Raw genomic sequence first — 42,479 nt, forward strand, 5'->3', positions numbered from 1 at the left:
TTCTGCACCCGGCATCCGCCGGTGGCTTCCTGGGGTCCGGCAGGCCGCCCGCCGTGGTCTCCCACCTGGCGCCCGTTTCCCTGCCGGAACAGAACATTACTCCGTCCCCTCGGGCCCGCAAAATCGACCCCCCTCCTTGGCGGAGAAGGCCTCCGAACTGCCCGGATGCCCGCCTCAGACGTTGTCGCGCCACCAGGGGGTCTCGACGAAGCCCCGCCGGATGGTGAGCAGCACCATGCTGGCCGTCCAGCCCTGCACCCCGTCGAGGCGACCGAGCGTGCGGGTGGTGAACGCGTGCACGTCATCGGTGGTGGGCAGGATGACCTCGCAGAACAGCGCGTTGCGGTTGAGAGTGGCCGCGACGTACCGGACGCCCCGGTGGGTGCCCAGCTCGTGCGCGAGGGTGTCGAGGCGGGCCGGGTCGACGGTGATGTTGAAGATGATCTCGGACTCGAAGCCGAGCGCCGGCGCGGAGACCAGCGTGACCACGCTGATGCAGCCCCGGCGCTGGAGCACCTCGAACCGGCGGCGCACGGTGCTCTCGTCGACGCCGAGGGCCTTGGCGACCGCGCGGAAGCTGGCCCGGCCGTCCTCCTGCATGAAGTCGATGATCTTCTCGTCGGCGGCGTCGAAGTGACCCGGCGCGCACTGGTGCACCTCGACCACGGTGTCGGGCGTGCCCGGCACGACCAGCTGCTGGCCCCAGTCGTGCGAGACCTTGTAGACGTGCAGAGTCAGGTCGGTGTCGCAGCGCTGCACGCCCTCGATCGCCTGGATCTCCTCGACGATCCGGGCGTGCAGCGAGTCGCCCCGGCGCAGGCTCAGCTCGGCGATGATGTCCGCCGGGCCGGTGACCAGGGCCAGGAAGCGCAGGTCGGCCCGGTCGGCGAGCTGGGCCAGCACCCGCTTCTGGGTGCCCGGCTCACAGGTGATGCGCAGCACGAACAGGTCCGCCGCGCCCGGGTACTCGACGTCAGGCATCACCGCGACCCGGACGATGCCGTCGCGCAGCAGCTGCTGGCCGCGGCGCGCCACGGTGGTCACCGACGTCTGGCACCGCTCGGCGATCTCGGTCCAGGTGGCCCGCCCGTCGGCCTGCAGGGCCAGGATGATCCGCCGGTCCAGGTCGTCCAGGTGCTCAGGACCGCTGCTCATCCGCCCCCACCTCGCGCAGGAAGTCGCGTACCGTCTCGCGCCACAGCTCGGCCTCCTCCACCTGCGGGGAGTGGCCGGACTTCTCGAACACCACCAGCCGCGCGTCGGGGATCAGGTCGGCGATGGTCTCGCTGCTGGCCACCGGGGTGATCCAGTCGTCGCGGCCGACGGTCACCAGCGTCGGGCAGGTGATGCGGTGCAGGTCGGCCTTGATGTCGTACGCGGGCTGGTTCACCGCGAACGCGTGGTTGTGCGTCTCGTAGCGGTAGAACGTGGCCTCGACCTTGGCCTCGACGGCCGCCGGATCGTAGACATGGTCGTAGAGCGGCAGGATCTCCCGCCAGCAGTCCCGCAGGTCGTCATCGTCGCGCACCCGTCCGGTGTTGATGCGGTCCAGCTTATCGGGGTCGATCTTCACCCGCGTGGATGCCTCGGCGTTGCGCCGGGCGGCCTTCTCGTTCTCGTGGTCGGCGGAGGTGTCGCGCAGCACGAGGGCGGTGAGCCGCTCCGGGTGGCGGATCGCGTACTCCATGGCGATGAAGCCGCCGTAGGAGCCGCCGGCCAGGACGAACCGCTCCGCGCCGGCCCACTCCCGCAGCGCGTCGACGTCGGCGACCCACTGCTCGTGGGTGAACGGCGGCCGGCCCTCGCTGACGCCGCTGCCGCGGGCGTCGAAGACCAGGACGCGGAACGTGTCGGCGAACGGCCGGAACGTGGCGCGGGGCTCGGCGCGGGAGCCCAGGCCGGGCGCGCCGTGGTGGGCGATGAGCAGCGGAGCGTCCTCGGCGCCGAAGACCTCCACCTCCAGTTCGTTTCCGTTGATCGGCAGTCGCACGGCGGGCACTCCTCAGGGGACGGGACGGCGGCTCAGGGGACGGGGATGACGACGTCGTCGAGGGAACGGGGGTAGCTGGTGAAGGGGCGGGCCCCTGATCCGGTGATCAGCATCGAGTCGGAGATGCGGTAGCCGGCGTGGCCGGGCACGTAGATGCCGGGCTCGTTGGAGACGACCATGCCCTCCTCCAGCACGGTCGGGTCGCCGTCCTCCAGCCACGGTGGCTCGTGCATGCCGAGGCCGATGCCGTGGCCCTGCCGGTGGCGCAGGAACCCGGCCAGGCCGGCGTCGCGGATCACGTCGAGGCAGTGCCGGTTGGCGTCGGCGCAGACCACGCCCGGGGCGAGGAACTCGGTGCCGGCCTGCTGGGCGGCGCGCACGGCCTCGTAGTAGCGGCGCTGCTCGGCGCTGGGCTCGCCGAGGAGGAACGTGCGCTCCCCCTCGACGTACCGGCCGCCGACGGCGCAGCCGAGGGAGAGCATGAACGTGTCGCCGGGGCGCAGCCGGTAGCCCGAGGGCAGGCCGTGCGGGTGGGCGCTGTTGGGGCCGGCGTAGACGAGGCCGCCGGCGAGCAGGGACACCACCACGACGTCGGCGTGGTCGGCGTACATCGTGGCGGTGCCGACCCGGGTGACGTGCGCGGCCAGCTCGGCCTCGCTCGGCAGCTCGCCGCCGGCGGCGAGCGCCTGTTCGACGAGGTCGCGGCCGGCGACCAGCATGAGGTCGGTGATCCGGGCGGCCTCGGCGTGCAGGGCAATCTCCTCGGGCCGCTTGCGCAGCCGGGCCGTGCCCACCACGTCGGCGATCTCCAGCTCGGCGCGGGGCAGGTCCCGGGCGATCTCGGCGACGCGGGCGGCGGCGGTGCTGCCGGGGTGGCCGACGCGGCCGGCGACGTCGCGCAGGTGGGTGAACGGCGGGACGCGGCCGGGGAACTCCGGGTAGGACACCAGGTCGGCGGCGGCCTGCTGGGCCTGCGCGTGCTCGCGTTCCAGCTCGGGCAGCAGCAGCCGGGTGGGGCCGTCGACGGGCAGCAGCACGGCCACCGGTCGTTCGCAGGGGTGGTGGAAGAAGCCGGTGAGGTAGGCGACGTCGTCGGGGTGGTCGGTGAGGACGGCGGCCAGGCCGGCGCGGTCGGCGGCGGCGCGCACGTCGTCCTGCACCGAGCGGTAGAAGTCCACGGGGAGCCGTTGGGTCGACAGCACGTCAGTTCTCCCGGGTGCGTGGGTTGCGGGCGTCGTTGTAGGCGATGGAGATGAGGGTGGCGGAGACGACGAGGGCGAGCATCGCCAGCGAGGGGAACAGGGTGGTCCACCAGGCGCTGGACATCGCGCCGGACTGCTGGGCCTCGTAGAGGATCCGACCCCACGACCAGCTGTTGGGGTCGCCGAGGCCGAGGAAGGCCAGGCCGGCGGCCGACAGCACGGCCCGGGAGGCGGTGAGCACGACCGACACCACGATGACGGGGGCGACGGCGGGCACCAGGTGCCGGCGGATGATCCACAGCCAGGAGCCGCCGGTGAGCCGGGCGGCGTCGATGTAGGGCAGCCGGACCACGGCCAGGGCCTGGGAGCGGACCACGCGGGCCACCTCCGGCCAGGAGAACAGGGCGATGACCACGACCACGGTGGCGAGGCTGGGCCCGGCCAGGGCGGCGACGAGGATCATCAGGGGCAGCACCGGCAGCGACAGGGCCAGGTCGACGACCGTGCCGACCATGGTGTCGACCTTCGGGAAGTACGCGCCGAGCACCGCGACGAGCACGCCGATGACGATGGCCAGGGCGGAGGAGAGCGCGGCGACGAGCATGCTGATCCGGGTGCCCCAGACGACCTCGGCGAAGATGTCGCGGCCGAGGTTGTCGGTGCCGAACCAGTGCTGCCCGGACGGCGGGGTGAGCACCGCCGGGCCGTAGCCGCCGGGGTAGTCGGCGATGAGCGGGGCGGCGACCGCGACGACGACGAGGGCGGCGAGCACGGCGAGGGAGACCAGGCCCAGCGGGTTGCGGCGGAACGCCGTCCAGGTGGCGCTCGCGGCGGTCGGCTGGTCGGCGACGACCTGGTCGAGGGCGATGCCGGCGGCGGTCACTGGGTCCTCACTCTCGGGTCGAGCAGGCCGTACGCCAGGTCGGTGACCACGTTGGCGAGCACGACGGTCGCGGCGAGCAGGACGAACGCGCCCTGCAGGACGGGGTAGTCGAGCTGGGTTACCGCCTCGTAGATGCCCCGGCCGATGCCCGGGTAGGCGAAGACGGTCTCGGTGAGCACCGCGCCGCCGACGAGGAAGCCCAGTTGCAGGCCGACCAGGGTGGTGGTGGGCAGCAGCGCGTTGCGCAGGGCGTGCTTCCACACCACCTTGCGGTGGGGCAGGCCCTTGGCGGTGGCCAGGACGCAGTAGTCCTCGCCGAGGGAGTCGATGAGGGTGGCCCGCAGGGTCAGCACGTAGGAGCCGAGCTGCACCAGGACCAGGCTGACGCAGGGCAGCACCAGGTGGGCCGCGACGTCGAGGTACCACTGCCCGCCGTAGACGCCGGGGCTGTACGCGCCGCCGATGGGCAGCCACCGCAGTTGCAGGCCGAACAGGAACAGCAGCGCGATCGCGACGCTGGGCACGAAGACCGACTGGCCTACGACGCCGCCGACCTGGACGAGCCGGTCGAGCAGCCCGCTGGGGCGGGTCGCCGCCAGCACCCCGAGGGGGATGCCGACGGCGACCGTCACCAGCAGGGAGGACCCGGTGAGCAGCAGGGTCCACGGGAGGCGTTCCAGCAGCACGTCGGTCACCGGAACGGACTGGGTGATGGAGACCCCGAGGTTGCCCTGGACGAGCTGCCACAGGTACTTGCCGTACTGGACGAGCAGGGGCTCGTCGAGGCCGTACTGGCGCAGCAGGATCGCCTGGGTCTGCGGGGTCATGTTGGGGGTGGCGACGGCGAGCGCCGGGTTGCCGGGCAGCAGCCGCAGCAGCAGGAAGGTGATCGTGGTGGCGAACCAGAGCGTCAGGACCGCCCGTCCGAGCCGCCGCGCGACGAAGCCGACAACCGGTGGCATGTGCTCAGCCGACCTTCCGCGCGTTCGCCAGGGACTGCGGGTCGACCACCGACAGCAGCTCGCTGGGCTTGACCACGAAGCCGTCCCACTTGTCGCTGTGGGCGACGTACAGGTTCTGCATGTACATGACGTTGTCGTAGACGTTGTCGTGCACGAGGGTGGCGGCCTGCCAGATCAGGTCCTTCTGGGCGGCCTTGTCGGTGGTCGCGGTGGCCTTGGTGATCAGCGCGCTCAGCGCCGGGTCGTCGACCTTGGTGTAGTTGATGGCGCCGTCGGGCAGGAACGTCAGGGCCATGTTGGTGGCCGGGTCGTCCATGATGGCGAAGTTGCCGGCGTAGATGTCGTACTCGCCGGCGGCGGTCTTGGCCAGGTAGGTGTTGCGGTCCATGCCCTGCAGCTCGATGGTGATGCCGGCCTGGGCGGCGTTGTCCTTGACCAGCTGCGCCCACTGCGAGGTGACGGCGTCCTGCAGCGAGTAGATCATCGTCAGCGGGCGCAGGGTGCCGACGCCGGACTCGGTGACCAGCTTGCGGGCCAGCGCCGGGTCGAAGGCGTACTCCTTGAGGTCGGGCTTGACGAAGTCCTTGAGCACCGGCGGGATGGGGCTGGAGCCGGTGGTGACCGCCTGGCCCTGGAGCACGACGGAGCGGATGGCCTCGTAGTCGACGGCGTGGGCGAGGGCCTGCCGCACCTTGAGGTTGTCCAGGGGCTTGCGGGTCATGTTGTACGTCATGTGGGCGTACCCGAGGCCGGGGACCTCCTGGACCTTGACTCCGGGGGTCGACTGGAGGGTCTTGACCTGGGCCGGGGGCAGGGCGTTGGCGATGAGGTCCACGTCGCCGTTGCGCAGCGCGAGGATCTCGGTGTTGACGTCGGGGTAGACCCGGTAGACGACCTTCGCCACGTTGGGGGTGCCGGCGGGGGCCATCGGGTACGGGGTGACCCGCTCCAGGGTGTAGCTCTGGCCCTTGGCGACGGTGGTGAGCTTGAACGGCCCGGCGCTGACCCAGTCGCTGTTGTTGGCGAAGGTGCCCGCGTCGGGGGCCTTCTCGAAGACGTGCTTGGGCACGACGTTCATCCAGAAGCCGACCTCGTCGACGACGGTGGCGTCGGGCCGCTTGAGCTTCAGCTCGACGCGGGTGGCCGTCGGGGCGGAGGCGGACTCGACGTTGGCGAGCTGGCCGTAGACGACGTTGCCGGCGGGCTTCTTCGTCATGATCGTGTTGATGGTGTACGCGACGTCGGCGGCGCTGACGGCGGTGCCGTCGCTCCACTTCATGTCGCCGCGCAGCTCGTAGAAGCCGGTGGTGGGGTCGCTGTAGCCGCGGTCGGCGGCCAGGTAGGGCTGCTTGGCGCCGTTGGCGTCGATGGTGAGCAGCCGCGGGTACATCAGGTTGGTGATCCAGCCGTCGGTGCGGCTGTTGCCCAGCAGCGGGTTGAAGTTGACCACGTCGGTGGTGGTGGCGATGGTGAGGGTGGCGTTCTTGTCGCCGCCCTGGGCGGCCGAGTCGCTCGGCGCGCTGGGGCTGCAGGCTGCCGTCGCGACCACCGCGGCGAGCGCGGTGACGGCGACGAGGGGTAGGCGGAGACGCATCAGACCCAGACCTCCTCGAGGACGCGGATGGTGTTGCCACCGATGACCTTGCGGATCTCGTCGTCGGAGTAGTCGTGGGCCACGAGCCATCCGATGATGTTGTAGAAGCACTCGGCGGGGTTCTCCAGGCCGTCGACGTACTCGACCTTGGGGTACTCGACGCGGCCGTGGGCCTCCTTGGTGGACAGGTTCGCCGCGAAGGCGTCGTGCAGCCCGACGTGGTCGCCGAAGAGGGTGTCGGGGCCGAAGGCGACGTGGTCGATGCCGATGAGGTCGACCGCGTGGACGAAGTGGTCCATGACCGACTCCAGGCTGTGCCGGGGGTGGGCCGGGGACAGGGTGGTGTGCGGGGCGGCCTCCAGGCCGAGCACTCCGCCGCGCTCGGCGCAGGCGGCGATGACCGCGTCGGGCTTCATCCGGTTGGTCGGCCACACCTCGCGGGAGCCGCAGTGGGTGATGAACACCGGCTTGTTGGACTTCTGGATCACGTCCATGGCGGTGCGGTCGCCGGAGTGGGAGATGTCGATGGCCAGGCCGAGCTTGTTCATGCGTTCGACGGCCCGCTCGCCGAAGTACGTCAGGCCGCCGTCGCCGCGTTCCTTGAGGCCGCCGCCGAGCATGTTGGCCTCGGAGTAGGCGATGCCGATCTGCCGGACGCCGAAGCCGTAGAGCACGTCGAGGCGGTCGACCTCGTTCTCGATCATGGTGGCGGCTTCGAGGGCGAACACGTGCGCGAGCCGGCCGGTCTCGTGGGCGTGGTAGATGTCCTTGAGCGACTCGGCCTTGATCACGTAGTCCTGGTGGGCGATGTCGGCCATCCGCACGCCGAGGTCGAACAGGACGTCGGTGTACTTCCAGCCGGCGTCGCTGGAGATGCAGCAGGTGCCGTCCATGCCGTTGTCGAACACGGCGGTCATGCCCGAGCGGGACAGGCCGAGGTAGCCGGTGGGTTCGCGGCCGGCCCGGATGTGCTCGCGGAGCTGGCCCATGTCCTCGGGGAAGACCTGGACGTGGTCGTGCAGCGAGATGACGATCTCGTCGCGCAGCAGCCGCTGCGTGCGTTCCCGCTGGCTGTCGGAGAGGTCGAGGCCGGCGTAGGCCGGCACCCGGCCGATCTGCTCGGCGTACCGGAACTTCTTGAAGTCCTTGCCGGCCTCCAGGTAGTCGTACGCCGTGTAGCCGGTGTAGCGCTTCGCCTGTTCAAGCATCCGCGTGGGGTCCCTTCAGATTCGCGGCCCGCGAAGAAGAGGCGCGGCCGCCGGGGTCGGCGCCCAGAACCGGCGCGACCGATTAGAGGGTTGCAATGATTCGGCACGGAAGTCAAGATGCAGTTCAGGAACAGGCACGGACGGCCGTTGCAGCGGGGATTACCGGCACGGGCGTCCGTTATGCGTAGCTGGAGGCTCGCGGTGAATCAGCCAGACGCCCCAACCACCGCCCCACCGGACGGAGGAGGACAGGCCCTGTCGGTACGCGGGCTGTCCGTGACCTTCGCCACCCGGCGCGGCGACGTGCCCGCCGCCGTGGACGTCGACCTCGACGTCGCCGCCAGCGAACTCGTCGCGCTGCTCGGCGAGTCGGGCTCCGGCAAGTCGGTCACCGCGAAGGCGATCATGGGGCTGCACCCGCCGACCGTGCGCGTCGAGGCCGACCGCGTCGCGCTCGGCGGCACCGACCTCACCACGCTCACCGAGGCCGGGCGCCGGGCCGTGCGCGGCAACCGGATGAGCATGGTCTTCCAGGACGCGCTGTCCGCCCTGAACCCCGTGCTCAGCATCGGCGACCAGCTCGGCGAGCTGTTCCGTACCCATCGCGGCGCGTCCCGCCGGCAGGCCCGCGCCGCCGCCGTCGACCTGCTCGCCCAGGTCGGCATCCCCGCCCCGGACCGGCGGGTCGACGAGTACCCGCACCAGTTCTCCGGCGGGATGCGCCAGCGCATCCTCATCGCGATGGCCATCGCCCTGCGCCCCGAGCTGATCATCGCCGACGAGCCGACCACCGCCCTCGACGTCACCGTCCAGGCCCAGATCCTGGAGCTGCTCAACGGGCTGCGCCGGGATCTCGGCATCGGCATCCTGCTGATCACCCACGACCTCGGCGTCGTCTCCGAGGTCGCCGACCGGGTCGTGGTCATGTACGCCGGGCGGGTCGTGGAGACCGGCACCACCGCCGAAGTCCTCGGCACGCCCGCCCACCCGTACACCGACGCCCTGCTGCGCTCCGTGCCCCAGGCCCACCAGCGCGGCGACGACCTGTACGCCATCCCCGGCACCCCGCCCAACCCGACCCGCAAGCCGCCCGGGTGCGCGTTCCACCCCCGCTGCGACCGGGTCGTCGAGCGGTGCCGCACCGAGCGCCCCGCCCTGAGGGTCATCGACGGCCGCGCCGCCGCCTGCCACCGCACCGAGGAGCTGTCGCATGTCGTCACCGGCTGAACCCGTCCTGGTCGCCACGGACCTGCGCAAGACGTTCACCACCGGCCGGGCCGGGCTCGGCCGCACCCGGGTCAGCGCCGTCGACGGGGTGAGCCTCCGGCTGCACGCCGGGGAATCCCTCGGCGTCGTCGGGGAGTCCGGGTGCGGCAAGTCCACCCTGGCCCGGATGCTGGTCGGCCTGGAACGCCCCGACTCGGGCAGCATCGTGGTGCGGGGACGCGACATCACCGGCGTGCGGGGGCGCGACCGGCGGCTGCTGCGCCGCCAGGTGCAGATGGTCTTCCAGGACCCGTACACCTCGCTGGACCCGCGCATGTGCGTGCGCGACCTGATCGCCGAGCCCCTCGTGGTGCACGGCCGCGGCGACCGGCGGGCCCGCTCCGACCGGGTCGCCGAGCTGCTCGGCCTCGTCGGGCTCGCACCGGAGCTGATGCACCGCTATCCGCACCAGTTCTCCGGCGGGCAGCGCCAGCGCATCGGCATCGCCCGTGCCCTCGCCCTGGAACCGGAGATCCTCGTCTGCGACGAACCCGTCTCCGCCCTCGACGTCAGCGTGCAGGCGCAGGTGGTCAACCTGCTGCGGGACCTGCAACGCCGGATGAACATCGCCCTGGTGTTCATCGCCCACGACCTGTCCGTGGTGCGGCACGTCGCCGACCGCACGGCGGTCATGTACCTCGGGCGGCTCGCCGAGATCGGCGACACCGAGACCGTCTACTCCCGGCCGGCCCACCCGTACACCCAGGCGCTGCTGTCCGCCTCCCCCGTGGTCGATCCCACGGGCCAGCGCGGCGGCAGCCGGCGCATCGTGCTCGCCGGTGACCCGCCCAGCCCGTCCGACCCGCCGCCGGGCTGCCGGTTCCACACCCGCTGCCGGCTGGCCCGGCAGCAGTGCGGGCAGGTGCAGCCCGTGCTCGGCCCGACGCCGGGCGACGCCGACCGCGAGGTCGCCTGCCACTTCTCCGACCTGGCGCTGCGGGAGGGCGCGGGCGGCGTGCCGGCCCGGGCCTGACGACCCCGCGCCATGCTGCGTCCCGCGAACCCGCCGACGGCCGGACGAGTTCCACGAGGGACCACCGCCGCGGGCGGCCGGCGAGAACGGGGAGTCGGCGGGTGGATCGGGTCAGCGGTCGCCCGCGGCACGGGCTAGCGTGACGCCGTGGTCGACACCGGGGTGTATCGGGAGTGGGGCGAGGCGGCCTGGGCATGGGTGCTCGGGCAGATCCGGGACGACGACGGGCCGTGGCTTCCCGTGTCGGTGCCCGATGACGGGCCGCCGGCCGGGCCCGCCGACGACCGGGACTCGCTGTACGCGGGGATCGCCGGACTCGCCCCGGTACTGGCGGAGATCGGGCAGCACCGCCCGCTGACGGACGTGGAGCGATCCCTCGCGGCCGGCATCACGGACCGGCTGTCGACCATGGCGGCCGTCCGCGTCGAGCCGTCGTTCTGCGACGGACTGGCCGGGGACGTGGTGGCGCTGCGGCTGCTCGCCCCGGGACGGGAACGGATCGCGCTGGAGCGGCTCGCCGAACTGCGTACCCCCGCGGGGTGGGACACGACCCTGGCGGTCGGGGCGGGACACGACGGTCCGCTCACCGACCTGATCATGGGCACGGCCGGGGTGGTCCTGACTGCCGCCTGGGCGGGCGGCGACCTCGCCGACGGGATCATGTCCACCGGCGGGGAGGCGCTGCTGCGGGCGGCCGAACCGGCCGGCGGCGGACTGGCCTGGCGCATCCGCCCGGGCCACCCGTCGAGCATGCCGAACTACTCGCACGGCACGGCCGGTGTGGCCACGGCACTGGCGGTCGCCGGGCGGGCACTCGGCCGGGGCGATTTCCTCGACGCCGCCCGCCAGGGCGCCGGGCACCTGCTCACCGTGGGCTCCCTCGACGACGGCGGGTTCGTCGTGCCGCACACCCTGCCGTTCTCGCAACGGGACGTCGAACCGGTCACGTACGGCTGGTGCCATGGTCCGACCGGGACCTCGTACCTGTTCGCCGCCCTGGCCCACACCGGGGTGGAGCAGGCCGGCGGCGTCGGGACGGGTGAGCTGCGACGGCGCTGCCTGCACGCCGTGCTCGCCGCCGGCGTGCCGCGCCGGCTGCGCCCCGGCTTCTGGGACAACGACGGCCGCTGCTGCGGCACCGCCGGGGTCGGCGACGCGCTGCTGGACGCCGCACAGGACCAGCCGGCCGTGTGGGGGCCGTTGCGGGACGCCGCCTGCATGATGGGCGATGCGCTCGTCGAGCGGGCGATCCGCGACGACGACGGGGCCCGCTGGCGGTTCGTGGAGCACCGTCAGGACCCACCGCTGCTGCCACCCGGGACGGGATGGATGCAGGGCGCCGCAGGCATCGCCGCCTTCCTGCTACGGCTGGCCCGGGTGACCGGGGACGGGTTCACCGCTCCGGTCGTCGACCGGCCCGATCAGTGGTGGGCCGTTCCGGGTCGGCTGCGCGCCGCGCCCGGGCCACTCGGCGTCGCCGGGCCGGTCCGGACCGACGTGGACGGGGCCTGACGCCGCGTGCCGGCCCGGCCGGTGGTCACTCGGGGGTGGGCGGGCCCAGCAGGCGGATCTCCTCGATGTCGAGCGCGGCCTGCAGCTCGCGCAGCACCGTGTCGTCGATCTCGTTGGCGTTGCGCAGCCGGGTGATCTCGCGCCGCTTGCGGTCCAGGACCGCCAGCCGAAGCCGGCGCTCCAGGTCGCGGGCCTGCTCGGCGGCTTCGCCCTGCTCGGCGGCGCGGATGTCGTCGAGGTGGTCCTGGTAGTCGACGCGGATCCGGTCGGCGACGTCCCGGTGCACGCCCAGCCCGTCGGCGACCTCCGGTAGCGCCGCCAGCCCGGCCTCGGTGGCCCGCAGGCGGGCCATCCGCACCTCGTCGGCGCGCTGCTGGTCGCCGACGAGGCCCGCCCAGCGGACCACGAGCGGCAGGGTGGTGCCCTGCACCAGCATGATCATGACGATCACCAGCGCCGTGCAGAAGATGATCAGGTCCCGCTCGTGGACGGGTTCCCCGGCCGGGGTGGTCAGCGGCACCGCGAGGGCCGCGGCCAGCGACACCGCGCCGCGGAAGCCGGCCCACCCGGCGGCCGTGCGGATCCGCCAGCCGACCCGCAGGGCCCGTTGCGACTTACGGCGGTCGACGAGCCGCAGCAGGTACGCCGACAGGTGCAGCCAGGCCATCCGGGTCGCCAGGACGGTGCCGGCGACCAGCACCGCGATGAGCAGCGCCTGCCCCACCGACGTGCTGGTGACCCCGCGCACCGCCCGGGGGATCTGCATCCCGAGCAGCACGAACAGGCCCCCGTTGATCAGGAAGGTGGTGAGGTCCCAGAAGGCGTAGGCCAGCACCCGGGAGGGTGCCCGGATCACCCGGGGGCCGGCGAAGGAGAGCACCAGGCCGGCGACCACCACCGCGAGCACCCCGCTGGCGTGCAGTTCCTCGGCGGCCAGGAACGCGACGAACGGCGTGAGCACGCTGAGCGCGCCCTCGCGCAGCGGGTCGTCGAGGCGGCGGCGGATCAGCACGACCACCACCCCGATCGCCAGCCCGGCCGCGACGCCGCCGAGGAACGACCCCCCGACGCGCTCGACGAGCGGCAGCGCCCCCGGCGGTGCGCCGCCGGTGATCAGGCCGAGCGCGACGGCGAAGAGGACGAGCGCGGTGCCGTCGTTGATGAGGCTCTCCGCGCGCAGGACGGTGAGGAACCGGCGGGGCATCCGCTTGGCCAGGCCGGCGACCGCGGCGGCGTCGGTCGGGGCCAGCACCGCCCCGAGCACCCACGCCGCCGGCCCCTCGACCCCGACCGCCTGGGCGACCAGCGCCACCGTCACCATCGTGACCGCGACCAGCCCCACGGCGAGCAGGGCGATGACGGTCAGGTTGGCGCGGATCTCCCGCAGGCTGATGGTGAGGCTCTCCCGGTAGAGGATCGCGGGCAGGAACAGCAGCAGCACCACGTCCGGTTCGAGCACCACGTCCGACAGCGGCGGGGCGAGCGCCAGCAGCGCGCCCATCCCGATGAGCAGGACCGGCGGGGCGACCCGGTAGCGCCCGCCGATGGTGGTGCCGACGAGCACGGTGGCCGCCAGCACCACGATCAGGACGAGCCCCTCCACGTCGACCCCTCCGCGTCGTACGGCCGGTGCGGCCGTACGGCGTCGGAGGCGCCTGCCCGCCCCCACATGGTTCTACGGCGGGCGGGGGAAGGAGGGGCGAACGGGCCTATCGGCGGGGACGGGACGGTGCGAGCAGCGCCGACGCGGCGAAGCGCAGCAGCGGCAGGTAGATCCGGGCGGAGTCGCGCAGCGCCCCGAAGTGCGAGGACGCGTTGTCCGCCAGGTAGGTGGTGGCGACGACGGTCTGCCGGACGGGGTGGCCGTCGCGCGCCGCGTGGAGCAGGACGTTCATCTCGTACTCGAAGCGTTCGCCGGGCACCGCGAGCAGCCAGTCGAGCAGGCCGCGCGGGTACGCCCGCAGGCCGGTCTGGGTGTCGTGGACCCCGACGCCGGTAGCGGCCCGGAACAGCAGCCCGGTGACGCCGTTGCCGATCCTGCTGCGCAGCGGCACCGTGCCGTCGAACCGGCGTACCCCCAGCACGATCGCGCCGTCGCCGTCGCCGTCGGGCAGGGCGCGGGCGACGCGCAGGATGTCGGCGACCCGGTGCTGCCCGTCGGCGTCGGCGCAGACCACGTCGTGCCCGGGATAGGCCCGGGCGACGTGCCGGAACCCGGTCTTCAGGGCCGTGCCCTTGCCCCGGTTGGACCCGTGGCGCAGGACGTCGCCGCCGAGCCGGCGCGCCGCGTCGAGGACCGGGTCCGAGGCCGGGGAGCTGCCGTCGTCGACCACGACGACGGGCACGTCGGGGGCGGCGTCGCGCAGCTCGCCGAGGAGGTCGGGCAGCCGCTGTCCCGGCTCGTACACCGGCACGAGGACGATCATGGGGTCCGCCTGTTCTTCGTGACGGCGGTCGATCCGCCGGCGACCGTCCTGTACCCCGTCGGGGCGTCCGCGTCACCTCCCGTCGGCCGCCGGGCGGAGGGCCGCCCGCCCGCCGGACCCCGACGGGTTCCGCGGCGGGCCCGGTGCAGCAGCGCGACCATCGCCCGCTCGCGGCGCAGCAGGCCCGCCGGGTCGCGGACGCCGAGGAACCACAGCCGGCACGCCATGCGTACGGCGCCCTCCGGCCACCATCCGGGCGCGGGCTCCCCACCGGTGGCGGGCACGTCGAGCAGCGCCCCGCCGCGCAGCCCGAGCGCCCGGCGGGCGAGGTAGCGGACCCGGGGCAGGTGCCAGGTGTGCGAGACGATGCCCAGCGGGTGGCGCCGGTCGAAGGCGTGGCCGGCGAGCAGCCCGTCGGCGGCGGTGCGCAGGAGGTTCTCCAGGGTGCTGCGTGAGCGGGCCTCGGCGCGCAGGTCGGCGTGCCGGTCGAGGCCGGCCGCGAGCGCCTCGCGGAGCATAAGGTCGGCCTCGCGCCACCCGGCCGGTGGCGGGGCGGCCCCCTCGGCGGCCTCGGCCCAGCCGCCGGTGAACACGATCCTCGGCCGCCGGCCCCGCTGGGCGGCGGCCGCGAAGGCCGCCTCGTTGGCGGCGACGTAGTCGCGGGCGGCCCGGACCCGCGCGAGGCTGGCCGGGGTGAGCGCCCAGGTCCCCCCGGCGGCGGGCAGCACGCCGCGCCCGAGGACCACGAGCACGGTGGCGGTCGGCGGCAGGTGCCCTCCCCTCTGCGACGTACCGGGCAAGCCTAGCCAGGCGTCGGGCCACCTGCGGCATAGCCGCTCACCGATTGACAAAGTTTAGGGTCCAAACTTAATCTGCCCGTCCGACGGGCGTCACGTGCGCGTTCCCGACGCCCTGCCCACCCTCATCATGCGGCGGCATCTTCCCGGCAAGGAGTGTCATGATCGGCACACGAGGCACCACCCGACGGACCCGATGGCGGATCGGCGCGTTCACCAGCGCGGTCACGATGCTGCTGGCCGCCGTCGGCGTCCTGGTCGCGGGCACCGCGCAGGCGGCGGCGGGCTGCGCGGTGACGTACCAGGTCAGCAGCCAGTGGCAGGGCGGGTTCGGCGCGAACGTGAACGTGACCAACCTCGGCGACGCGGTCAACGGCTGGCGCCTGACCTGGACGTTCCCCGCCGGGCAGCGGGTGACCCAGGCGTGGAACGCCACCGTCACCGCCGCCGGCGACGACGTCACCGCCGCCAACGTCGGCTACAACGCCGCCATCGCCACCAACGCGTCGGTCTCCTTCGGCTTCAACGGCTCGTGGTCCGGCACGAACCCGAGCCCCACCTCCTTCGCGCTCAACGGGGTCGCCTGCACCGGCGGCGTCGGCCCGACCACGGCCCCGCCGACCAGCACGCCGCCCACCACGCCGCCGCCGACCACTCCCCCGCCCACGACGCCCCCGCCGGCCGGCGACGCGATGGCGGCCGTGGCCGCGATGCAGCCCGGCTGGAACCTCGGCAACTCCCTCGACGCCGTCGGCGCCGACGAGACCGCCTGGGGCAACCCGCGCATCACCGAGGCGCTGCTGGACAACGTGAAGGCGCAGGGCTTCAAGAGCGTCCGCATCCCGGTCACCTGGAGCGCGCACCTGGGCGGCGCGCCCAACTACCCGATCGAGGCGGCGTACCTGAACCGGGTCAAGGAGGTGGTCGACTGGGCGCTCGCCGACGACCTCTACGTGATGATCAACATTCACCACGACTCGTGGCAGTGGATCAACACCATGCCCACCGACCGGACCACCGTGCTGGCCAAGTACAACGCGATCTGGACCCAGCTGGCGAGCACGTTCCGCGGCTCGTCGCCGAAGCTGGTGTTCGAGAGCGTCAACGAGCCGCAGTTCACCGGCAGCTCCGGCGACGCCCAGAACGCCACCCTGCTGGCCGAGCTCAACACGTCGTTCCACCGCATCGTGCGCGCCTCCGGCGGCAACAACGCCACCCGCCTGCTGGTGCTGCCCACCCTGCACACCTCGTCGGAGCAGGCCCGCATCGACGAACTGGTCGCCACGTTCAACGCGCTCAACGACCGCAACCTCATCGCGACCGTCCACTACTACGGCTACTGGCCCTTCAGCGTGAACGTCGCCGGGGGCACCCACTTCGACGCCACCGCCCAGAAGGACCTCACCGACTCCTTCGACCGGGTGTACGACGCCTTCGTCGCCAAGGGCATCCCCGTCATCGTCGGCGAGTACGGCCTGCTCGGCTTCGACCGGCACACCGGCACCATCGAGCAGGGCGAGAAGCTGAAGTTCTTCGAGTACTTCGGCCACTACGCGCGGGCCAGGAAGCTCACCACCATGCTGTGGGACAACGGGCAGCACCTCGGCCGGACCTCGTTCCAGTGGAGCGACCCGGAGCTGATCGCCCAGATCAAGTCGAGCTGGACCACCCGCTCCGGCACCGCCTCGTCGGACCTGGTGTTCACCGCCAAGGCCAGCGCCATCAGCGCCAAGACCCTCACCCTGAACCTCAACGGCACCACGTTCCAGGGCCTGCGGCAGGGCAGCACCGACCTGGTCCAGGGCACCGACTACACCGTCAGCGGCAGCCAGCTCACCCTGACGGCGGCCGCGCTGACCCGGCTGACCGGCAGCCGGGCGTACGGGGTCAACGCGACCCTGCACGCGCGGTTCTCGGCGGGCGTGCCGTGGCGCATCAACATCATCACCTACGACCGGCCGGTCCTGGGCAACGCGACCGGCACGACCAGCGCGTTCGCCATCCCGACCCAGTTCCGGGGCGACCAGCTCGCCACCATGGAGGCGAAGTACGCCGACGGCAGCAACGCCGGCCCGCACGACTGGACGCCGTTCAAGGAGTTCGACGTCACGTTCCAGCCCGACTACACCGGCAGCTCCATCGCCCTGACCCCGGACTTCTTCGCCGCGGTCACCGACAACGCCCCGGTCACGCTCACCTTCCACTTCTGGAGCGGCGAGAAGGTCACGTACAAGGTGACCCGCTCGGGCAGCGCGGTCACCGGCACCACCGCCTGAGACGATCCGTCGCACGGACACCGCGGGCCCGGTCCCGCCCACGCACGCCGTGGGCGGGACCGGGCCCGCGACCGTCGGCCGCCCCGGGCCGCGAAAGCCGCGGCTCAGCCGCCGGTGGTGACGGAGGTGGCGGTCATGGCGTTGTCCGTCAGCGCGCCGCCCTGCACGGTCACCCGCTGGCCCCGCTCGATCGCCGTCAGCTTGCTGGCCCGGGTGGTCCGCACGGCGGTGTCGTCGGTGGTGCGGACCGTGACCACGGTGCCGTCGGCGGTCTCGACGTAGAGGGTGTCGCCGTCGACCAGCGTCACCGTGCCGGTGGTGGTGCCCGCCGCCGCGCCCGACGCGGCGGCGCTCGGCTGGTCGCCGGGGCCCTGACCACGGCCCGAACCGGCCGCCCCGTTGGCCAGACCCGCCGGGAACGACCAGGACGGGACCGCGGCGCCCGCCGCCGGCTCGCCCCACCGCTGTTGCACCTGCACCCCGCCGACGAAGCCGGCGACGACGAGCACGAGCGCGCCCAGGACCAGGGTGCCCCGGTTCCACCACCGGCGCGGGGCGGCGGCGGCCAGCGCGGCGGTGAGGCCCTCGTCGGGTTCCGCCGCCACGGCCGGCGACGCGGCGTCGCGGTCGTCGTCCGGCTCCGCAGGCCCGCCCGGCGCCGTGGCGCTGCCGACCCGGGCGAAGACGACGGTGTCGCTGTTGTCCATGTCTGATCCTTGCCTGTCGGGCACGCTGGCCTACTCGTAGCGCAGGGCGTCGATGGGGCGCAGCCGGGCCGCCCGCGCCGCCGGCAGGCCGCCGAAGAAGAGGCCGATCGCGATGGAGACGCCGAGGGCCAGCGCGACGGAGCTGGGCACGATCACGGGCCGGACACCGACGATGGTGAACCGGGACCCGAGCAGCGCGGCGGCCACCCCGAGCGCCCCGCCGAGGAGGCTCAGCAGGGTCGCCTCGATCAGGAACTGGGTCAGCACCGTCCGGCGCCGGGCACCGAGCGCCTTGCGGATGCCGATCTCCCGCGTCCGTTCGGTGACGGTCACGAGCATGATGTTGGTGATCCCGATGCCGCCGACCAGGAGGCTGATCGCGGCGACCGCGCCGAGCAGGGTGGTGAAGGTGTCGGCCGTCTCGGTCTGGGTCTGCAACAGCTGCGCGGCGTTCTGGATCCGGTACGGCGCGCTGGCCGAACCGGTGGTGGGCAGCCGCTGGGCGAGCACCGTGGAGATCTGGGCCTGCACGGCGTCCACCTCACTTGGGTCGGCCGCCTCGACGAGGATCGAGCTGATCGGCCCGTACCCGGTGAGCACCTCCCGCACGGCGCTCAGCGGCGCGATGGCGGTGTCGTTGGCGTCCTGGAAGCCGGTCGAGGACTTCAGCGCGAGCACCCCGACCACCGTGAACAGGGCCCCACCGGCGGTGACCTGCCGGCCGACCGGGTCGAGGCCGGCGAACAGCTCGTCGGCGACGGTCTGCCCGATGACGACCACCCGGCGGGCCTGCGCCTCGTCGTCGGCGGTGAACGCGGCCCCCGCGGCCACCGGCGAGTTGGACGCGGCGAACCAGCCCGGCCGGGTGCCCACGAACTGGGCGACCTCGTGGTCGGCGCCCTCGTAGGTCACCGTGGTGGAGGTGGTCGCCAGCGGGGACACCGAACGGACGCCGGGGGCGAGCACCGGGTCGGCGAGCGCGTCGGCGACCTCGACGGTCAGGCCGCCCGGCGCCGAGCCGCGGTTGGTGCCGGTCACGGTGAGGGTGTTGGTGCCCAGCGCCTCGATCCGGCTGGTGACGGCCTGCGCCGACCCGTTGCCGACGGCGACCAGCAGGATCACCGCGGCGACGCCGATGAGGATGCCCAGCATGGTCAGCGCCGAGCGCAGCTTGTTGGCGGCCACGCCGCGCAGGGCGAACCGGATCGTCTCGGTGACGGTCATCGGCCGGCCACCGCCGCGTGCCGGCCCGTGCGGTCCTGGCGCTCGTCGGAGCGGACCCGGCCGTCGAGGAGCCGGATCAGCCGCCGGGCGCGGTCGCCGACCTCCGGCTCGTGGGTGATCAGCACGATCGTCCTGCCGGCGGCGTTGAGCTGGTCGAACACCGCCAGGATGTCCTCGGTGGAGCGGCTGTCCAGGTTGCCGGTGGGCTCGTCGGCGAGCACCAGCGCGGGCTCGGTGACCAGCGCGCGGGCCACCGCGACGCGTTGCTGCTGCCCGCCGGAGAGCTGATTGGGGTGGTGGTCGGCGCGGTCGGCCAGCCCCACCGCGTCCAGCGCGGCGAGCGCCCGACGCCGCCGCTGCCCCGCCCGCACGCCCGCGTACGCCAGCGGCAGCTCGACGTTGGCCACCGCGCTGGTGCGGGGGGTGAGGTTGAACGCCTGGAAGACGAACCCGATGAGCCGGTTGCGCACGAGGGCGAGTTGGCGGTCCGCCAGGCGACCGACGTCGACGCCGTCGAGCAGGTAGCTGCCGCCGGAGGGCGCGTCGAGGCAGCCGATGATGTTCATCAGGGTGGACTTGCCGGACCCGGAGGATCCCATGATCGCCACGTAGTCGCCGGCGTCCACCGTCAACGACACCCCGCGCAGCGCGTGGACGGCGGCGGGGCCCTCGCCGTACACCTTGGTCAGCGCGCGGACGTCCAGGACCGGATGGCGCGGCGTGGTCCGGGGCTCCATCAGCGGGTCCCGGTGCCGGCCCGGGGGCCGCCCTGTCCCCCGGCGGGGAAACCGCCGCCGGGGAATCCTCCGCCGCCGGGGAAGCGGCCCCCGCCGCCGGTCAGGCCGCCGCTGGTGCCGGAGGTGCTGGTCTCGGGCAGCACGACCCGCTCCCCCTCGGTGAGCCCGGAGGTGATCTCGTACGCCCGGTCGCCGGCCAGGCCGACCTGCACCCGCCGGGTCTCCTGGCCGGTGTCGGTGAGCACGGTGACGATCCGCCGGTCGCCGCTGCCGCTCACCGCGGCCGAGTTGACCAGCAGCACGTTCTCGGCCGTGCCGGTCACGACGGCCACCCGCACGGTCTGCCCCGGCCTGGCCCCGGCGGGCAGGTCGGCGACGCCGAGGGTGACCCCGTAGGTGACCACGCCGTTGGCGGTGGTGGCCTGCGGGTCGATCGCCCGCAGCTCGCCGGTGGCGGTGGCCCCGTCCAGGGCGTTCCAGGTGACGGTGGCCGGCTGGCCGGCCTTGAGCCGGGTGGCGTCGGCCTCGGCGACCGCGGCGGTGACCTGGAGCTTCGACAGGTCGGCGAGGTCGACGAAGCCGGACGAGGTGCCGCCGGACGACCCGCCGGAGGCCGCCCCGGACGAACCGGAGCCCGACGAACCCGACGAGCCCGAGCCCGAGGAGCCGGAACCCGACGAGCCGCCGGACGGGCCGCCGACGGTGCCGTTGACGGCGACCACGGTGCCGGCCATCGGCGCGGTGAGCCGGGTGCCCTCCACCGCGGCCTCGGCCTCGTCGACGGCCAGCTCGGCCTGGGTCACCTCGTTCTCCGCCGTGGAGGTGTCGGAGCCGGCGTCCCGCGCCCGGTCCAGCGCGTCCTCGGCGGCGTCCAGGTTCGCCTGGGCCACCTTGAGGTCGCGTCGGGCGGCGGCCGGGTCGACCTCGGCGAGCAGCTGCCCCTTGCGTACCTTCTGACCGACGGTCACCGCGACCGAGGTGACCGTCCCGGCCGTGGTGAAGGTGGCGGTGGCGGTGGCGGCGCTCTCCAGCGAACCGTCCGCCGTGACCGTCGCGGTCACCGTGCCCCGGGAGACCTGGACCGTCCGGGTGCCGCCGGTCGTCCCGGCCCGCGCCGACGCGTCGCCGCGCACGGACAGCCAGGCCCAGGTGCCGCCGCCGACCAGCAACAGGGTCAGGACGGCGTTGACCGCCACGGTGGGCCGGCGCAGGGCCGCCGGCAGGCGTGCACGCATGGAGGGGATCCTGGCGGCCCTGCCTCGGAGGATCTTCGACGTCACCTCATAGCTGGCTCGGAGTCGGCGGCGGCGCGTCGGGGACCGGCGGCGCCGGCCGGTCGCCCTCCGCCGGGGAGCCGGCGACGGGCAGCAGTACGCGGAAGGCGGTGCCCGCCCCGGGGCCGCTGTGCAGCTCGATCCAGCCGCCGTGGGCGTGCACGATCGACGCCGCGATGGACAGGCCGAGTCCGGAGCCGCCGCCGTCGCCCCGGCCCCGGCTCGCATCGGCCCGGTAGAGCCGCTCGAAGACCCGGGTGGCGTGCTCGGCGGGGATGCCCGGGCCGTCGTCGTGCACCTCCAGCACGGCCAGCCCGCCGGCGGGCGGTGCGGGCGCCGGACCGGACCGGACCACCACGCCGCCCCGGTCCGGCGCGGGCGGCGGGCCGGCCACGGCGGCGGGCAGCCGGCCGATGCGGACGGTCACCCGCGCCCCCGGCCCGGTGTGCTGCATGGCGTTGCCGACCAGGTTCGCCGCGACCTGGCGCAGCCGGTGCTCGTCGCCGAGCACGGTCGGCGGCTCGAACGTCTCGTCGTCCTCGGTGAGCGTGGTCAGCCGGACCCGCCGCCCCGGGGCGCGGGCGTGCGCGTCGCGGATGGTGTCGGCGGCGACCTCCAGCACGTCGACCGGGCGCAGCACCGGGGCGCGGTGCCGGTCCAGCCGGGCGAGCAGCAGCAGGTCCTCGACGAGCACCCCCATCCGGGCGGCCTCGGCCTCGATCCGGCCCATCGCCTCGTCCAGGGCCGGTCCGGGCGGGGCGCCGCCCCGGCGGTACAGCTCGGCGAAGCCCCGGATCGAGGTCAGCGGGGTGCGCAGCTCGTGCGAGGCGTCGGCGACGAACTGGCGCAGCCGGCGGTCGGCCGCGGCGCGGGCGGTCATCTCCGTGCCGATCCGGTCCAGCATGAGGTTCACCGCCGCGCCGAGGCGACCGGGCTCGGTGTGCGGGTCGGTGTCGTGCAGCCGGCGGGCCAGGTCGCCGCCGGTGATGCCCGCGACGACGCGTTCCATCCTGGTCAACGGGCTCAGCCCGAGGCGGACCACGAAGGCGGCGAGCAGGCCCAGCACGATCAGGACGCTGCCGGTCACCGCGACGTCGATCACCACGAGCCGGTCGACGGTCCGCTCCGCCTCGGCCAGGGACGCGCCGAGCACCACGACCTCCCCGCCGTCGCCGATTGGGACCGCCAGCAGCCGCCACGCGCCCCCGTCGCCGGCCACGGTGTACGGGCGGCCGGTCCGGGCCCGCGCCGCCACCTCGGCCAGCGGGCCGGGATCGGGCGCGGCGGCCGACGGCGTGCTGCTGCGGTCGGGGTCCCGGGTGCCGTCGGCCCGGTAGTGGACGACCAACTGGTCCGGCCCGAGGCGCGCGAACCGGCCGGGGTTGCGCGGCCCGCCGGTGGTCGCGCCCCCCGCCGGGAACCCGGAGGCGGCGCGCGGGGCGGCGGTGAAGGGGCGGGCCAGCCCGGTGAGCTGCTGGTCGACCCGCTGCACCAGGTATCCGCGCAGCAGCACCAGCCCGGCGGCGTTCGCCCCCAGCAGGGCCAGCGTGGCGAGGATCCCGACGAGGAGGACCAGCCGGGACCGCAGCGTCCAGCGCGCCCAGGGGCGGATCGGCCGCCGGCTCACTCGTCGCCGCGCGGCAGCCGCAGCGTGTACCCCACGCCGCGCACGGTGTGGATCAGCGGCGGCCCGAGCTTGTCGATCTTGCGACGCAGGTAGTAGACGTAGGACTCGACGATGCGCCCGTCCCCGCCGAAGTCGTAGTTCCAGACCCGGTCGAGGATCTGCGCCTTGCTGACCACCCGGCCGGCGTTGGTGAGCAGGTAGCGCAGCAGCCGGAACTCCGTCGGCGACAGGTCGACCGGACGACCGGCCCGGCGCACCTCGTGCGCGTCGTCGTCGAGTTCCAGGTCGGCGTAGCGCAGGACGGCCGGGGGCGGGGGCACGGGCGGCGCGGCCGCGGGCTGCTCCGGGTGGCTGCGCCGCAGGATGGCCCGGATGCGCAGCACCACCTCCTCGAGGCTGAACGGCTTGGCCACGTAGTCGTCCGCGCCGACGACCAGCCCGGTCACCCGGTCCTCGACGGTGTCCCGCGCGGTGAGGAAGAGCACCGGCACCGGCCGGCCGGCCGCGCGCAGCCGGCGGGCGACCTCGAAGCCGTCCACGTCGGGCAGCATCACGTCGAGGACCACGAGGTGCGGGTCGAACTCCTCGACCAGGGCCAGCGCCGCCCGGCCGCTGGCGGCCACCCGGGTCTCGTACGAGACGAGCCCCAGGGTGACCGCGAGCAGCGTGGAGATGTTCGGTTCGTCGTCGACCACGAGGACTCGCGCGGCGCAGGCGCCGTCGACGGCCGTGGCGGCCCGTCCGGTAGGTGGCCGGAGAATGTCGGTTCGCACCACCACTGCCTACCGGAGGCTGCTCCACGCGCCCTGTGCGGAAGCTGTGTCCCCGCTGTCACCAGGAGCGGAGCACCAGCTCACCGGCGGTGAGGCCGGAGGTCACCTCGGTGAACCGGCCACCCCGCAGCCCGACGGTGACGGTGCGCGGCGCGCCCTCGACGCCGACGCGGACGGTGCCGGTCCCACCGGCGACGTCGCGTACGGCCGTGGAGGGCACCCGCACCGCGTCCGCCACCGCCGCGGTCTCGACGGTCACCGCGGCGCTCTGCCCGACGAGCAGGTCCTGCGGCGCCTCGGTGAAGGAGAGCACGACGCCGTAGCGGACCAGGCTGCCGTCGCTGACGCCGACCGGGTCGACCTGGACGACGGTCGCCGGGAAGGTGCGGTCGGGTCGGTCGGGGAGGGTGAGCGTCGCCTGCTGCCCGACGGCCAGGGCCACGGCGTCGGCCTCGGGGAACCTGGCCTCGACCTGCATCGCGAACGTGTCGGCGAGGGTGATGAAGGTGCTGCCCCGGCCGACCTGGCTGCCCACCTTCCCGGCGACGGACAGGACGGTGCCGGCGATCGGCGCGGTGATCGTGGTGCCGGCCAGCGTCTCCCGCGCCTCGGCGAGGCTCGCCTCGGCCTGGTTGACCCGGCGCTGCGCCTGCAGGATCGGGTCGGCGGAGCCGGCCGCGCCGCCGCCGGCGCAGGTGCCGCCCGGCGCGGACGCGGGCGGGCCGGACGCGGACGGGCGCGTCGACCGGCCGCCGGTGGCCGTCGGTGCGGGCGTCGGCCCGGTGGCGGTCGGCGTCGGGGAGGCGGTCGCGGAGCTGGCGGAGGCACCGGGAGTCGGCGCGGTCGCGGTGGCGGTGGCCGAGCGCAGGGCGACCGGTCGTACGCCGGCACCGGTCGGGCAGGCCGCCGCCCCGTCGGCCGTGTCCTCGCGGGCCCGGTCGAGCGCGTCCCGCGCCTCGGTCAGGTCGTCCTCGGCTTCGTCCACCGCCTCGGCGGCCGTCGCGGCGTCGTCGTCGGCGACGGCGGCCAACCGCTGTCCCGCCCGCACCACGTCGCCCGGCCGCACCGAGATGGTCTGCACCGTGCCGACGACGGAGAAGCCCAGGGCGCGGGTGGTCGCCGGTGTCACGGTGCCCGAGGTGGCCACCTCGACGGCGACGGGGCCCCGGTCGACGGCCACGGTCGCCGGGCGGGCGGGCGTCGGATCGACGCTCGTGGTCAGCAGCCACGCGCCGCCGGCCGCGAGCAGGAGCAGGGCGGCGCCGCCCGCCACGCCCCGACGAGCACGCCGGGTGCGCCACCGTCGGTTCAGGCCGTCTCCCATGGGCGGCCAGTCTGCCCACCACGGCTCGGCATCGGCTCGGCCTCAGCTCGGAGTTGCCTGGGAACGCCCGGCCCGGCGGGTTGCCGCGCCGACGAGCCGCCGGGGTGCGGCGCCGACGAGCCGTCGCCGTGGTGCGGCGCGGACTCCGAGGCAACTCCGAGCCGGGACCGAGCGGCCGGTGAGGTGGGCCCGGTTACCTGGACGGGCCCCGGAGAAGGTTGAGGAGTTTCCCATGTCGTTGTCTGGAAGAGGCCGCCTGCTCGCGACCGCGCTGACCGTCGTCGCGTTGGCGCTGTCGACCGCGTGCGCCGGCACGGACGACGCGGCGGCCCCGACCGGCGACAACGGGCAGGGCGGCCAGAACGCCTTCGCCGCCTACCGGGACTGCCTGCAGGACAACGGCGTCACCCTGCCCTCGGGCGGCGCGCGGCCGTCCGGCTTCCCGACGGCCCGGCCGTCCAACTTCCCCAGCGCGCGTCCCTCGGCCCGACCGGACGCCTCGGCGGGCGCGGGACGCGGCGGACCGGGCATGGGGCGCCCCGACGGCGTCGACGAGGCCACGTGGGAGAAGGCGCAGCAGGCGTGCGCCTCGGTGCGGCCCAGTGGCGGCCCGGGCGCCCGGCCGGGCGGCTCCGGCGCGCCGGGGGGCGGGCGGGACGATGGTCGCCGCGCCGCCTACCGCACCTGCCTGAGCAACCGGGGCGTCGACCCCGCCGACATCGACTCCGGCGACCCGAAGACGGCCGAGGCGCTGGCCGCGTGCGCGGCGGTCAGCCCGTCACCGGCGTCCTGAGCCGCCGCCTCCCGGCCTCCTGGCCGCCCGGCGCGCGCCCCCGCCGGGCGGTCAGGAGAAGCGTTCGACGGTGACGGGCAGCAGCCCTCGCATCCGCAGCGTCGTGGTCAGCTCCCGCAGCATCGGCCGGACGGTGTCGTCCCGACCGCCGGCCAGGTCGACGGTCAGGTCCAGGCACCACGGCCCGCCCGCGCCGATGCGGCGCAGGTGCCAGGTGAACGCGTCGTCGCCGACGCGCCGCCGGGCGACGCCGAGCACCCGGGCCCCGGGGTCGGCCGCGTCGCCCGTGACGGTCATCCGCCACGTGGCGCGCAGGTGCGCCAGGCCGTCCGGCCCCAGCGCGTCGGCGAACAGGACCCGGTGGACCCGCGTCTCGGCGAACCCGGCCGCGCTACGGCCGGATGCCAGCGGCAGCGGTGCCGTCGCCAGCGGGGTCGAGTCGTGGAAGTGGCCACGCAGCGTCGCCTCGTCGGGCAGCTCGCCGCCGCCGAGCTCGCGGTAGGTGGCCGCCGCCGCGCGGCGGGGCACGGCGACGACCCGGCTGCGCAGGGCGGCGTCGAGGCGCATGGTCCGGCTGAAGTCCGCCGAGCTCCACCAGCCGCCGTCCTGCGGGGTCCACGCGGCGCTGTGCAGGCGCACCGCCGAGTGGTCCGCCGCGAACACGAACTCCTCGACGACCACGCCCTCCGGCCGGCCGCGCGGCTCGCCGCCGGCCGGGCCCGGATGGACCAGGTAGTAGTCCAGGGCGGCCGGCCCACCCTCCCCCATGCTCATCGCGCCATTGTGGACCTCGCGGCCGCTCCGTCCGGGCCGACCCGCCGCCCGGCACCCGACGGGTCGGCGCGGGCCGACGGATCGGGCCGGACGGCGTCCGCGTTGCCGTACCCGGTGCAGGGTCAGCCCTCCAGGCACCGGCGCACGGCGGCGACCAGCCGGTCGCCCCGCTCGTCGTCCACCCCGCCCATCTGGTTGACCACGTACGCGAAGCCCACCTCGTGGGCGTCGTCGCCGAAGGCCACGTGGCCGCCCGCGCCGTCGTGGCCGAAGCTGCGCGCGCCCAGCAGCGGCCGGGCCGGCGGGGAGTCCAGCAGGAAGCCGGTCCCCCAGCGCTGCCCCCCGTCCGGCGGCCCGTAGCGCTGCTGGCCCCAGACCCGGGGCGTGGTCGCGTCGTCGACCGACGCGACGGTGAGCAGGCGTGGGCCGCCGCCGACGTCGGACACGGCGGCGGCGTAGAGCCGGGCCAGGCCCTCGGCGGTGCTGACCGCGCCGGCCCCCGGGATCCCGGCGGCCTGGATGACCGGGTCGTTGAAGCTGACCAGGCCCTCGTCGTCGGCCGGGAAGGGATAGGCGCCGTTCATGGTCAGCCCCCGCTCGGCGACCGGGTCCGGGGCCGGCACCGCGCCGGCCGGCGGCGCCAGCATCCAGGCCACCGCGGCACGCTCGGCGTCGGGAAGGCCGATCCAGGTACGCAGGCCGAGCGGGTCGGCGAGCGCGGCGCGGAAGAACGCGCCGGGCAGTTGCCCGGTGACCCGGCGGATCACCTCGCCGACCAGCCAGCCGTAGGTCATCGCGTGGTAGCTGTGCGCGGTGCCCGGCGGCCAGAGCGGCGGCTGCGCCTCGATCGCCTCGATCACCGGCGTCCAGGCGACCACGTCCGCGCGGGTCAGCGGCCGGTCCAGGGCCGGCAGGCCGGCCTGGTGGGTGAACAGCCAGCGCACCGGGATCCCGTCCTTGCCGTGCTGGCCGAACTCGGGCCAGTACCGGGTGACGGGGGCGTCCAGGTCGAGTCGGCCCTGCTGGACCAGCAGGTACGCGCAGACCGCCAGGATCCCCTTGGTGCAGGAGAAGACGACCGCCGGGGTGTCGGCGGCCCACCGGCGGCCGGAGCGCGGGTCGGCGAGCCCGCCGTACAGGTCGACGACCTTGCGGCCCCGCACGTAGAGGGCGACCGCGGCGCCCACGTCGCCGCGCGCGGTGAAGTTGTCCCGGAAGACGTCGACGACCGGGCCGAAGCCCTCGTCGGCGTCGCCGTGGACCGGTGCAGGCGTCGTCACGCGCTATCCCTTCAGCGATCCCTGGATGAGGGCCTTGATGAACTGGCGTTGGAAAATCAGGAACACGATGAGGGTGGGGGTGAGGATGAGCAGGGAGCCGGCGCACAGCAGCACCAGATCCGTCCCCCACTGCCCCTGGAACGCCCCGAGCGCGCCGGCCATGGTGCGTTTCGTGGCGTCGTCGACGAGCACGATGGCGAGCAGGAACTGGTTCCAGGTCCACAGGAACAGCAGGATGGTCAGCGACGCGATGGCGGGCCGGGCCAGCGGCACGTGGACGCGCCAGAACAACTGCCAGGTGTTGCTGCCGTCGACCCGCGCCGCCTCGGAGAGCTCCTTGGGCACGGTGGCGAAGTGCGCCCGCATCCAGAACACCGAGAACGGCATGTACAGGCCGATCAGCGGCAGGATGATCGCCCACCGGGTGTTGAGCAGGCCGAGGTCGCGCATCTGGTAGTACAGCGGGGTGACCACGGCCTCGAAGGGCAGGGTCAGGCCGAGCAGCAGCAGGCCGAAGGCGATCCGGCCGCCGGGCACCCGCAGGTGGCCCAGCCCGAATCCGGCCATCGTGGCGATGACCACGCCGATCGGCACGACCCCGACGACGATCAGCAGGCTGGAGCGCAGCAGCGCGCCCATGTTGGCGGCGGTGAACGCGTCGGCGAAGTTGCCCCACTGCGGGTCCGCCGGCCAGGCCAGTCCGGTGGGGACGGTGCCGCGCGGCTGCAACGCCGCCGACAGCATGCTCAGGAACGGCAGCAGCGTGACGACGACCAGCGCGATCAGGAAGATCCGGCCGGTCAGTCGCTCGCTGCGGCTGGTGAGGTTCATGCCTTGTCCTCCCGGGTCAGCCGCTGGATCGGCAGCACGCAGGCCAGCACCAGCACCATGAGCACCACCGACAGCGCGGAGGCCAGCCCGACCTGCCGCTGGGAGAAGGCGAGCCGGTAGATCTCCAGGCCGGGCACGGTGGTCTGGATGCCGGGGCCGCCGCTGGTGGAGATGTAGACGATGTCGAAGCTGGCCAGGGCGGCGATGATGGTCACGGTCAGGCAGACGCCGACCTCCTGGCGCAGGCTCGGCAGGGTGACGGCGAAGAACTCCCGCACCGGTCCGGCGCCGTCGATGCGGGCCGCCTCGTACAGCGCCGGGTCGATCTTGCTCATGCCGGTGACGAGCAGGATCGTGCACAGGCCGAGCATCACCCAGGTGCCGATCACGCCCACCGCGGGCAGCGCCGTGTCGAACTCGCCGAGCCAGGCCCGGGTGACCCCGCCCAGGCCGACCGCCCGCAGCACCTGGTTGACCAGGCCGTCGGTGGACAGCAGCCAGCTCCACGCGATGCCGGCCGCGACGAGGGGGATCACCTGCGGCAGGAACAGCACGGTACGCACCACGGTGCCGAACGGGCCGCCGCTCATCCGGCGCACGAGGCTGGCGACCAGCAGCCCGAGGGCGACCGGGACGAAGCTGAAGAAGACGATCAGGACGAACGCGTTCCCGATGATCTTCAGCAGGTCGCTGTCGGTGAACACGGTCAGGTAGTTGGTCAGCCCGACCCACTCGGCCTGGCCGATGCCGTTCCAGCGGTACAGCGAGTACTGCATCGTGAGCAGCAGCGGACGCAGCACGAAGAACCCGTACATGAGCAGGGCCGGCAGGACCCACAGCCAGCCGAGCCACCCGGCCGTGCGGCCCCGCCGCCTCCGGCGGGGCCGCACGGGTGACTGCCGGTCCGCGCCGCCGGTCGGGACACCGGCGGCGGTGCCGCCGACGGCAGCGGTCATCGGGACAGTTCCTTCTCGTACTCGGCCTGGACCGCCTTCACGTACCCCTCGGGGGTCTGCTGCCCGGCGATCAGCTTCTGCAGCTCCGGGGTGATCGCCGCGGCGAAGATGCCGCCGGTGGCGTTCGCGGTGAAGTCGACCGCGCCGTTCTCCGCGCCGAGCTGCTGCGACGCCTTGAGCGTCTCGGCCAGCACGGTGCCCTCGGTGACGGGCGGCAGGGACAGCTCGGCGGGACCGCCGGGGCTGGACCCGCCGACCTTCACGGAGATCTCCCGGGCCTTGGCGTCGGTGTGCGCCCAGTTCAGGAAGTACGCGGCGGCGTCCGGGTTCTTGGCCCGGGCACCGATGCCGAAGGTGTTCGGCGCGGACATCGCGACGTGCTTGCCGCCGGCGGCCTCGGTCGGGAACAGGAAGAAGCCCGCGTTGCCGGCCATGTTCTTGTCGAGGTTGCCCGACTCCCAGTCGCCGTTGAACATGAACAGGCCGCCGCCCTTGGTGAAGTCGCCGACCATGGTGGCGTAGTCCAGGGCGTTGGCGTCCTTGGTGAAGTAGCCCGCCTTGGCCCACCGCTGGATGGTCTCGGTGGCCTTCAGCGCGGCGGGGGTGTCGAAGGTGGCGCCGGGCTTCTGGAAGATCCAGTCCGCGATCTGGGCCGGGTCGCCGAACTGGTTCTGCAGCGCCTGGTGCGGGAAGTTGATGCCCGCGGTGTTCTTGTTGAACTGCACGATCGGCTGCACGCCGGCGGCCTTGGCCTTGGCCAGCAGCTCCTCGAACTCGGCGACGGTGGCCGGGGGCTCGGTCATGCCGACCTGCTGGGCCAGCTTCTTGTTGTAGAACACCCCGGTCACGCTGTAGCCGAGGCCCAGCCCGTACAGCGAGCCCGAGCCGCGCACCTTGCCGCCGTCGGCCAGCCGGAGCTGGACGAGCTGCGAGGCGGGGAACTTGTCCCAGCCGTAGGCCGCGACGTAGGGGTCGAGGTTTTTCAGCAGGTCGTCCTTGACCAGGTCGACCATGGTGGGCAGGCGGATGATGTCGGGCGCGTTGTCCGAGGCGAGCACCCGGGGCGCGTTCTCCGTGATCACCGTGAACTGGTCCTCGCGGATGTTGAACTTCACGTTCGGGTGCTGCTTGGTGAACTCGTCGGCCAGCGCCTTGACCAGCGGGAAGCCGGTCTCCGCGTACAGCTCCAGGGTGATCGGCCCGGTGCCGAGTTCGGTGCTGACGGGTGCGTCGGACCCGGTCGACGAGGGCTGGTCCGACCCTGGTGCACTACACGCGCTCATCACCAGGCCGGCGGCCAGGGCCGGCACCAGCAGTGCCAGGCCGCGCCGCGAGAACCTGGTCGAGAAATCCGGCACGTCAACCACTCCTTGATTTCAACGCCGCGTCACGCCGCCCGGCGGGCCGGCGCGCACCGGCCCCGACCGTGTCGTGCCGGCCCGGGCGGCCCGCCCTGCGGGTCGCGACCGAGCCGGTCGACATGATCACGGGGAGGGTCGAGGTGCCCTTCCGCACGACCGAACGGCGTAGCTAAAATGATTTAGCAGAGCATGCGCGCGGCGCTCCGAACCTGTCAAGGACGAGTTCGCAACGACTCGGAAACGGCCGGTTCACATGTCCCGCGGCCCGTCACCCACCCGCCGGGGTGGCCCTCGTGACCCGCGCATGATGATGTGACGGGGCGGCGCCGGACGCGCCGCGGTGATTCGGAGGAGTCATGGGCCGCAACAGAGCAACCCTGGCCGATGTCGCGCGGCTGGCCGGACTGTCGAAGACGGCCGCCTCGATGGTGCTCAACGGGCGGGAGGGGACCCGGCTGTCCGCGGAGGCCCACCAACGCGTCTTCGCCGCCGCCGAGGAGCTCGGGTACCGGCCCAACATGGCCGCGCGCAGCCTGCGCACCCGCAAGACGGCCACCATCGCGTTCGTCTCCGACATCGTCGCCACCACCCGGTTCGCCGGTGACCTGATCCGGGGCGCGCTGGACGCCGCCCGGGAACGGGACCACGTGCTGCTGATCACCGAGACCCAGGGCGACGCGGCGTTCGAGCGGTACGCCATCGAGGCGATGCTCGACCGCCAGGTCGACGGCGTCGTCTACGCGGCGATGGCCACCCGCCGGCTCACGGTGCCCCCCGCCATCCTCGGCGGCCCGGTGGTGCTGCTCAACGCCGTCAGCCCCGACGAGCTGCCCTGCGTGCTACCCGACGACGAGCAGGCGGCCGTCGCCCTCGTCGAGGCCCTGCTCGCGCACGGCCACCGCGACCGCATCGCGTTGATCGGCCGCAACCGCCTCAAGGAGGGCGATCCGGAGGTCTCCATCGCCGCGCCGGCCCGCCTGCGCGGGATCCGCGCCGCCCTCGCCGCGGCCGACGTCGGACTGCTCGCCGAGTGCTTCTGCGCGGAGTGGCTGCCGGAGCACGGGTATGCCGCCATGCGCACCCTGCTGTCCCGCTCGCCCCGGCCGACGGCGGTCGTCTGCATGAACGACCGGCTGGCCTTCGGGGCGTACCAGGCCCTCGGCGAGGCCGGCCTGGCCATCCCCGAGGACATCTCCGTCGTCTCGTTCGACGACGATCCCATCGCCGCCTGGCTGCGCCCCGGCCTCACCACCGCCGCCCTGCCGCACGAGCGGATGGGCCGTCGCGCCGTGGAGCTCGTGCTCGACGGGGGCGACGCCGGGCCGTCGTACGTCCCCATGCCGCTGCGCCGCCGCCGGTCCGTCGCCGCGCCGGCCGCCGGCGTCCCCGCGCCGAGGCGGGCCCCGGCGTAGACCGGTGAGCGCCGCCACCGCCGGCCGAGGTGGTTGCTAAACCGATTCACTGATAGGTTGCCGGCCATGCTGCGATTGCCGGACCACTGGGTGTGGGACAGCTGGTACGTCCAGGACGACGACGGCCGGTGGCACGTGTTCTTCCTGCGCGCCTCCCGGGCCCTGCACGACCCCGAGCGCCGCCACCACCGGGCGTCGATCGGGCACGCCGTCTCCACCGACCTGCGCTCCTGGACCCTGCTCCCCGACGCGCTCGTGCCCGCCGACGCGCCCGCCTGGGACGACCTGGCCACCTGGACCGGCTGCACCGTCCGCGGCCCCGACGGGCGGTGGCACCTGTTCTACACCGGCGTCGGACGCGCCGAGGGCGGCCTCGTCCAGCGCGTCGGCCTGGCCGTCTCCGACGACCTGACCACCTGGCACCGGCACGGCGACGGCCCCCTCGTGGAGGCCGACCCGACCTGGTACGAGCTGCTCGACCGGGACGCGTGGTACGAGCAGGCCTGGCGCGACCCCTGGGTCTTCGCCGACCCCGACGGCGACGGCTGGCACATGCTCGTCACCGCCCGCGCCAACCGGGGCCCGGCGGGCGGCCGGGGCGTCATCGGGCACGCCACCTCGCCCGACCTGGTCACCTGGACCGTCCGGCCGCCGCTGTCCGCGCCCGCCGGCTTCGGCCACCTGGAGGTGCCGCAGGTCGCCGTCGTCGACGGCCGGCCCCTCCTGCTGTTCTGCACCAACGCCGTCGCGGACCCGCGCCTGCGCGACCACCGGATCTGGGTGGCGGACGCGCCGGGCGTGCGCGGCCCCTGGGACGTGGCCGCCGCGCGCCCCGTCCCACACCCGCACCTGTACGCGCCCCGCCTGGTCCCCGACGGCGACCGGGGGTGGGCGCTCATCGGCTTCCTCGACCGGGTCGACGGCGCGTTCGTCGGTGAACTCACCGACCCCGTGCCGTTCCGCCTCCCGCAGGCCGACCCGTCGCCCGCCGAGCCGGCCGCCACCGGGCGGTAGCCGTCCCGGCGGGCGGTGACCCGCCGGGACGGCCGGCCCTCAGGAGGCCGCCTGCGCCGGCACGGCGTCGTCCGCGCCGGCCTCGGCGTCGTCGGCCGGGCGGTCGCGGACCATGGTCAGCACCGCCACCGCGAGCAGGACCGTGATCACGGTGCTGATCGCCCCGACGAGGTTGAGGCCGCCGGTGAAGGCGTCCCGGGCGGCGGCCAGCAGCGCCGCGCCCGCGTCGCCGGGCAGCTGCTGCGCCGCGGCGACGGCCGCGGCGAGGGTGTCGCCCGCGGCCGAGCCCTCGGGGGCGGTGAACTGACTGCGGTAGACGATCGCGCCGACGCTGCCCAGGATGGCGACGCCGAGCGCCATGCCCAGCTCGGTGCTGGTCTCCGACACGGCGGAGGCGGAGCCCGCCTGCTCGGGGGGCGCCGACCCGACGACGATGTCGGTGCCCAACGCGATGAGCGGGCCGCCACCGGCGTAGACGAGCAGGAAGCCGACCACCAGCTGGGTGAGGCCGCCCTGACTGTCGAGCAGGGCGAGCATCAGGTGCCCGACCGCCGAGACCGCCAGGCCGGCGGCCACCACCCGGGCCGGCGCGATCTTCCCCGCCAGCACCGGCGACAGCATGGACGTGACGATCAACGCGAGCGCCGCCGGCAGCAGCCAGAGCCCGGCCCGCAGCGGCGAGAGCCCGACGACGAGTTGCAGGTACTGCGTCACGAACAGGTACGTCCCGCCGGCGATGAGCATGCTGAACAGCATCGCCACGAGGGCCGTGGCCAGCGGGCGGTTGCGGAACAGCCGCAGGTCGATCAGCGGGCTGGCCAGGGCACGCTGCCGACGGACGAAGAACACCCCGACGACCAGGCCGGCGACGACGGCGAGCAGCGGCAGCGGGCCCGCGTCGTCCTTGGCCAGCTCCTTCAGGCCGTAGATGATCGGCAGGATCGCGGCCAGGGACAGCGCCACGCTGGCCAGGTCGAGCCGGCCGGCCTCGGCGTCCCGGTACTCGGGCAGCAGCCGCGGCCCGGCCACCAGCAGCACGGCCATGATCGGCACGTTGAGCAGGAACACCGAGCCCCACCAGAAGTACTCCAGCAGCGCGCCCCCGACGACGGGGCCGAGCGCGACACCGACGGAGAACATGGTGACCCAGACCGCGATGGCGACGCCCCGCTGGCGCGCGTCCTGGAACATGTTGCTGATCAGCGCGAGGGTGGAGGGCATCAGGGTGGCCCCGGCGACGCCCAGGGCGGCGCGCGAGGCGATCAGCATGACCGGCGTGTCGGCGTACGCGGCGACCACGGAGGCCACGCCGAACGCGGCGGCGCCGATCAGCAGCAGCCGCCGCCGGCCGATCCGGTCACCGAGGGTCCCCATGGTGACCAGGAACCCGGCGATCATGAAGCCGTAGATGTCGATGATCCACAGCATCTGCGGGGCGCTGGGCAACAGGCTCTCGCTGATGTGCGGCACCGCGAGGTGCAGGACGCTCATGTCGATGGAGAGCAGGAGCGTCGGCAGCGCCAGCACTGCCAGGCCGAGCCATTCCCGGGGGCCCGCCCGGTGCTGCGGTTCGATCGTGGTGCTCAATGTGGATCCTTTCTTTATGTGTCGCCGGACGGGGGAAACAGTGGGTCGTCAGGTGCGTGACCACCGCCTCGGCGACGTATGGCTCGTACAGGTAGAAGTGGCCGCCGGTGAACATCCGGCGCGCGAAGGGCCCCGTCGTCTCCAGCGACCACAGGTGCAGCCGGTCGGCGACGACGATCGGGTCGTCCGCCGCGCCCAACGACAGGATCGGCACGCCGGTGCCGGTGGTCGGCCGCTCGTAGGTCTCCATGGCCTCCAGGTCGGCGCGGATCGCGGCCAGCGCGGGTCGCACGAGGTCCGCCCGGTGCAGCAGGTCGGGGGCGATGCCGCCGATGTCCACGAGGTGTTCCAGCATTTCGGCGTCGGTGCGCCGGTGCCCGTACGGCGGCTCGCTGGGGAAGCAGGGCGGCTGCCGGGCCGACACGACGAGGTGCCGCGGCGGCAGTCCCGCCCGCTCCATCGCCCGGGTCAGCTCGTAGCCGAGCACGCTGCCGAAGCTGTGCCCGACGATCGCGTACGGCAGGGGGTCCCGCTCGGCGAGCGCCCGGGCGAGGCCGTCGACGAGCGGCTCGACCCGCCGCAGCAGCGGCTCGGCGGCGCGCAGGCCCCGGCCGGGCAGCTGGGCGACCAGGAACTCGACCCCGGCGGGAACGACCCGCGTCCAGGACCGGAACGCCGAGGGCCAGCCGCCGGCGTGCGGCAGCGCCACCAGCCGCGCCCACGGGGCGTCCGGCCCGGCTGCGGCGGCGGCCGGTCGTGCGCCACCGCCCACCTTCAGCAACCAGGGGTTCATCGTCGTCCTCACGCCAGCAGCGGATGGTGGGCTTCGAGGTGGGCGAGCACGCGGTTCTGGTGCGGTCGCAGGCGCTGCCCCGGCAGGTGCTCCAGCGAGTGCAGGAAGGGATCGGGCGGCTCCGGCAGGCCCGCGAGCGCCGACGCGACGGCCAGCACCAGGGTCGGCTGGTACCACGCCGAGTAGCCGCCCTCGTGGGCCAGGACGATCCGCCCGCCGGTCAGCTCGTCGGCGAGGGCGCACATCCGGGCCGTCATGGCGTGGAAGGTCCGGCTGGTGCACATCATCCGGCCCATCGGGTCGTGGCCGCCCGCGTCGAGGCCGGCCGCCACGAGGATCAGCTCCGGGCCGAAGGCGCGGGCCGCCGGCTCGACCAGCCGGGTCAGCGCCGCCAGGTAGGCCTCGTGCCCTGAGCCGGCCGGCAGCGGCACGTTGAGGGTGCGCCCCGCCCCGGCGCCCTCCCCCGTCTCGGTGACCAGGCCCGAGGCGGGCGGGAACAGCCCCTCCTGGTGGATCGAGACGTAGAGGACGTCCGGGTCGGTGTAGAAGGTGCGCTGGATGCCGTTGCCGTGGTGCACGTCCCAGTCGAGCACCAGCACCCGGCGTACGCCGTGCCGCTGGGCCGCCCGCGCGGCGATCGCCACGTTGTTGTAGAGGCAGAGGGCCATCGCCCGGTCGGGCTCGGCGTGGTGCCCGGGCGGCCGGACGAGGCAGTACGCCCGGTCGTGCCGCCCGTCGAGCACGGCTTCGGTGGCCTGCACGCAGGCGCCCACGGCCACCCGGGCGGCGTGGGCGCTGTGGTGGTTGACGTGCGCGTACACCCCGGCGTCGCCCGCACCGAGCGCGGAGGCCGCCTCGACGCGGTCGACGTGCTCGCGGGTGTGCACGAGCAGCAGGTCGTTGTCGCCGGCCGGCGCGGGGGTGACCTGGGTGTAGTGGTCCAGCACCCCGGCCATCCGCACCAGTCCCTCGGCGCGGCGCAGGTCGGGGTCGACGGCGAACTGGCGCAGGGGTTCGATGCCCGGGCCGACCGGCAGGTAGCCCGACCCCTGGCCGGGGTCGTGCCAGAAGCAGACCTCGTGGCTGTACCAGGCGAGATTCGGCATGTGCGACGTCCTTGGCGCTCGGGTCAAAGGGGTGGTCGGGGCCGCGACGCCGACGGGGGGGTGTCGACGCCGCGGCCCGCTCGGGGAGGGCGACCGGTTACGCGGCGACGGCCGCCTGGGCCCGGGTCTGTCCGGTCACCTCGGCGACGCGCCGCAGGTAGTGCTCCCGCTCCTCGGCCGGGGTGTGCTTGGTCCGGAACGTGGAGTCGAGCCAGGCGAGGACCTGGTCCACCTCGGCGGGGCCGAGCGGCCGGTCGCCCAGCTCCTTCTCGAACTCGCGGATGCGGGCCGTGGGCGCGAGCACGCCCTCGGCGTAGCCGGACTCGTCCGGGTTGTGGTTGCGGGTGCAGGCGATGGCCTTCAGGACGGCACCGAAGAACGCCCTGCTGTCGATGTCGCTCACTGTGGTCTCCTCTCGACGGGGTTTCTTCCGCCGGCCGCCCGCTGCGGGCGGCCGGCTACACGGGTGGTGTCGCGACCGGAACGCTCCCGGCTGCCCTCAGGCGATGAGCCCGACCCGCCGGCCGGCGTCGGCGAAGACGGCGACGGCGTGGTCGAGGTCGTCGACGGAGTGGCTGAGGTTGACGATGGTCCGCAGGCGCGGCAGCGCCTTGGGCACGGTGGGATAGACGATGGGTTGGACGAAGATGCCCTCGTGCTGGCAGAGCCGGGCCATCTCCTGGGCCTGGCCGGCGCTGGCGCAGATGATCGGCACCACCGGCGTCACGCTGCCGAGGGTGTCGAAGCCGAGGGCGCGCAGCTGCGCGCGGTACCGGTCGGTGCGGGCCCGCAGCTCGCCGGTGAGGTGCGGGGCCGCCTCCATGACCTCGACGGCCGCCCGCGCGGCGGCCACCTGCATCGGGGTGCCGGCGGCGGAGAACATCCAGCCCCGGGCGTTGTTCTTCAGGGCGAAGATCAGGTCGCTGGAGCCCGCCACGTAGCCGCCGGTGCTCGGCACCGTCTTGGACAGGGTGCCCATCTTCACCGCGATCCGGGCCGGGTCGATGCCGAAGTGCTCGGTGATGCCCCGGCCGGTGGCGCCCAGCACGCCGAGGCTGTGTGCCTCGTCGACCATCAGCGGGGCGTCGTGGCGCTCGCAGAGCTCCAGGATGCCGGGCAGGTCGGCGACGTCGCCGTCCATGCTGAACACCGCGTCGGTGACGACCAGCTTGCCGGCGTCGCCCGCCCGGCGCAGGGCCCGCTCCAGGTCGGCCAGGTCGTTGTGGGCGTACGTGATGACGGTCGCGCCGGACAGCCGGTAGCCGTCGAGGATGCTCGCGTGGTTGTAGACGTCGCCGATGACCACGTCGCCCGGCCCGACCAGCGCGCCGACCGTCGCCACGTTGGCCATGTAGCCGCTGGTGTAGACGATGGCGTCCTCGGCGCCGACGAACCGCGCGATCGCCAGCTCCAGCTCGCGGTGCAGGTGCAGGGTGCCGGCGAGCAGCCGGACGCCGTGCGCGCCGGTGCCGTGCCGCTCCAGGGCGCGCTGCGCCTGGTGGTTGATGTAGTCGTGGCCGATGAGCCCCAGGTAGCTGTAGGAGGCGAAATTGAGGAACCACCGGCCGTCGAACTTGATCCAGGCGCCCTTGGACTCCTCGATGACCGGCTCGTAGAAGTAGTCGTCCCGCGCGATGACGAGCCGGTCGTCCACCGACAGCGCGTCGATGCGCCGGTCGAGGAAGGTGCCGTCCGGGCGGTCGGCGAGCCGGCCGGGCAGGGTGCGGCGGGGAACCGCACCGCCGAGAGGGGCGGCGACGCCGGGCGACCCGGCGGGCCGGGGCGCGGCCGGCGGGGGGCCGGCCGGGGCCGGGCGGTGGCCGGCGGCGGGGGCCGGCGCGGGCCGCCCGTTCGCCGCCGCCGGGGGCTGCGCGGCGGCGGGCCGCCCGTTCGCCGCCGGGGGCCGTCCGTCGACCGCCGCCGGCTCGGCGGTGCGCCCGGCCGGGCGGCGCACGACCGCGTCGCCGTCGTCGTCACGGAACCGGTCCCAGTCCGGGACGAACCGGTGCGCCGCCGGCCCGCCCGACCCGACGGCCGCGGGCGACGCGGCCGCCACCGGGGGTACGGCGACCGGCGCGGGCGGCCCGGCGGGGCCGGCCGCCGGGGGCGCGACGGGCGGTGCGGGCGCTGTCGTGGTGGCGGCGCGTGGGAGCCCCTCCAGGTGCCGCAGCAGCGCGCCGACGCCGGGGTGGTCGAAGAAGGTGGCCGGGTCGATCTCGACGCCCGCGCCGGCCAGCGCGGCGGAGACCTCGACCGCCATCATCGAGTCCAGCCCCAGGTCCAGCAGGTTGTCCTCGGGCGACACCTCGGCGACGTGCAGGGTCCGCTTCAGGATCGCCGACAGCTCCGGCCACAGCCGGGTGTCGGGAGAGGTCACAGGGGTCGTCATCTCGTCGTCCTTCGGGGTGTCGACTGCGGACAGGACGTAGTTGCCGGGCGGCAGCCCGAGGGTGTGCCGCAGGAGCGCGACGCCGTCGTCGGCGGGCAGCGCCGGGATGCCGCGCGCCGCCGCCGCGTCGGCGACCCGCTCACCCATGCCGACGGCCCACAGGCCCCAGCCGAGGCTGTACCAGGCCTCCCCCTCGGCCCGGCGGCGGGCGGCGTAGCCGTCGAGGTAGGCGTTGGCGCAGGCGTACGAGCTCTGGCCGAGGTTGCCGTGCGTCGCCGAGATCGAGGAGAACAGCACCACGTACCCGGGGCGTGCCCGCGCACCGAACGCCGCGTCGAGCGCGTGCACCCCGCCGATCTTCGGGGCGAACACCTCGTCGACGCGCTCGGGCGACAGGCTGCGCGCCAGCCCGTCGCGCAGGACGCCGGCGGCGTGAAAGACGCCGTCGAACGGCTCCGCGTCGGCCAGCGCCGCCGGCAGGTCGCGCACGTCGGCGGCGAGGACCCGCAGGTCGCAGGCGGCGGCGAGCTTGTCCAACCGGTCCCGCGCCGGCCCCTGCGTCGGCACCGTCCGGCCCACCAGCGTGAGGTGGGCGCAGCCCGCGCCGGCCAGGGACTCCGCCACGTGCAGGCCGATGCCGCCCAGCCCGCCGGTGATCAGGAACCGGCCGCCGACCGCCCGCCCCGCCCGCTCGCCCGGGGTGGCGTCGACCGCCGGGTGCGCCGGGGCATACCAGGTGCCGTCGCGCCAGGCCAGCTCCGCCTCACCGTGGCGCACCTCGTCGAGCGTCGGCGGGGGCGTGGCACCGCCGAGGCCGAGGTCGACCAGGCGTACGCGGACCTGCGGGTGCTCGATGCGCAGGGTGCGCGCCAGCCCCCACAGCGCGGTCTGCACCGGCTCGACCGGCTCGCCGCCGGTGACCTGGTGGGCGGCGTTGGTGACGATCGTGAGCGCCGGCATCGGCGGCTGCGCGGCGAGCCGCCGGACCAGGGTGAACACGCCCTGGAGGACGGCGGCGGCCTCGTCGGCGTCGCGCACCCCGCGCGGCGCGACGTAGACCACCTCGGCCGGCGGGGTCTGCGTGCGCGCCCGGTCGACGTGCTCGTCGTGCAGGTCCGTCGGGTCGAGCAGCACGGGCCCGTCGTCGGGCGACCCGCCGGACAGCTCGCGCGACACCAGCCAGGTGTGGCCGCCGGTCGGCTCCGGCTCCGGGGTCGGGGTGACCGGCTGCCAGGTGACGGCGGTGACCGACCCGGCGGGGACCGGCCGGTGCCGGGCCGGTGCCCCCGCCGGGCGGTCGGATCCGCCGGCCCGCCCCGGCGCCTTCAGGATGATCCGGTCCAGTTCGAGCAGCACCTCGCCCTGCTGGTTGCAGACGGTGGCCCGCCCGCGCACCGCGCCGCCGGACGCGCCCTGCGGGTCGGTGCGCTCGACCAGCGCCAGGACGGTGCCGGTGACCCGCCGCCGGGCGGTGACCCGCCCCACGTACCAGGGCAGGCACCCCCCGGCGGTGCCGTCGTCGAGCATCCCGAGGCACTGGAAGACGCTGTCGAGCAGCGCCGGCGGGACGAGGTGCGGGTCGGTCAGCCCCCCGGACGCGCGGAGCAGGGCCAGCATCCGGCCCGGCCCCCGGTGGGCGGCGCGGATGGCGTGGAAGGTCGGGCCGTACTCGATGCCGCTGCCCCGCCGCCAGTCGGCGACGGCGGCCAGCGGCACCTCGTCGACGCAGCCGGCGCGCAGCTGGGCCACGTCCAGGTAGTGCGGGGGCGGCAGCGCGGAGCGGGTGGCCCGGGCGCGGCTGTGCGGCGTCGGGCTGGACGCGCCCGGCTCCCACGAGCCGAGCGCGCACTCCCCGTCGTCGGTCAGCGTGGTCTCGACCTCGACGGTCGTGCCGGGCGGCACCCGCAGCGGCGCGAGGAACGCGACCTGTTCCAGGCTCCAGCTCCCGCCGGGCCGCGCCGCGTCGCAGGCGGTGAGCATGGCGTCGACCTGCGCCGCCGCGGCCAGCACGGGCGTCCCGCCGATCCGGTGGTCGCGCAGCACCGGGTCGTCGGCGGCCAGCGGGGTCCGGTGGGCGCTCACAGCCGCAGGTCGAATCTGTCGGTGGCCAGGACCTGGCCGTTGACCTGGATGTCGACGAGGTGCTCGCCGGGGTAGTAGCGCCGGGTGGAGACCTCCCGCACCGGGTGGGACTTCTCCACCGTCCGGCGCTCGCCGGGGGCCAGTTCGAGGGTGGTGAGCTTGAAGACCTTCGGGATGCTCTGGCCGTTCTTGCGCACGTGGTGCACGACGTAGTCGACGGCGACGGTGTGCCGACGGCTGTCGGTGTTCTCGACGTCGAGGCGGATGAGGGTCGACTCGCCGAGGGTCAGCGACCGGGGCGACAGCCGCATCGACGGCACGCGGATGTGCTCGCCGCCGGTGACGCCGACGATCGCGAGGGCCTCCTGGTTGCCCTTCTTGACCAGGGTGCGCAGCGCGTGCCGGACGATCCAGGCAGTCTCCGGCGTCGGGCTCTCCTGCTGCCAGCGCAGCGCGGTCGCCAACGCGACGTCGGGCGCGTCCTTGGAGATGTCGTTGAGGTTGTTCGCCACGGACTTGCGGACGTACTCCGACGGGTCGCTGCGCAGCGGTTCGAGGATCTCCAGGACGGGCTGCGGGTCCTTGACGAACATGGTGAGCGTGCGCGCCCAGGGCAGGCGGGGACGGGTGCCCTCGCTGGCCATGCGGCGCACGTTGTGGCTGGGGTCGCGCGCCCAGTCGACCATCCGCTTCATCGTCAGGTCGTAGTGCTGCTCGATGTACGGACGGATGGCGTACTCGGCGGTGTGCCGCTTGGTGATCTCGACGAGGGCGTCGAGGGACACCTCCGGGTGGTCCAGGCCGTACTCCTCGACGAACCGGGCCACCGGCATGAGGTACCAGCTGACGTTGAACATCCCCTCCCCCTCGGCGAGCTCGTCGCCGAGGATCGACACGAGGATGCGCACGCTCTCGGGGTAGTCCTGTGGGAGCCGGCTGCGCAGCCCTTCCGCCAGGACGAGGACGCGGTCCTTCAGCTCCTTTCCGGGGATCCGCCGTTCGACCTCGACGGCGTAGTCCTCGACGTCGAACTCCGGGTGGACCTCGCGGATCTTCCCACCGATGAGGCGGGCGGCGTCACCGTTGAAGTGGCGCTTGAGTCCGTATTCGCCAGTCATTGCATCCGGTCCTTCACGACAGAGATTCCCTCAGCGGGCGGGTAGAGATGGATCTTAGGTTTGCGTGTTTCCTCCCTCAAGGAAGCGGGACGGCTCGTCGCGACGATTCTCGACTCGTCTCGTCCATTGGGGACCCAGTACGTCCGGCGTTCGAAGGGGTAGGTGGGAATCGTCGTCGTGCGATGCCCCTTACCGGCATGCACCCCCACCCAGTCCACCTCACCCAAG

The 42,479-nt window shown here is 74.1% G+C and carries 35 protein-coding genes and 1 pseudogene; 7 read left to right on the forward strand and 29 right to left on the reverse strand.

The genetic code is table 11. From position 1 onward, the window contains the following. Nucleotides 1–174: 174 nt before the first annotated feature. From ACVMYR_RS32185 to ACVMYR_RS32215, 7 genes are read right to left on the reverse strand one after another with little or no spacing between them, the layout of a single operon-like run. A complete protein-coding gene (locus ACVMYR_RS32185; RefSeq protein ID WP_077937915.1) occupies nucleotides 175–1,155 on the reverse strand; it encodes an Lrp/AsnC family transcriptional regulator in 981 nt (326 codons plus the stop codon). Then, entirely contained in the window at nucleotides 1,139–1,990 is an 852-nt protein-coding gene (locus ACVMYR_RS32190; protein WP_077937914.1) for an alpha/beta fold hydrolase, read from the reverse strand. The genes ACVMYR_RS32185 and ACVMYR_RS32190 overlap by 17 nt, the downstream gene beginning before the upstream one ends. 32 nt (nucleotides 1,991–2,022) lie before the next feature. Continuing rightward, complete coding sequence (locus ACVMYR_RS32195; RefSeq protein ID WP_457123597.1) at nucleotides 2,023–3,192, reverse strand: M24 family metallopeptidase; 1,170 nt, start codon at nucleotides 3,190–3,192, stop codon at nucleotides 2,023–2,025. A 1-nt stretch (nucleotide 3,193) separates the two neighbouring features. Continuing rightward, the gene (locus ACVMYR_RS32200; protein WP_091286080.1) at nucleotides 3,194–4,075 is read right to left on the reverse strand and encodes an ABC transporter permease; all 882 of its coding nucleotides are present in this window, start codon (nucleotides 4,073–4,075) and stop codon (nucleotides 3,194–3,196) included. Continuing rightward, complete coding sequence (locus tag ACVMYR_RS32205; protein WP_077937912.1) at nucleotides 4,072–5,037, reverse strand: ABC transporter permease; 966 nt, start codon at nucleotides 5,035–5,037, stop codon at nucleotides 4,072–4,074. Before ACVMYR_RS32205 ends, ACVMYR_RS32200 begins: the two co-directional genes overlap by 4 nt. A gap of 4 nt (nucleotides 5,038–5,041) precedes the next feature. Beyond that, nucleotides 5,042–6,631 (reverse strand): ABC transporter substrate-binding protein, encoded by a 1,590-nt coding sequence (locus ACVMYR_RS32210; RefSeq protein WP_077937911.1) that lies wholly within the window; start codon nucleotides 6,629–6,631, stop codon nucleotides 5,042–5,044. Further along, nucleotides 6,631–7,839, reverse strand: a complete 1,209-nt coding sequence (locus ACVMYR_RS32215; RefSeq protein ID WP_457123598.1) for a dipeptidase — start codon at nucleotides 7,837–7,839, stop codon at nucleotides 6,631–6,633. The genes ACVMYR_RS32210 and ACVMYR_RS32215 overlap by 1 nt, the downstream gene beginning before the upstream one ends. A gap of 180 nt (nucleotides 7,840–8,019) precedes the next feature. Here ACVMYR_RS32215 and ACVMYR_RS32220 point away from each other — a divergent pair, with 180 nt between their 5' ends. From ACVMYR_RS32220 to ACVMYR_RS32230, 3 genes are all read left to right on the forward strand, one after another. After that, entirely contained in the window at nucleotides 8,020–9,066 is a 1,047-nt protein-coding gene (locus tag ACVMYR_RS32220; RefSeq protein WP_457123599.1) for an ABC transporter ATP-binding protein, read from the forward strand. Further along, nucleotides 9,050–10,078 carry an ABC transporter ATP-binding protein gene (locus ACVMYR_RS32225; protein ID WP_396793289.1) on the forward strand — a complete coding sequence of 343 codons (1,029 nt, stop codon included), beginning with the start codon at nucleotides 9,050–9,052 and terminating at the stop codon, nucleotides 10,076–10,078. Before ACVMYR_RS32220 ends, ACVMYR_RS32225 begins: the two co-directional genes overlap by 17 nt. 147 nt (nucleotides 10,079–10,225) lie before the next feature. Continuing rightward, nucleotides 10,226–11,590: a lanthionine synthetase LanC family protein gene (locus tag ACVMYR_RS32230; RefSeq protein ID WP_457123600.1), complete on the forward strand. Its 1,365-nt coding sequence runs from the start codon at nucleotides 10,226–10,228 to the stop codon at nucleotides 11,588–11,590. A gap of 25 nt (nucleotides 11,591–11,615) precedes the next feature. Here ACVMYR_RS32230 and ACVMYR_RS32235 read toward each other — a convergent pair whose 3' ends face one another. From ACVMYR_RS32235 to ACVMYR_RS32245, 3 genes are all read right to left on the reverse strand, one after another. Next, nucleotides 11,616–13,193 (reverse strand): Na+/H+ antiporter, encoded by a 1,578-nt coding sequence (locus tag ACVMYR_RS32235; RefSeq protein WP_077937904.1) that lies wholly within the window; start codon nucleotides 13,191–13,193, stop codon nucleotides 11,616–11,618. 106 nt (nucleotides 13,194–13,299) lie between these two features. Next, nucleotides 13,300–14,016 (reverse strand): glycosyltransferase family 2 protein, encoded by a 717-nt coding sequence (locus ACVMYR_RS32240; RefSeq protein ID WP_353902138.1) that lies wholly within the window; start codon nucleotides 14,014–14,016, stop codon nucleotides 13,300–13,302. Then, nucleotides 14,013–14,816, reverse strand: coding sequence for a YdcF family protein (locus ACVMYR_RS32245; RefSeq protein WP_457123601.1), 804 nt, complete (start codon nucleotides 14,814–14,816; stop codon nucleotides 14,013–14,015). Before ACVMYR_RS32245 ends, ACVMYR_RS32240 begins: the two co-directional genes overlap by 4 nt. Before the next feature lie 158 nt (nucleotides 14,817–14,974). Between ACVMYR_RS32245 and ACVMYR_RS32250 the strand changes: the two genes are divergently transcribed. Next, nucleotides 14,975–17,089 (forward strand): cellulase family glycosylhydrolase, encoded by a 2,115-nt coding sequence (locus ACVMYR_RS32250; protein ID WP_457123602.1) that lies wholly within the window; start codon nucleotides 14,975–14,977, stop codon nucleotides 17,087–17,089. Between the two features lie 104 nt (nucleotides 17,090–17,193). Here the strand turns inward: ACVMYR_RS32250 and ACVMYR_RS32255 are convergent, their stop codons facing one another. From ACVMYR_RS32255 to ACVMYR_RS32285, 7 genes are all read right to left on the reverse strand, one after another. Next, a complete protein-coding gene (locus ACVMYR_RS32255; protein WP_457123603.1) occupies nucleotides 17,194–17,796 on the reverse strand; it encodes a hypothetical protein in 603 nt (200 codons plus the stop codon). A gap of 30 nt (nucleotides 17,797–17,826) precedes the next feature. Then, nucleotides 17,827–19,020 carry an ABC transporter permease gene (locus tag ACVMYR_RS32260; protein ID WP_457123604.1) on the reverse strand — a complete coding sequence of 398 codons (1,194 nt, stop codon included), beginning with the start codon at nucleotides 19,018–19,020 and terminating at the stop codon, nucleotides 17,827–17,829. Further along, nucleotides 19,017–19,757 (reverse strand): ABC transporter ATP-binding protein, encoded by a 741-nt coding sequence (locus ACVMYR_RS32265; RefSeq protein ID WP_457123605.1) that lies wholly within the window; start codon nucleotides 19,755–19,757, stop codon nucleotides 19,017–19,019. Before ACVMYR_RS32265 ends, ACVMYR_RS32260 begins: the two co-directional genes overlap by 4 nt. Continuing rightward, nucleotides 19,757–20,992, reverse strand: coding sequence for an efflux RND transporter periplasmic adaptor subunit (locus ACVMYR_RS32270; protein ID WP_077937888.1), 1,236 nt, complete (start codon nucleotides 20,990–20,992; stop codon nucleotides 19,757–19,759). The genes ACVMYR_RS32265 and ACVMYR_RS32270 overlap by 1 nt, the downstream gene beginning before the upstream one ends. A gap of 46 nt (nucleotides 20,993–21,038) precedes the next feature. Next, the gene (locus ACVMYR_RS32275) at nucleotides 21,039–22,658 is read right to left on the reverse strand and encodes an ATP-binding protein (RefSeq protein ID WP_457123606.1); all 1,620 of its coding nucleotides are present in this window, start codon (nucleotides 22,656–22,658) and stop codon (nucleotides 21,039–21,041) included. Next, a complete protein-coding gene (locus tag ACVMYR_RS32280) occupies nucleotides 22,655–23,419 on the reverse strand; it encodes a response regulator transcription factor (protein ID WP_077937893.1) in 765 nt (254 codons plus the stop codon). The genes ACVMYR_RS32275 and ACVMYR_RS32280 overlap by 4 nt, the downstream gene beginning before the upstream one ends. 70 nt (nucleotides 23,420–23,489) lie before the next feature. Continuing rightward, nucleotides 23,490–24,755 carry an efflux RND transporter periplasmic adaptor subunit gene (locus ACVMYR_RS32285; protein WP_457123607.1) on the reverse strand — a complete coding sequence of 422 codons (1,266 nt, stop codon included), beginning with the start codon at nucleotides 24,753–24,755 and terminating at the stop codon, nucleotides 23,490–23,492. A 232-nt stretch (nucleotides 24,756–24,987) separates the two neighbouring features. On the opposite strand from ACVMYR_RS32285, the gene ACVMYR_RS32290 reads away from it, so the two are divergent. After that, nucleotides 24,988–25,548: a hypothetical protein gene (locus ACVMYR_RS32290; protein ID WP_457123608.1), complete on the forward strand. Its 561-nt coding sequence runs from the start codon at nucleotides 24,988–24,990 to the stop codon at nucleotides 25,546–25,548. Between the two features lie 51 nt (nucleotides 25,549–25,599). Here ACVMYR_RS32290 and ACVMYR_RS32295 read toward each other — a convergent pair whose 3' ends face one another. From ACVMYR_RS32295 to ACVMYR_RS32315, 5 genes are all read right to left on the reverse strand, one after another. Beyond that, on the reverse strand, nucleotides 25,600–26,322 hold the full coding sequence (locus ACVMYR_RS32295) for a hypothetical protein (RefSeq protein ID WP_457123609.1): 723 nt from the start codon (nucleotides 26,320–26,322) through the stop codon (nucleotides 25,600–25,602). 122 nt (nucleotides 26,323–26,444) lie between these two features. Continuing rightward, nucleotides 26,445–27,602 (reverse strand): serine hydrolase domain-containing protein, encoded by a 1,158-nt coding sequence (locus ACVMYR_RS32300; RefSeq protein WP_457123610.1) that lies wholly within the window; start codon nucleotides 27,600–27,602, stop codon nucleotides 26,445–26,447. Nucleotides 27,603–27,605: 3 nt separating this feature from the next. Then, nucleotides 27,606–28,433 (reverse strand): carbohydrate ABC transporter permease, encoded by an 828-nt coding sequence (locus ACVMYR_RS32305; protein ID WP_043963505.1) that lies wholly within the window; start codon nucleotides 28,431–28,433, stop codon nucleotides 27,606–27,608. Then, entirely contained in the window at nucleotides 28,430–29,389 is a 960-nt protein-coding gene (locus tag ACVMYR_RS32310; protein WP_077937884.1) for a carbohydrate ABC transporter permease, read from the reverse strand. Before ACVMYR_RS32310 ends, ACVMYR_RS32305 begins: the two co-directional genes overlap by 4 nt. Next, nucleotides 29,386–30,747 carry an ABC transporter substrate-binding protein gene (locus ACVMYR_RS32315; RefSeq protein ID WP_396793268.1) on the reverse strand — a complete coding sequence of 454 codons (1,362 nt, stop codon included), beginning with the start codon at nucleotides 30,745–30,747 and terminating at the stop codon, nucleotides 29,386–29,388. The genes ACVMYR_RS32310 and ACVMYR_RS32315 overlap by 4 nt, the downstream gene beginning before the upstream one ends. 359 nt (nucleotides 30,748–31,106) lie before the next feature. Between ACVMYR_RS32315 and ACVMYR_RS32320 the strand changes: the two genes are divergently transcribed. Then, entirely contained in the window at nucleotides 31,107–32,162 is a 1,056-nt protein-coding gene (locus tag ACVMYR_RS32320; RefSeq protein ID WP_077937883.1) for a LacI family DNA-binding transcriptional regulator, read from the forward strand. 66 nt (nucleotides 32,163–32,228) lie between these two features. After that, nucleotides 32,229–33,176 (forward strand): glycoside hydrolase family 68 protein, encoded by a 948-nt coding sequence (locus ACVMYR_RS32325; protein WP_457123611.1) that lies wholly within the window; start codon nucleotides 32,229–32,231, stop codon nucleotides 33,174–33,176. A gap of 39 nt (nucleotides 33,177–33,215) precedes the next feature. Here ACVMYR_RS32325 and ACVMYR_RS32330 read toward each other — a convergent pair whose 3' ends face one another. The 7 genes and pseudogenes from ACVMYR_RS32330 to ACVMYR_RS32360 all read right to left on the reverse strand — a co-directional run. Beyond that, entirely contained in the window at nucleotides 33,216–34,667 is a 1,452-nt protein-coding gene (locus ACVMYR_RS32330; protein WP_457123615.1) for an MFS transporter, read from the reverse strand. A 154-nt stretch (nucleotides 34,668–34,821) separates the two neighbouring features. Next, nucleotides 34,822–35,556: pseudogene (locus ACVMYR_RS32335) on the reverse strand (thioesterase II family protein); the annotation flags it as partial. A gap of 8 nt (nucleotides 35,557–35,564) precedes the next feature. Further along, entirely contained in the window at nucleotides 35,565–36,662 is a 1,098-nt protein-coding gene (locus tag ACVMYR_RS32340; RefSeq protein WP_457123612.1) for a class II histone deacetylase, read from the reverse strand. Nucleotides 36,663–36,759: 97 nt separating this feature from the next. Beyond that, nucleotides 36,760–37,065 carry a hypothetical protein gene (locus tag ACVMYR_RS32345; protein WP_077937879.1) on the reverse strand — a complete coding sequence of 102 codons (306 nt, stop codon included), beginning with the start codon at nucleotides 37,063–37,065 and terminating at the stop codon, nucleotides 36,760–36,762. A 96-nt stretch (nucleotides 37,066–37,161) separates the two neighbouring features. Next, the gene (locus ACVMYR_RS32350) at nucleotides 37,162–41,133 is read right to left on the reverse strand and encodes a bifunctional SDR family oxidoreductase/pyridoxal phosphate-dependent aminotransferase family protein (protein ID WP_457123613.1); all 3,972 of its coding nucleotides are present in this window, start codon (nucleotides 41,131–41,133) and stop codon (nucleotides 37,162–37,164) included. Next, entirely contained in the window at nucleotides 41,130–42,251 is a 1,122-nt protein-coding gene (locus tag ACVMYR_RS32355; RefSeq protein ID WP_077937877.1) for a DNA alkylation repair protein, read from the reverse strand. The genes ACVMYR_RS32350 and ACVMYR_RS32355 overlap by 4 nt, the downstream gene beginning before the upstream one ends. Then, nucleotides 42,248–42,479 (reverse strand): hypothetical protein (locus ACVMYR_RS32360; protein WP_457123614.1); only part of this gene is annotated, 232 nt, incomplete at its 5' end. The genes ACVMYR_RS32355 and ACVMYR_RS32360, both read right to left, overlap by 4 nt.

The sequence above is a fragment of the Micromonospora sp. PTRAS2 genome (assembly GCF_054052245.1).

What these genes read in the sequence shown, in the direction of transcription:
- ACVMYR_RS32210 (WP_077937911.1), bottom strand. Translation starts at nt 6,631, where the DNA reads ATGCGTCTCCGCCTACCCCTCGTCGCCGTCACCGCGCTCGCCGCGGTG.
- ACVMYR_RS32205 (WP_077937912.1), bottom strand. Translation starts at nt 5,037, where the DNA reads ATGCCACCGGTTGTCGGCTTCGTCGCGCGGCGGCTCGGACGGGCGGTC.
- ACVMYR_RS32320 (WP_077937883.1), top strand. Translation starts at nt 31,107, where the DNA reads ATGGGCCGCAACAGAGCAACCCTGGCCGATGTCGCGCGGCTGGCCGGA.
- ACVMYR_RS32270 (WP_077937888.1), bottom strand. Translation starts at nt 20,992, where the DNA reads ATGCGTGCACGCCTGCCGGCGGCCCTGCGCCGGCCCACCGTGGCGGTC.
- ACVMYR_RS32295 (WP_457123609.1), bottom strand. Translation starts at nt 26,322, where the DNA reads ATGAGCATGGGGGAGGGTGGGCCGGCCGCCCTGGACTACTACCTGGTC.
- ACVMYR_RS32240 (WP_353902138.1), bottom strand. Translation starts at nt 14,016, where the DNA reads ATGATCGTCCTCGTGCCGGTGTACGAGCCGGGACAGCGGCTGCCCGAC.
- ACVMYR_RS32355 (WP_077937877.1), bottom strand. Translation starts at nt 42,251, where the DNA reads ATGACTGGCGAATACGGACTCAAGCGCCACTTCAACGGTGACGCCGCC.
- ACVMYR_RS32330 (WP_457123615.1), bottom strand. Translation starts at nt 34,667, where the DNA reads ATGAGCGTCCTGCACCTCGCGGTGCCGCACATCAGCGAGAGCCTGTTG.
- ACVMYR_RS32340 (WP_457123612.1), bottom strand. Translation starts at nt 36,662, where the DNA reads ATGCCGAATCTCGCCTGGTACAGCCACGAGGTCTGCTTCTGGCACGAC.
- ACVMYR_RS32305 (WP_043963505.1), bottom strand. Translation starts at nt 28,433, where the DNA reads ATGAACCTCACCAGCCGCAGCGAGCGACTGACCGGCCGGATCTTCCTG.
- ACVMYR_RS32220 (WP_457123599.1), top strand. Translation starts at nt 8,020, where the DNA reads ATGCGTAGCTGGAGGCTCGCGGTGAATCAGCCAGACGCCCCAACCACC.
- ACVMYR_RS32265 (WP_457123605.1), bottom strand. Translation starts at nt 19,757, where the DNA reads ATGGAGCCCCGGACCACGCCGCGCCATCCGGTCCTGGACGTCCGCGCG.
- ACVMYR_RS32185 (WP_077937915.1), bottom strand. Translation starts at nt 1,155, where the DNA reads ATGAGCAGCGGTCCTGAGCACCTGGACGACCTGGACCGGCGGATCATC.
- ACVMYR_RS32255 (WP_457123603.1), bottom strand. Translation starts at nt 17,796, where the DNA reads ATGGACAACAGCGACACCGTCGTCTTCGCCCGGGTCGGCAGCGCCACG.
- ACVMYR_RS32285 (WP_457123607.1), bottom strand. Translation starts at nt 24,755, where the DNA reads ATGGGAGACGGCCTGAACCGACGGTGGCGCACCCGGCGTGCTCGTCGG.
- ACVMYR_RS32225 (WP_396793289.1), top strand. Translation starts at nt 9,050, where the DNA reads ATGTCGTCACCGGCTGAACCCGTCCTGGTCGCCACGGACCTGCGCAAG.
- ACVMYR_RS32260 (WP_457123604.1), bottom strand. Translation starts at nt 19,020, where the DNA reads ATGACCGTCACCGAGACGATCCGGTTCGCCCTGCGCGGCGTGGCCGCC.
- ACVMYR_RS32215 (WP_457123598.1), bottom strand. Translation starts at nt 7,839, where the DNA reads ATGCTTGAACAGGCGAAGCGCTACACCGGCTACACGGCGTACGACTAC.
- ACVMYR_RS32290 (WP_457123608.1), top strand. Translation starts at nt 24,988, where the DNA reads ATGTCGTTGTCTGGAAGAGGCCGCCTGCTCGCGACCGCGCTGACCGTC.
- ACVMYR_RS32310 (WP_077937884.1), bottom strand. Translation starts at nt 29,389, where the DNA reads ATGACCGCTGCCGTCGGCGGCACCGCCGCCGGTGTCCCGACCGGCGGC.
- ACVMYR_RS32250 (WP_457123602.1), top strand. Translation starts at nt 14,975, where the DNA reads ATGATCGGCACACGAGGCACCACCCGACGGACCCGATGGCGGATCGGC.
- ACVMYR_RS32325 (WP_457123611.1), top strand. Translation starts at nt 32,229, where the DNA reads ATGCTGCGATTGCCGGACCACTGGGTGTGGGACAGCTGGTACGTCCAG.